The sequence below is a fragment of the Gottfriedia endophytica genome, from assembly GCF_017814275.1.
Taxonomy (GTDB): Bacteria; Bacillota; Bacilli; order Bacillales; family Bacillaceae_G; genus Gottfriedia; species Gottfriedia endophytica.
Genome location: NZ_JAGIYQ010000021.1, coordinates 1 through 54,435, shown reverse-complemented (window position 1 = coordinate 54,435; position 54,435 = coordinate 1). Strand labels below are relative to the sequence as shown.

At 34.7% G+C, this 54,435-nt stretch carries 54 protein-coding genes, 2 tRNA genes and 2 rRNA genes; 57 read left to right on the top strand and 1 reads right to left on the bottom strand.

What is annotated here, in order from left to right; translation table 11 throughout:
* From J5Y03_RS19240 to J5Y03_RS19050, 39 genes are all read left to right on the top strand, one after another.
* A 23S ribosomal RNA gene (locus tag J5Y03_RS19240) occupies nucleotides 1-81 on the top strand; the annotation flags it as partial.
* 52 nt (nucleotides 82-133) lie between these two features.
* A 5S ribosomal RNA gene (rrf, locus tag J5Y03_RS19235) occupies nucleotides 134-249 on the top strand.
* A gap of 214 nt (nucleotides 250-463) precedes the next feature.
* Nucleotides 464-649, top strand: a complete 186-nt coding sequence (locus tag J5Y03_RS19230) for a sigma factor G inhibitor Gin (RefSeq protein ID WP_322099603.1) — start codon at nucleotides 464-466, stop codon at nucleotides 647-649.
* 255 nt (nucleotides 650-904) lie between these two features.
* Nucleotides 905-2,329, top strand: coding sequence for an aminotransferase class I/II-fold pyridoxal phosphate-dependent enzyme (locus J5Y03_RS19225; RefSeq protein ID WP_209407620.1), 1,425 nt, complete (start codon nucleotides 905-907; stop codon nucleotides 2,327-2,329).
* Nucleotides 2,330-2,341: 12 nt separating this feature from the next.
* The gene (gene tmk, locus J5Y03_RS19220) at nucleotides 2,342-2,968 is read left to right on the top strand and encodes a dTMP kinase (protein WP_209407619.1); all 627 of its coding nucleotides are present in this window, start codon (nucleotides 2,342-2,344) and stop codon (nucleotides 2,966-2,968) included.
* A 179-nt stretch (nucleotides 2,969-3,147) separates the two neighbouring features.
* Nucleotides 3,148-3,588: a YaaR family protein gene (locus J5Y03_RS19215; RefSeq protein ID WP_209407618.1), complete on the top strand. Its 441-nt coding sequence runs from the start codon at nucleotides 3,148-3,150 to the stop codon at nucleotides 3,586-3,588.
* A gap of 14 nt (nucleotides 3,589-3,602) precedes the next feature.
* Entirely contained in the window at nucleotides 3,603-4,598 is a 996-nt protein-coding gene (holB, locus tag J5Y03_RS19210; RefSeq protein ID WP_209407617.1) for a DNA polymerase III subunit delta', read from the top strand.
* A 3-nt stretch (nucleotides 4,599-4,601) separates the two neighbouring features.
* A complete protein-coding gene (locus tag J5Y03_RS19205) occupies nucleotides 4,602-5,429 on the top strand; it encodes a PSP1 domain-containing protein (RefSeq protein ID WP_209407616.1) in 828 nt (275 codons plus the stop codon).
* A gap of 12 nt (nucleotides 5,430-5,441) precedes the next feature.
* The gene (gene yabA / locus J5Y03_RS19200) at nucleotides 5,442-5,801 is read left to right on the top strand and encodes a DNA replication initiation control protein YabA (protein WP_209407615.1); all 360 of its coding nucleotides are present in this window, start codon (nucleotides 5,442-5,444) and stop codon (nucleotides 5,799-5,801) included.
* 93 nt (nucleotides 5,802-5,894) lie between these two features.
* Nucleotides 5,895-6,632, top strand: coding sequence for a tRNA1(Val) (adenine(37)-N6)-methyltransferase (locus tag J5Y03_RS19195; protein ID WP_209407614.1), 738 nt, complete (start codon nucleotides 5,895-5,897; stop codon nucleotides 6,630-6,632).
* Nucleotides 6,619-6,888: a GIY-YIG nuclease family protein gene (locus J5Y03_RS19190; protein ID WP_209407613.1), complete on the top strand. Its 270-nt coding sequence runs from the start codon at nucleotides 6,619-6,621 to the stop codon at nucleotides 6,886-6,888. The genes J5Y03_RS19195 and J5Y03_RS19190 overlap by 14 nt, the downstream gene beginning before the upstream one ends.
* Entirely contained in the window at nucleotides 6,881-7,756 is an 876-nt protein-coding gene (gene rsmI / locus J5Y03_RS19185) for a 16S rRNA (cytidine(1402)-2'-O)-methyltransferase (RefSeq protein WP_209407612.1), read from the top strand. The genes J5Y03_RS19190 and rsmI overlap by 8 nt, the downstream gene beginning before the upstream one ends.
* Before the next feature lie 228 nt (nucleotides 7,757-7,984).
* Nucleotides 7,985-9,964, top strand: coding sequence for a methionine--tRNA ligase (gene metG / locus J5Y03_RS19180; protein ID WP_209407611.1), 1,980 nt, complete (start codon nucleotides 7,985-7,987; stop codon nucleotides 9,962-9,964).
* Between the two features lie 509 nt (nucleotides 9,965-10,473).
* Nucleotides 10,474-11,244: a TatD family hydrolase gene (locus J5Y03_RS19175; protein ID WP_209407610.1), complete on the top strand. Its 771-nt coding sequence runs from the start codon at nucleotides 10,474-10,476 to the stop codon at nucleotides 11,242-11,244.
* A 185-nt stretch (nucleotides 11,245-11,429) separates the two neighbouring features.
* The gene (locus tag J5Y03_RS20060; protein ID WP_209407609.1) at nucleotides 11,430-12,620 is read left to right on the top strand and encodes a ubiquitin-like domain-containing protein; all 1,191 of its coding nucleotides are present in this window, start codon (nucleotides 11,430-11,432) and stop codon (nucleotides 12,618-12,620) included.
* A 113-nt stretch (nucleotides 12,621-12,733) separates the two neighbouring features.
* Entirely contained in the window at nucleotides 12,734-13,285 is a 552-nt protein-coding gene (rnmV, locus tag J5Y03_RS19165; protein WP_209407608.1) for a ribonuclease M5, read from the top strand.
* 2 nt (nucleotides 13,286-13,287) lie between these two features.
* The gene (rsmA, locus tag J5Y03_RS19160) at nucleotides 13,288-14,166 is read left to right on the top strand and encodes a 16S rRNA (adenine(1518)-N(6)/adenine(1519)-N(6))-dimethyltransferase RsmA (RefSeq protein WP_209407607.1); all 879 of its coding nucleotides are present in this window, start codon (nucleotides 13,288-13,290) and stop codon (nucleotides 14,164-14,166) included.
* Between the two features lie 167 nt (nucleotides 14,167-14,333).
* Nucleotides 14,334-15,209: a sporulation peptidase YabG gene (yabG, locus tag J5Y03_RS19155; protein WP_209407606.1), complete on the top strand. Its 876-nt coding sequence runs from the start codon at nucleotides 14,334-14,336 to the stop codon at nucleotides 15,207-15,209.
* Nucleotides 15,210-15,425: 216 nt separating this feature from the next.
* On the top strand, nucleotides 15,426-15,692 hold the full coding sequence (gene veg / locus J5Y03_RS19150; RefSeq protein ID WP_209407605.1) for a biofilm formation stimulator Veg: 267 nt from the start codon (nucleotides 15,426-15,428) through the stop codon (nucleotides 15,690-15,692).
* 360 nt (nucleotides 15,693-16,052) lie between these two features.
* Nucleotides 16,053-16,232: a small, acid-soluble spore protein, alpha/beta type gene (locus J5Y03_RS19145; RefSeq protein ID WP_209407604.1), complete on the top strand. Its 180-nt coding sequence runs from the start codon at nucleotides 16,053-16,055 to the stop codon at nucleotides 16,230-16,232.
* Between the two features lie 151 nt (nucleotides 16,233-16,383).
* On the top strand, nucleotides 16,384-17,253 hold the full coding sequence (gene ispE / locus J5Y03_RS19140) for a 4-(cytidine 5'-diphospho)-2-C-methyl-D-erythritol kinase (RefSeq protein ID WP_209407603.1): 870 nt from the start codon (nucleotides 16,384-16,386) through the stop codon (nucleotides 17,251-17,253).
* A gap of 54 nt (nucleotides 17,254-17,307) precedes the next feature.
* Complete coding sequence (gene purR, locus J5Y03_RS19135; RefSeq protein ID WP_209407602.1) at nucleotides 17,308-18,135, top strand: pur operon repressor; 828 nt, start codon at nucleotides 17,308-17,310, stop codon at nucleotides 18,133-18,135.
* Nucleotides 18,136-18,188: 53 nt separating this feature from the next.
* On the top strand, nucleotides 18,189-18,560 hold the full coding sequence (locus tag J5Y03_RS19130; RefSeq protein ID WP_209407601.1) for a RidA family protein: 372 nt from the start codon (nucleotides 18,189-18,191) through the stop codon (nucleotides 18,558-18,560).
* A 207-nt stretch (nucleotides 18,561-18,767) separates the two neighbouring features.
* Entirely contained in the window at nucleotides 18,768-19,058 is a 291-nt protein-coding gene (gene spoVG / locus J5Y03_RS19125) for a septation regulator SpoVG (protein ID WP_209407600.1), read from the top strand.
* Between the two features lie 140 nt (nucleotides 19,059-19,198).
* Complete coding sequence (gene glmU / locus J5Y03_RS19120; protein ID WP_209407599.1) at nucleotides 19,199-20,554, top strand: bifunctional UDP-N-acetylglucosamine diphosphorylase/glucosamine-1-phosphate N-acetyltransferase GlmU; 1,356 nt, start codon at nucleotides 19,199-19,201, stop codon at nucleotides 20,552-20,554.
* A 57-nt stretch (nucleotides 20,555-20,611) separates the two neighbouring features.
* A complete protein-coding gene (locus tag J5Y03_RS19115) occupies nucleotides 20,612-21,565 on the top strand; it encodes a ribose-phosphate diphosphokinase (RefSeq protein ID WP_209407598.1) in 954 nt (317 codons plus the stop codon).
* Between the two features lie 480 nt (nucleotides 21,566-22,045).
* On the top strand, nucleotides 22,046-22,609 hold the full coding sequence (pth, locus tag J5Y03_RS19110; RefSeq protein ID WP_209407597.1) for an aminoacyl-tRNA hydrolase: 564 nt from the start codon (nucleotides 22,046-22,048) through the stop codon (nucleotides 22,607-22,609).
* A gap of 92 nt (nucleotides 22,610-22,701) precedes the next feature.
* Entirely contained in the window at nucleotides 22,702-22,935 is a 234-nt protein-coding gene (locus tag J5Y03_RS19105) for an anti-sigma-F factor Fin (protein WP_209407596.1), read from the top strand.
* A 126-nt stretch (nucleotides 22,936-23,061) separates the two neighbouring features.
* Nucleotides 23,062-26,589 carry a transcription-repair coupling factor gene (gene mfd, locus J5Y03_RS19100; RefSeq protein ID WP_209407595.1) on the top strand — a complete coding sequence of 1,176 codons (3,528 nt, stop codon included), beginning with the start codon at nucleotides 23,062-23,064 and terminating at the stop codon, nucleotides 26,587-26,589.
* A 188-nt stretch (nucleotides 26,590-26,777) separates the two neighbouring features.
* Complete coding sequence (gene spoVT / locus J5Y03_RS19095) at nucleotides 26,778-27,314, top strand: stage V sporulation protein T (protein WP_209407594.1); 537 nt, start codon at nucleotides 26,778-26,780, stop codon at nucleotides 27,312-27,314.
* Nucleotides 27,315-28,007: 693 nt separating this feature from the next.
* The gene (locus J5Y03_RS19090) at nucleotides 28,008-29,600 is read left to right on the top strand and encodes a putative polysaccharide biosynthesis protein (protein WP_209407593.1); all 1,593 of its coding nucleotides are present in this window, start codon (nucleotides 28,008-28,010) and stop codon (nucleotides 29,598-29,600) included.
* The gene (gene yabN, locus J5Y03_RS19085) at nucleotides 29,588-31,069 is read left to right on the top strand and encodes a bifunctional methyltransferase/pyrophosphohydrolase YabN (RefSeq protein ID WP_209407592.1); all 1,482 of its coding nucleotides are present in this window, start codon (nucleotides 29,588-29,590) and stop codon (nucleotides 31,067-31,069) included. The genes J5Y03_RS19090 and yabN overlap by 13 nt, the downstream gene beginning before the upstream one ends.
* 14 nt (nucleotides 31,070-31,083) lie before the next feature.
* A complete protein-coding gene (locus tag J5Y03_RS19080; protein ID WP_209407591.1) occupies nucleotides 31,084-31,353 on the top strand; it encodes an RNA-binding S4 domain-containing protein in 270 nt (89 codons plus the stop codon).
* A 92-nt stretch (nucleotides 31,354-31,445) separates the two neighbouring features.
* The gene (yabP, locus tag J5Y03_RS19075) at nucleotides 31,446-31,760 is read left to right on the top strand and encodes a sporulation protein YabP (RefSeq protein WP_209407590.1); all 315 of its coding nucleotides are present in this window, start codon (nucleotides 31,446-31,448) and stop codon (nucleotides 31,758-31,760) included.
* Complete coding sequence (yabQ, locus tag J5Y03_RS19070; protein ID WP_209407589.1) at nucleotides 31,757-32,365, top strand: spore cortex biosynthesis protein YabQ; 609 nt, start codon at nucleotides 31,757-31,759, stop codon at nucleotides 32,363-32,365. The genes yabP and yabQ overlap by 4 nt, the downstream gene beginning before the upstream one ends.
* Nucleotides 32,366-32,743, top strand: a complete 378-nt coding sequence (locus J5Y03_RS19065; protein WP_209407588.1) for an FtsB family cell division protein — start codon at nucleotides 32,366-32,368, stop codon at nucleotides 32,741-32,743.
* Between the two features lie 85 nt (nucleotides 32,744-32,828).
* Entirely contained in the window at nucleotides 32,829-33,284 is a 456-nt protein-coding gene (locus J5Y03_RS19060; protein ID WP_209407587.1) for a S1 domain-containing RNA-binding protein, read from the top strand.
* A 129-nt stretch (nucleotides 33,285-33,413) separates the two neighbouring features.
* Nucleotides 33,414-33,490 (top strand) — tRNA-Met (locus tag J5Y03_RS19055).
* Between the two features lie 11 nt (nucleotides 33,491-33,501).
* Nucleotides 33,502-33,573 (top strand) — tRNA-Glu (locus tag J5Y03_RS19050).
* A 337-nt stretch (nucleotides 33,574-33,910) separates the two neighbouring features.
* Here J5Y03_RS19050 and J5Y03_RS19045 read toward each other — a convergent pair.
* Nucleotides 33,911-34,318: a VOC family protein gene (locus tag J5Y03_RS19045; protein WP_209407586.1), complete on the bottom strand. Its 408-nt coding sequence runs from the start codon at nucleotides 34,316-34,318 to the stop codon at nucleotides 33,911-33,913.
* A 318-nt stretch (nucleotides 34,319-34,636) separates the two neighbouring features.
* Between J5Y03_RS19045 and spoIIE the strand changes: the two genes are divergently transcribed.
* From spoIIE to lysS, 18 genes are all read left to right on the top strand, one after another.
* Nucleotides 34,637-37,111 carry a stage II sporulation protein E gene (gene spoIIE / locus J5Y03_RS19040; RefSeq protein WP_209407585.1) on the top strand — a complete coding sequence of 825 codons (2,475 nt, stop codon included), beginning with the start codon at nucleotides 34,637-34,639 and terminating at the stop codon, nucleotides 37,109-37,111.
* Between the two features lie 148 nt (nucleotides 37,112-37,259).
* A complete protein-coding gene (locus tag J5Y03_RS19035; RefSeq protein WP_209407584.1) occupies nucleotides 37,260-37,997 on the top strand; it encodes a VWA domain-containing protein in 738 nt (245 codons plus the stop codon).
* Entirely contained in the window at nucleotides 37,960-38,964 is a 1,005-nt protein-coding gene (locus tag J5Y03_RS19030) for a protein kinase domain-containing protein (RefSeq protein WP_245208975.1), read from the top strand. Before J5Y03_RS19035 ends, J5Y03_RS19030 begins: the two co-directional genes overlap by 38 nt.
* A gap of 102 nt (nucleotides 38,965-39,066) precedes the next feature.
* The gene (tilS, locus tag J5Y03_RS19025; protein WP_245208974.1) at nucleotides 39,067-40,461 is read left to right on the top strand and encodes a tRNA lysidine(34) synthetase TilS; all 1,395 of its coding nucleotides are present in this window, start codon (nucleotides 39,067-39,069) and stop codon (nucleotides 40,459-40,461) included.
* Between the two features lie 9 nt (nucleotides 40,462-40,470).
* The gene (gene hpt, locus J5Y03_RS19020) at nucleotides 40,471-41,010 is read left to right on the top strand and encodes a hypoxanthine phosphoribosyltransferase (protein WP_209407583.1); all 540 of its coding nucleotides are present in this window, start codon (nucleotides 40,471-40,473) and stop codon (nucleotides 41,008-41,010) included.
* Between the two features lie 80 nt (nucleotides 41,011-41,090).
* Nucleotides 41,091-43,004, top strand: a complete 1,914-nt coding sequence (ftsH, locus tag J5Y03_RS19015) for an ATP-dependent zinc metalloprotease FtsH (protein ID WP_209407582.1) — start codon at nucleotides 41,091-41,093, stop codon at nucleotides 43,002-43,004.
* 483 nt (nucleotides 43,005-43,487) lie between these two features.
* Nucleotides 43,488-44,252: a type III pantothenate kinase gene (locus J5Y03_RS19010; protein ID WP_209407581.1), complete on the top strand. Its 765-nt coding sequence runs from the start codon at nucleotides 43,488-43,490 to the stop codon at nucleotides 44,250-44,252.
* A gap of 14 nt (nucleotides 44,253-44,266) precedes the next feature.
* Complete coding sequence (gene hslO / locus J5Y03_RS19005) at nucleotides 44,267-45,142, top strand: Hsp33 family molecular chaperone HslO (RefSeq protein ID WP_209407580.1); 876 nt, start codon at nucleotides 44,267-44,269, stop codon at nucleotides 45,140-45,142.
* A 144-nt stretch (nucleotides 45,143-45,286) separates the two neighbouring features.
* Nucleotides 45,287-46,207, top strand: a complete 921-nt coding sequence (gene cysK, locus J5Y03_RS19000; RefSeq protein WP_209407579.1) for a cysteine synthase A — start codon at nucleotides 45,287-45,289, stop codon at nucleotides 46,205-46,207.
* Nucleotides 46,208-46,319: 112 nt separating this feature from the next.
* Nucleotides 46,320-47,741: an anthranilate synthase component I gene (gene trpE, locus J5Y03_RS18995; protein ID WP_209407578.1), complete on the top strand. Its 1,422-nt coding sequence runs from the start codon at nucleotides 46,320-46,322 to the stop codon at nucleotides 47,739-47,741.
* Nucleotides 47,738-48,325, top strand: a complete 588-nt coding sequence (pabA, locus tag J5Y03_RS18990; protein WP_209407577.1) for an aminodeoxychorismate/anthranilate synthase component II — start codon at nucleotides 47,738-47,740, stop codon at nucleotides 48,323-48,325. Before trpE ends, pabA begins: the two co-directional genes overlap by 4 nt.
* The gene (gene pabC / locus J5Y03_RS18985) at nucleotides 48,322-49,179 is read left to right on the top strand and encodes an aminodeoxychorismate lyase (RefSeq protein ID WP_209407576.1); all 858 of its coding nucleotides are present in this window, start codon (nucleotides 48,322-48,324) and stop codon (nucleotides 49,177-49,179) included. Before pabA ends, pabC begins: the two co-directional genes overlap by 4 nt.
* A 14-nt stretch (nucleotides 49,180-49,193) precedes the next feature.
* Nucleotides 49,194-50,036, top strand: a complete 843-nt coding sequence (folP, locus tag J5Y03_RS18980) for a dihydropteroate synthase (protein ID WP_209407575.1) — start codon at nucleotides 49,194-49,196, stop codon at nucleotides 50,034-50,036.
* Nucleotides 50,029-50,391, top strand: a complete 363-nt coding sequence (gene folB / locus J5Y03_RS18975; RefSeq protein WP_209407574.1) for a dihydroneopterin aldolase — start codon at nucleotides 50,029-50,031, stop codon at nucleotides 50,389-50,391. Before folP ends, folB begins: the two co-directional genes overlap by 8 nt.
* Entirely contained in the window at nucleotides 50,388-50,888 is a 501-nt protein-coding gene (gene folK, locus J5Y03_RS18970) for a 2-amino-4-hydroxy-6-hydroxymethyldihydropteridine diphosphokinase (protein WP_209407573.1), read from the top strand. Before folB ends, folK begins: the two co-directional genes overlap by 4 nt.
* On the top strand, nucleotides 50,840-51,040 hold the full coding sequence (locus tag J5Y03_RS18965) for a helix-turn-helix domain-containing protein (protein ID WP_209407572.1): 201 nt from the start codon (nucleotides 50,840-50,842) through the stop codon (nucleotides 51,038-51,040). Before folK ends, J5Y03_RS18965 begins: the two co-directional genes overlap by 49 nt.
* A 31-nt stretch (nucleotides 51,041-51,071) precedes the next feature.
* Nucleotides 51,072-52,070: a tRNA dihydrouridine synthase DusB gene (gene dusB, locus J5Y03_RS18960; RefSeq protein WP_209407571.1), complete on the top strand. Its 999-nt coding sequence runs from the start codon at nucleotides 51,072-51,074 to the stop codon at nucleotides 52,068-52,070.
* Between the two features lie 132 nt (nucleotides 52,071-52,202).
* Complete coding sequence (gene lysS, locus J5Y03_RS18955) at nucleotides 52,203-53,684, top strand: lysine--tRNA ligase (protein WP_209407570.1); 1,482 nt, start codon at nucleotides 52,203-52,205, stop codon at nucleotides 53,682-53,684.
* The last annotated feature ends 751 nt before the right edge of the window (nucleotides 53,685-54,435 follow it).

Below are 54,435 nucleotides of genomic sequence, written 5' to 3'. Positions count from 1 at the left end.
ATGATCAGGTTGATAGGTCAGAGGTGGAAGCGTGGTGACACGTGGAGCTGACTGATACTAATCGGTCGAGGACTTAACTAAACGTTCAATATGACATTATCTAGTTTTGAAGGTATAAGCCTTTTATATAGAATCAGGTAATTATGGCAAAGAGGTCACACCCGTTCCCATCCCGAACACGGAAGTTAAGCTCTTTAGCGCCGATGGTAGTTGGGGGCTTCCCCCTGTGAGAGTAGGACGTTGCCTGGTAACTGTAAAAACTCTAGTCATATTGACTAGAGTTTTTTATTTTATGCTCTTTTCTAAAAGATTGTTGTTTTTCACTAATTTTATTCACATACATATAATAGGAAAACTAGGATAATAAATTGTATAAAAAAGTGAGAATTTGCAAACACTATTAAAATAAGGAAATCGATCATATTGTACTGACGATTATGAGGAAAAGGGAGTGTGATTGACAGTGGGGTTGAAAACTTGCGTTATATGTAACGAAAAGAAGGAAAGTGGGATTGTTATTTTACAATCATTCATCTGTTCAAATTGTGAAAGTGAGATTGTTAACACTAGTACCGATGATGTTCAATATCAGGTATATATAGAAAAGTTAAGATGTTTAACTGAAATAAAACAAGAGATAATACTTTAGTATTTCGTCATAGTACAAATATTTTTAGTTCAACTAACCATCAGTGGGAATGAAAAACTCCCCACTGATGGTTAGTTGAACTTTATAGGTAGTTTTCATATTTAAAATCAGTTAAAATAATAAAAGATGTAAAACTCGGCTTATTTACCGAGTTTTTTCTTTTTATATATACTGAAATATTTTTAAACATACATTAAATAGGTGATTGTACAACCGGTAGGCTCTGTAAAATAGACACTATTAATAGAAAGAAGAATGGCAGTGAAGAAATTACCACTTTTAAATAAATTAAAAGAGTTTTCATCAACAAACCCTATATCTTTTCACGTCCCTGGACATAAAAATGGTTCTCATACAGCACTCGAATCATTTCATTTTACGGATTTGTTGAAAATAGATGTAACGGAATTGAATGGTTTAGATGATTTGCATTTCCCAACTGGTGTGATCAAGGAGGCTGAAGAACTTTTAGCAAATCTATATTCTGCAGATAAAAGCTTTTTCCTCGTAAATGGTTCAACTGTTGGGAATTTAGCGAGTATCTATGCAACTTGCAAGCAGGATGAACCAGTGCTTGTACAAAGAAATTGTCATAAATCGATTTTTAATGGATTAGCATTAGTTGGAGCAAAGCCGGTACTACTACCAACTGAAGTTGATCAGACATTAGGGATTGCTCTAGGCGTTGAACAAAAGAGTACAATTGATATCATCCATCAACATCCGTCAGCAAAAGCAATTATTTTAACAAATCCAAACTACTATGGAATGTCACAGAATTTAGAAGATATTATTGAAGTAGCTCATCGTTATGGAATTCCAGTTATTGTTGATGAGGCACATGGTGCTCATTTTATTGTAGGAGATCCTTTTCCGAAAAGTTCTTTAAATATGGGAGCTGATCTTGTCATCCAATCAGCTCATAAAACATTACCTGCTATGACAATGGGATCTTTTTTACATGTAAAATCTAGTTTAGTAGACGAACGTAAAGTAGGGTCATATTTAACGATGCTTCAAAGCAGTAGCCCGTCCTATCCAATCATGGCTTCTTTGGACTTAGCTAGATCATTTTTAGAGAATCTTACAGAAGAAGATATTCAAGAGATCGAACAACAAATTCACTATTTTTGTAATAAACTCCAAGAAATTCCCGAGATAGAAGTAGTACATTCTAACAACCATAACTACAAACAAGATTTATTAAAAGTTATGATAAAGAGCAAGAATGGGTTAACGGGTTTTGAATTGCAAAAAGAATTAGAACATGTAAATGTCTTCACAGAGTTATCAGATTGGAAGCATGTCTTATTTGTTCTACCATTAGATAAAATTGCAAACATTGAAGAGGCCATAAATGCTATTAGAAGAGCCGTTAAAGATAAAAAAGGGAATCAACTAAATACGTCATTTTATTATCCAAGTATTGTAAGTCAGTTTCCATACAGTTTTAAAGAACTCATGATGAAGGAAAAAGAACAACTACCATTAGATAAAACAGTTGGTAGAATTTGTGGACGAAACGTTATACCTTATCCGCCTGGTATACCAGTTATACTAGAAGGCGAGTTAATTAGTGGAGAACATGTAAAGTATGTAAAGGAACTTCATGAAAATAGAGGTTATATTCAAAATATAGAAAATGAGATTGAATTAAAAATAGAAGTGTATTGTTTGTAGGAGGGTATTAGTTTGAAGTCTCTATTTATTACGTTTGAAGGGCCAGAAGGTGCTGGCAAAACGACAATTATTAAGATGATTGAACAGTATTTTGTGAATAAAGAAATTCCATTCCTTTCAACTAGAGAGCCAGGTGGTATTCGTATTTCAGAGAGTATCAGGGAAATTATTTTACGACCTGATCATACAGAGATGGATAGTCGTACAGAGGCATTACTTTATGCTGCTGCTCGTAGACAACATTTAGTAGAGAAAGTTATTCCGGCTTTAAAAGAAGGAAAAGTTGTCCTTTGTGATCGTTTTATTGACAGTTCTCTAGCATATCAAGGTGTTGGAAGAAATTTAGGAATAGAAGAAGTAAGGCAAATTAATGAATTTGCAATAGATGGAACAATGCCAGATTTAACGATTTTTTTCGATTTAGATCCTTCGATTGGTTTGAAAAGGGTACATGATGCAAACGGTCGAGAAATTAATCGATTAGATTTAGAAAATATTGAATTTCATAAAAGAGTTTATGAAGGTTACTTACAGGTAGTAGATAGTGATAGAAAACGATTCTGTCTTGTAGATGCATCGAAAAGTATAGAGGAAGTTTATAGCCAAGTATTACAAGCAATTGAAAATAAGATAAATTGAATCATCCATAAGTGGAGGATTTTATCCGCCTGACTCAACTGCCAGTTAATGGTGATAAACGAATAAGCAATTTAAGTATTGTTACGAAACAAGGGGATAACGTAAACAAGCTATCGATAAACTGATATAATAATAAAGAGAAGTCCGTAATGAAAGTGATCACCTAATGGGGGATTTTAATGAAAATTGATCAAAATTTAATTGCAAAGTTAAATAGTGAACGAAAGGATTTGCGACAAAACCAACCAACGTCCGTAAATTTTCAATCTTTAGTTCAACGAAATGAATCAAAACTTCAGTTGGATCAATTAGTAAGATTAATGGGTGAGATTGAAGTTCAGGGAGAACGCTTATCAAAAGGAAAACATTTACGCGATTTAGCGCGTTTTAAACAATTAGTTAAACGTTTTGTTAAGGAAGCAGTTGATTTTGGTTTAGAGTTATCAGAACAAAATAGTTGGAGTCCAGGTGGTTATGTAAATACACTTCATGTGGTCAAATTGATTGATGAAAAATTAGTTGAATTGACAAATGAAATGATTGATAAAGAGAGTGAATCAATGGATTTGCTTAAAAAAATTGGTGAAATAAAAGGTCTATTAATTAATTTATATACATGAGTAGGTGAGTTCGATTGAGTATATCGTGGGAGGAACTAAACCAACGTCAGCCAATAGCAGTAAAGATGCTTCAAAATTCAGTTCGTAAAAATCGAGTTGCCCATGCCTATTTATTTGAAGGTCCAAAAGGTACAGGTAAGATGGATATGGCGGTATATTATGCAAAAGTATTACTTTGTGAACAACTTAATGGCGTAACACCTTGTGGGAATTGTCGAAATTGTAAAAGGGTTGATTCTGGTAATCATCCAAATGTCTATGTTTTAAGACCGGAAGAATTATCGATAAAAAAACATCAGATTCAAGAGCTCCAAGAGGAATTTTCTAAGACAGCAGTAGAAAACAATCGCAAAATTTATCTAATCGAGCATGCTGATACAATGACTGCTAGTGCTGCGAATTCCCTGTTGAAGTTTTTAGAAGAGCCAGTTTCTTTAACAACGGCAATTTTGGTCACTGAACAATTGCAACGTATACTTCCGACTATTGTATCTCGCTGTCAAAATGTACATTTTCAGCCTCTTTCTGTTAAAAATTTTGAAAACCAGTTACAGGCGCAGGAAATTCCATTGGATTTAGCTCTATTACTAGCTAGAATTACAAATAACGAAAAAGAAGCGAGTGAACTGGCAAAAGAAGAATGGTTTGCACAAGCTAGAAGTTTAGTGATAGAATTATATGAAGCATTAATAAGTCTAAGAAAAGATAGCCTTTTGCTTCTTCAACAAGGGTTTGTGCGTACATTTGAAACAAAAGAAAGATTACAACTAGGGTTAGATCTATTAATTCTAGTATTTAAAGATATGATATATATACATGCTGAGCAAGAACAAAATATAGTGTTTAAAGAGATCGAACAAACACTAAAACATGCTTCTAATCGTTTTTCATTAGTCAAAATAACCAACTGTTTAACGATTATTTTAGAAGCGAAGAAACGCTTAGTATCGAATGCTAATATGTTGCTTGTTGCAGAGCAAATGATAATTGAATTACAGGAGGGATTGTAGATTGTGTACGAAGTAGTTGGTGTACGGTTTAAAAAAGCAGGAAAAATCTATTATTTCGACCCGAACGGAATACCAATCCCCAAAGATACATTTGTAATAGTTGAGACGGTTAGAGGGATTGAATACGGTAAAGTAGTTGTTCCAAATAAACAAGTTGGCGAAAATGATGTTGTATTACCCTTAAAAAAAGTAATGAGAATGGCTGATGAGCACGATCGTATGATTGTTGAAGAGAATAGACAGTCTGCAAAAGAAGCTTATGAGGTTTGTTCAAGTAAAGTAATGCAACATGATTTAGATATGAAACTTGTTGATGTAGAATATACGTTTGATCGAAATAAAGTTATTTTTTATTTTACAGCTGACGGACGAATTGATTTCAGAGAGCTTGTAAAAGATTTAGCTGCTATATTTCGCACTAGGATCGAATTACGCCAAATTGGTGTTAGAGACGAGGCAAAGATGCTTGGAGGTATAGGTCCATGTGGACGTATGCTTTGTTGCTCTACTTTTCTTGGTGATTTTGAGCCAGTATCAATAAAAATGGCAAAAGACCAAAATCTATCGCTAAATCCAGCTAAAATTTCGGGTCTTTGTGGGCGTTTAATGTGTTGTTTAAAATATGAAAATGATGAGTATGAAGCGGCTAAAGAACAACTACCTGACCTAGAGGATGTAATTGAAACTTCACAAGGCCCTGGAAGAGTGGTTGGATTAAACATTCTAGAACGTGTAATTCAAGTGGAGCTTATAAAAAAGGAACTTGTTGTTGAATATACCCTTGATGAGTTAATTCATGAGGGAGTCGTTTCAATACCAACCACAGACTAAGAGGTGGTACGATTGGACAAAAAGAATATTTTCTTATCTCTATCTAATATGGAAGATCAAATTCAAGATTTATCTAAGCAGTTAGGAGAACTAAAACAGTATATTGCTGAACTGCTTGAGGAGAATCACTATACTAAAATTGAAAATGAACATTTACGGCAACGTCTTGGGCTTGAACAAAAAGAAGAGATTATTCAATCAGAAATGACACGAAGTAAAAAAGTGACACCGAAAGAATCAGATATTGGAGAAGGGTACGATAACCTAGCGAGATTATATCAAGAAGGTTTCCATATCTGTAATGTGCATTACGGTAGTGTTCGGGATAATGAAGATTGCCTATTTTGTTTAATGTTTTTTGATAAAAAATAAGGAGTCTTTCCTACTCTTGTGGGAGAGACTTTTTCTTTAGAAAGAGATAGTGAAGGGAACACTTAAAGTAGAAATTAGAAAGGGTTTAGTTATATGCTACGTGATGATGAACGATTAGATTATTTATTAGCAGAGGAATTACGCATCATTCAAAGTCCTTCTGTTTTTTCCTTTTCATTAGATGCTGTTCTATTAGCAAATTTCACATACGTCCCAATTCAAAAAGGACTTATTGTTGACTTATGCTCCGGAAATGGTGTGATTCCGTTATTATTACATAAAAGATCTCATGCTAAGATGATTGGTGTAGAAATACAAGAGCGTCTGTATGATATGGCAACACGAAGTATTCAGTATAATAATCTTGAAGAAAAAATAACCATACTACACGATGATTTGAAAAATGCACCTGATCTAGTTGGAAGAGAAATAGTAGATGTAGTTACATGTAATCCCCCTTATTTTCAAGATGTTCCAAAATCAGAGCAAAATCAAAATGAGCATTATGCAATTGCAAGACATGAAATCAAAACTAATTTAGAAGAAGTGATTTATACAAGTAAGCTTTTATTAAAACATGGCGGGAAGTTATCGATGGTACATCGCCCTGGAAGGTTACTTGATATTGTGACAACGATGAGAAAACATGGTATTGAACCAAAACGCATGCAGCTTATTTATCCAAAGGTTGGTAAAGAAGCCAATACACTTTTAATAGAAGGAATTAAAGGTGGAAAGTCTGATCTGAAGATTTTGCCACCACTCTTTGTATATAATGAACAAAATGAATACACACCCGAATTAAAGGACATTTTGTATGGAGAAGGATAAACACTTTTTATATGTATTGGAGTGTAGTGATACCACCTATTATGCTGGTTATACAACAGATCTAGAAAGACGAATTAAACAACATAATGCAGGAAAAGGTGCAAAATACACGAGAGTAAGAAAACCTGTGAAATGTATCTACAATGAGGAATTTTCTACGAAACGCGAAGCAATGCAAGCAGAGTATGCTTTCAAACAGCTAACTAGAGTTAAGAAACAAGAATATATGAGCAAAAGGGGAACAGAGAGTGAATAGCCAAAAAAGCTTTATTCAAGAAGAGACTGGTTGTTTGTATTTAGTACCAACCCCAATCGGAAATTTAGAAGATATGACTTTTCGTGCCATTCGAATTTTAAAAGAGGTTGACTACATAGCAGCAGAAGATACAAGAAATAGTAAAAAGTTATGTTCTCATTTTGAGATTTCGACACCTCTTGTCAGTTATCACGAGCATAATAAGGAAAAAAGCGGAGCAAAGATTATAGAGGATATAAAAAATGGCAAAAAAGTTGCGATCGTCAGTGATGCTGGGATGCCGTGTATCTCTGATCCAGGTTATGAAATTGTACAACTTTGTTTAAATGGAGGCGTTTCAGTTATTCCATTGCCGGGTGCAAACGCAGCACTAACAGCACTTATCTCATCTGGATTACCAACAGATTCTTTTTATTATGCGGGTTTTTTTCAAAGACAAAAACGTGATAAAAAAAAGCAGCTTGAAGAGTTAAAGGGACAAGTTGGTACAATTTTATTTTACGAATCTCCACATCGATTAAAAGAAACGATTCATGTGATGTATGAAGTATTAGGAAATAGACAAGTTGTCTTATGTAGAGAGCTTACGAAGAAATTTGAGGAATTTATCCGTTGTACATTAGAAGAAGCCTGCAAATGGGTTGATACGGAAGAAATTCGTGGTGAATTTGTTGTAGCAGTTGAAGGTGCAAGTGAAGAGGAAGCTAGTGCAGCAAAAAGTAATTTTTGGGATAACTTATCCATTGAAGAGCATATTCAGTGGTATATGACAGAACAACAGAAATCTAGTAAAGATGCGATAAAATTAGTTGCTAAAGATCGAAATTTAAATAAACGAGATGTTTATGCAGTTTTTCATGAACTATAAGAATAACTTCAATCATTGAGATGTCTACTCTCAACTGGTTGAAGTTTCATTTTTTACTATTAGTTTGAAAATTATAGTATATTTGCTAGAAATAATAGAAATAGATGTTACTATTGTGTAGAATTTAACTTAAGTATACAGAGCTAATTCATTCCGTATCTATTTCATTTAATAATGAATTTATTACATAATTGAAGATTTGAATGATTGATTAAGGAGGAAATAAGAATGGGTAAACAATCTTTTTATATTACTACACCAATTTATTATCCAAGTGGTAAGTTACATATTGGACATGCGTATACGACGGTAGCTGGAGACGCGATGGCTCGATATAAACGATTAAGAGGATACGATGTATTCTATTTAACTGGTACAGATGAACATGGACAAAAAATTCAGCGTAAAGCAGAAGAATTAAATGTAACACCAGAGAAATATTTAGACGATATTATCGTTGGAATTAAAGAGCTATGGAGCAAATTAGATATCTCTTATGATGATTTTATTCGTACGACAGAAGATCGTCATAAACGTGTAGTAGAGAAAATTTTTAAACAGCTACTAGATCAAGGTGATATTTACTTAGACGAATATGAAGGTTGGTATTCAGTACCAGATGAAACATTCTATACGGAAACGCAATTAGTTGATCCGATTCAAAATGAAAAAGGAGAAATTATTGGCGGAAAAAGCCCTGATAGCGGACATCCAGTTGAATTAGTAAAAGAAGAGTCTTACTTCTTTAAAATGAGTAAATATGCTGATCGTCTTCTTCAGTTCTACGAAGAGAATCCAGAATTTATTCAACCAGAATCTCGGAAAAATGAAATGATTAATAACTTTATTAAACCTGGTTTAGAAGATTTAGCGGTATCTCGTACTTCATTTGATTGGGGAGTAAAAGTACCAGGAAATCCTAAGCATGTTGTGTATGTATGGATTGATGCTCTATCTAATTACATTACGGCATTAGGATATGGCTCGGAAAACGAGGAACTATATAAAAAATTCTGGCCAGCTAATGTTCATCTTGTAGGAAAAGAAATCGTTCGTTTCCATACGATTTACTGGCCAATCATGCTTATGGCATTAGATTTACCACTTCCAAAGAAAGTGTTTGCACACGGTTGGCTATTAATGAAAGACGGTAAGATGAGTAAGTCTAAAGGTAATGTAGTTGATCCAGTAACTTTAATTGATCGTTACGGTCTAGATGCTTTGCGTTATTATTTACTACGTGAAGTTCCGTTTGGTTCAGATGGTGTATTCACTCCAGAAGGATTTGTCGACCGAATCAATTTTGATTTAGCGAATGATCTTGGAAACCTATTAAACCGTACAATTGCGATGATTCAAAAATACTTTGATGGAACAATTCCAGTTGTAAAAGGAAACATCACTTCATTTGATGAATCACTAAAGCAATTTACAAAAGATACGAGAATTGCGATTGAAGAAGCGATGGAAAAAATGGAATTCTCAGTTGCATTAACGCATTTATGGCAATTGGTTAGTCGTACAAATAAATATATTGATGAAACACAACCATGGGTTCTTGCAAAAGATGAAGAAAAAATAGATGAGTTAGCTTCTGCTATGGCTCATTTAGCAGAAACACTTCGTCATGTGGGCGTTTTATTAAAACCATTCTTAACACAAGCACCAGGAAAAATATTTGACCAATTAGGTATCACAGACGAGTCATTCACAACTTGGGAAAGTCTAAATGAATTTGGTGTAATTGGTGAAGGAACGAAAGTACAAAAAGCAGAACCAATTTTCCCTCGCTTAGATAATAAGGTTGAAGTTGAATTTATCGTGGAGCAAATGAAGGGTTCTGCACCAGTTAAAGAAGAAGTGGCCCTAGATGAAGAAAAAGCCCCTGAAATTACATTCGATGATTTTATGAAGGTACAATTAAAAGTTGCTGAAGTGAAGGAAGCAAGTCTTGTAAAAGGTGCAAAGAAATTACTTAAGCTTCAATTAGACTTAGGTACAGAAACAAGACAAGTCATTTCAGGTATCGCAGAACATTATACTCCGGACGAGTTAATTGGGAAAAAAGTAATCTGCGTAACAAACTTAAAACCTGCAAAATTACGTGGAGAACTTTCAGAAGGTATGATCTTAGCAGGAAGTAAAGATGGTAAGCTTTCATTAGCTACAATTGACCAATCGTTACCAAACGGATCAATCATTAAGTAGAGTCTATGAAAAGTGTTTCGTGTCACATAGTACACGGAACACTTTTTTTGTCTAACTCCATTGCATTGATATTCGGTCTTTAGACTAAATGAACCTGTGTTATTTTATAATCAAGTCGTTCCTTTTATACTTAATTTGGTTGATTGTTATATTAATATAACAAAACAGAAGTGTTGTTTGGTGCAGAAATGCATAGAATTATGTAGTTTATTGTGTTTAATTGACAGTTCCTTTGACAGAAATTTATATTTCGTTGAAGAAAGTCGTTATATGGAGAAAGTATTACAAGTATATTACAAGGTACTAAAAGCTAGTAAGTAAATAATTAGGAAGATTAAATGCTTCAAGCCTTATATAATAAGGAAAATGGCATAGGGAAACAATATAAAAAATATGAAAAAAAGACCTTTTTTTCTGTATTTTTTTTGTAATGTAATTGTTAACGGGCCGTTAGGTTAGAAATTTTTAACTATGCTAGACTAAATTCAGATGGACGAAGGAGAATAAAAATGTTATTTGACACCCACGTACACCTAAACGCTGATCAATATAAAGAAGATCTAGAAGAAGTTATTCAAAGAGCTATTGATGCAGGCGTTGTTCATCAAGTAGTTGTTGGATTTGATCGTCCAACTATTACGAAAGCAATGGAATTAATTGAGAAATATGATTTCTTATATGCTGCAATTGGTTGGCATCCAGTCGATGCAATCGATGCAACAGAAGAAGATTTTGAATGGATTAAAAAGTTATCTCAGCATCCTAAGGTAGTAGCCATTGGTGAAACAGGTCTTGATTATTATTGGGATAAGTCACCAAAGGAAATTCAACAAGAAGTATTTCGTCGTCAAATAAGACTGGCGAAAGAATTGAAACTACCAATCATCATTCATAACCGTGATGCAACTGAAGATATCGTTTCCATTTTAAAACAAGAGCAAGCATCTGAAGTAGGCGGCATAATGCACTGCTTCAGCGGAAGTGTGGAGACTGCAAAAGAGTGTATTGGTATGAACTTCTATATTTCTCTAGGAGGACCAGTTACATTTAAAAATGCAAAAAAACCAAAAGAAGTTGCGACAGAAATTTCACTAGATCATCTTCTAGTAGAAACTGATTGTCCATACTTAACTCCACATCCGTATAGAGGAAAAAGAAACGAACCTAGCTATGTATCACTTGTGGCTGATGAAATTGCACGTTTAAAAGGTATTTCGGTCGAAGAAGTAAGACGAAAAACTTTTGAAAATGCATGTACCATTTTTCAGATCCACAAATGATTACGTGAACAGAACGTATAGATAGATAAAGTTCGAATATCGTTCATGTATGAAGAGTTGAAGAATTTGTCGAAAGAAAACTCTTCTACTTCTAAATCTAGTAAACATACATTCAGTAGAGTAGAAGCTAGTTAATAGGTTTGGAGCTAGTCAATCTTTTTTCTCAATCTAAAGGAGGCGGCAGCGTGATAGACGCTAATAGGTTACTTTCTAGACTTGGGAGTAGTAAAAAACTAGCAGTACAACTTGCAGGAGCTTTAGTTTTCACTGGATCAATAAGTACTGGTGCATATGAGGGCCTTAAGGATAAGGTTTCCCTTGAAGTAGATGGAAAACAACAAGTTATTCAAACACATGCTGACACAGTAGGAGAACTTTTAAAAGAACAAAAAGTAAATATTACGAATAACGATGAGGTATTCCCTTCTAGGAATACAACAATTAAGAATGATATGAAGATATCTATTCATCATTTTAAACCAGTTAAGTTATCAATTGATGGAAATGACAAGATTGTCATGACGACTGCTCAAACGGTTAAAGAATTATTGGATGAGCAAAATGTGAATGTACAAGAGCATGACAAGGTTACACCTGAATTAAATGCAGAAATTGGGCAAGATGGTAATGTGGATATCAATACATCTTTTCCTTTAACAGTTAATGAAGGTGGAAAAGAACAAAAAATTTGGTCGACTTCGACTACTGTCGCAGACCTTTTAAAGAATCAACAAATTACACTGAATCAATTTGACCGAGTTGAGCCAGGATTAGCTGAAACAGTTAAACCAAATGATACAGTTCATGTAATTCGTGTAGAAAAGGTCAACGATGTAGTGGAGGAAGCTTTAAAGTTTGAAGATAAAACACAAAATGATTCTTCAATGTATAAAGGTAATAAAAAAGTTCTTTCTAATGGTAGTAATGGTGTAGTTGAACGTAACTACCAAATTACAAAAGAAAATGGGAAAATCGTATCAAAACAATTAATCGGTGAAAAAACAATAAAAGCACCAGTTAATCGTATCATTGCAGTAGGAACAAAAACACCTTCAAGATCAATGGCTGCTAAAGAGCCATCTAAAGGAAAAGAGATGTATGTGGAAGCAACAGCATACTCGCCTTACGAAGGTGGAATGAGTGGGATTACTGCAACTGGAATCAATGTTCGAAAAAACCCAAATATAAAATTAATAGCTGTTGACCCGGACATTATTCCACTTGGGTCTAAAGTTTGGGTAGAGGGATATGGTGTTGCGATTGCAGGTGATACAGGTGGAGCTATTAATGGCCACCGTATTGATGTTCTTTTCCCAACTCAGCAAGATTGTTTGAAATTTGGTCGTAAGACGATTAAGATACGAGTACTAAAGTAAGGCAGAAGGAGATTCCTTCTGCTTTTTTGTGTACACTATTAGAAAGGGAACAATGTAGAATATTTCTTGTTATGGTATGATAACTTATACGAAATGTAGTTTTGGAGGAAATAATGAAGATAAAAGAAATAATTGTTGTTGAAGGTAAAGATGATACAGCTGCCATTAAAAAAGCTGTAGATGCAGATACTATTGAAACAAGTGGCTCAGCAATCAATAAAGAAACACTCGAATTAATTAAGCACGCTCAAAAAACTAGAGGTGTTATTATATTTACAGATCCTGATTATCCTGGTCAAAGGATTCGTTCAATTGTTTCTGACTATGTTCCTGGTTGTAAACATGCATTCATTTCAAAAGAAGAAGCTGTTCGAAATGGAAAGAAAGGGTTAGGAATTGAACATGCGACGCGCGAGGTAATTCAAAAAGCGTTACAGGACGTAAAAGAAGTATATGAAGAAAGTGTTAGTGACATCACAAAAGATGATTTAATAGATGCAGGATTAATCGGTCATTCAAAAGCAAGTGAACGAAGAGAAAAAATTGGGAAATTATTAAAGATAGGTTATACAAATGGAAAGCAATTAGAGAAACGTCTTCAAATGTTTCATATTTCGAAAGAAGCATTTATCGAAGCGGTTAGAAAAGTATTAATGGAGGAATAAAAATGAAAGAAATCTCAACGCCAAGTCGTACGAAAGAAATTCTTCAAAAGTACGATTTCTTTTTTAAAAAAAGCTTTGGTCAAAACTTCTTAATTGATACAAATATATTAGAAAACATTGTAGGATATGCTGATTTTACAGATGAAACTTGTGCAATTGAGATTGGCCCCGGGATTGGTGCTTTGACTGAGCAGTTAGCAAAACGAGCAAAAAAAGTGTTAGCATTTGAAATTGATAATCGTCTAATTCCTATTTTACAAGACACATTATCACCTTATTCAAATATCACAATTGTGAATGAAGATGTATTAAAAGCAGACGTACAAAAGGAAATCGATACACATTTACCAAATGAAAAGGATATTATGGTGGTTGCAAATTTACCATATTATGTAACGACACCAATCATTATGAAGTTGCTTACAGAAGGTTTACCGATTCGTGGTATTGTATGTATGCTCCAAAAAGAAGTCGCTGATCGTATTTCGGCAAAGCCAGGTACAAAAGATTATGGCTCTTTATCAATTGCCATTCAATTCTATACTCATGCATCAACAGTTATGACTGTTCCAAGAACAGTTTTCATGCCACAACCAAATGTTGATTCTGCTGTTATAAAGTTAGTTAAAAGAGAAACACCAGCTGCTCAAGTCGAGAATGAAGAATTCTTTTTTGAAGTAGTCCGAGCTAGCTTTGCCCAGCGCCGTAAAACGATAAATAATAATCTGTTACATAATTTACCTTCTTTAAAAAAGAATAAAGAGTTGTTAGAAAAATGCTTCCAACAATCAAATATTGAAGGAACAAGACGTGGAGAGACACTAAGTATTGAAGAATTTGGAACACTTAGTAATGTTTTATATGCACATCTATTTAGCTAATTTCCTTTTCAGACGATGGTTTAGATTAAACTGTCGTCTTTTTTTATATTGTGGCAATAAGTTATGGAATATCATCAATCACCCTTTTATGTCTCTTACATAATCTAAAAAAAGAAGTGTGAATTCGTATTGAGAAGCAATATTGAGACGTTAGAGGGGGGAATGGTATGAGCATCAAAGTGGGGGACATAGTAGCGCGTGCATCCTATCAATACGATCTCCTATTTCGTGTCATTGAGTTAAAGGATATAGGTAGTCAAACAATAGCAATTTTATATGGAGAAGAATTCCGTTTAATTGCGGATTCACCAATAGATGATTTAAGGATTGTTCAAGAAGCAGAATATCGAGAAAAAGGTGAACAGACGCTAAAGCAAATTGAACAAAGTTACCAACTTTTTCAACGTGATTATTTAGAAATGCGGGAGAAAAGAAAATATGAAGCAACAAATGGTTATCGTGCAGATGTTAATTTTTTTCAAATCCCCGGAAGAGTATTGCATATAGATGGAGATCAACAATATTTAAAAAAGTGTATTGATATGTACAATAAAATGGGTATCCCAATTGAAGGTATTCATTGTAAAGAAACTGAGATGCCATCTCAAATTGGCCATTTACTCGACCATTACAGGCCTGATATTTTAGTCGTCACAGGGCATGACGCTTATACGAAATCTAATGGCCCGAAGAATAATTTGGAGTCTTACCGGCATTCGCGTTTTTTTGTAGAAACTGTAAAAGAAGCAAGAAAAAAATATCCCTCTTTAGATCAATTAGTTATTTTTGCTGGAGCATGTCAATCTCATTTTGAAGCCATTATCCGTGCAGGGGCAAACTTTGCTAGTTCACCAACACGTGTAAATATTCATGCATTGGATCCAGTCTATATTGTTGGGAAAATTAGTTTCACATCATTTATGGAACGAGTAAATGTATGGGAAGTAGTTCGAAATACAATTACAGGTGAAAAAGGAATTGGCGGTATCGAAACAAAAGGGATATTACGAACAGGTCTCCCTTTTCAATATTTAGAGGAATAAGCAAAAAATAACTGGTAGGAAAGCGTGTGGAGTTTTCTTATACAGTTATTTTTTTTCGATTTTTTTTAAGATTTATACATAATTTAGTCGATTTTTACAAATTATACAGTTGAGATGAAATTTTGTTTGACAGACCCTTGATTTCGTTGGTATAATTTTAGTTTTTTGACTTTGTTTACATAAAATGTTATACTTGTCAAAGTGAGGTGGAATCCAATGGCCAAAAAGTTATCTGAGATTAAAGATACGTTAGACAACCATGTTGGACAAAGACTAACGTTAAAAGCAAATAGCGGACGCAGAAAAACAGTTGAGCGTTCTGGTTTCTTAGCTGAAACATATCCATCCATTTTTGTAGTACAATTAGACCAAGAAGAGAATGCTTTTGAACGCTTATCTTTTAGTTACGCTGACATATTAACAGAAACAGTTGAATTATTTTTTTATGAAGATACAAATGAATTATTAGCAAATGGACAGTAGAAATTTTCTACTGTCTTCTTTTTGTTGATGGAGCCAGTAGAAGTGGATTCTAGATGTATTTCTAGTGCTCCACTTTTTGATCTGTCTAGCTACAACAACCATCCCCTCGGTCATTTCACAAATAACTAATGAAGTGAACTACACACTACCTTAGTTAACCAAGCCTGTCCTCTCGCTTTCAAATCGAAGCTCGAGTCAGTAGAAGCGGATTCTAGATGTATTTCTAGTGCTTCACATTTCTTACTTTCGGGGATAAGCAGGTTGCCTCCGCATTTCTTTTCTTACAAATTATGCCATCACTAATTTTCTAATTTTATTTTCATACTAATACTGTCGGAAGTGAAAAAGGGGGTCTCTTTCTTGGGGAGAAGACGTAGTATAATGTCTGAACAGTTTAAGGAAGAACTTGCAAAAGACCTTGGTTTTTATGATGTCGTTCAAAAAGAGGGATGGGGCGGCATTCGTGCGAGAGATGCAGGAAATATGGTGAAAAGAGCTATAGAAATCGCGCAATCACAATTAATGAACGATAAAAAATAAAGACAAAAATTCACTGCGACAATACCGAAGCGAATAGCTTCGGTATTTATTTTTATAAAATTAACTCTTCTGCCTTCTAGGCTACATTTTTCTTATTGCGTAAGTGTGATACAATAGCAAAAAAGTAAGTGTACATAAGAAGGTGAAGTAATTGAAAATTTTAGTAAAAGCACCAGCTAAAATTAACTTGTCGTTAGATGTGTTAGGAAAAAGAGAAGATGGTTATCATGATGTTAAAATGATTATGACGACTATTGATCTTGCAGATCGTATTGAGTTAGAACTGTTAGAACAGAACCGTATTATTGTAACATCGCATAATCGGTATGTTCCAGATGACCAACGAAACTTAGCATATCAGGCTGCCGCTTTGTTAAAAGACATTTATGGAGTGAAGTTAGGGGCTCAAATCACAATTACTAAGAACATTCCTGTTGCGGCCGGTTTAGCAGGTGGTAGTAGTGATGCAGCAGCTGTTTTAAGAGGTTTAAATAAGTTATGGGGATTAAACTGTTCAATTGATGAATTGGCTCAGATTGGGGCTAAAATTGGCTCAGATGTATCATTTTGTGTCTATGGTGGAACGGCTATTGCAACAGGGCGTGGAGAACAGATAGAGCATATTGGCTCACCTCCTCCTTGCTGGGTTATTCTTGCAAAACCATCACAGGGTGTATCTACTGCAACGGTTTATCAAAATTTAAATTTAAATGGAATTGAGCATCCTAATGTTGATGGAATGATCGATGCGATTACGAACCAAGATTACAAACAAATTTGTGGCTCGTTAGGAAATGTACTCGAATCAGTTACATTAAAATTTCATCCCGAAGTTGCTATGATTAAAGAACAAATGAAACGTTTTGGAGCTGATGCCGTATTAATGAGCGGAAGCGGCCCAACGGTATTTGGTTTAGTGAAGCATGATTCAAGAATGCATCGAGTGTACAATGGATTAAAGGGATTTTGTGAACAAGTATATGCCGTTCGAATGCTAGGAGAACGAGAAAAACTTGAATAAAAACGAATAATATTATAAAATTTTCTATATAATATTCGTGATTCGAGGTGCGGTATGAAAATTAGAAGAAGCTCAAGGTTAGTTGGCATGACGCATTATTTACTACAACACCCTCAGCAATTAGTATCTCTAACATTCTTTTCTGAGTTATACGATTCTGCTAAGTCTTCTGTTAGTGAGGATTTAGCCATTATCAAGCAAACATTTGAACAGCAGGGAATAGGCTCGCTTCAAACGATTCCTGGAGCAGCAGGTGGAGTGAAGTATATTCCTGGGATAAGCTTAGAAGAAGCGAATCGTGTGATTGATGAACTTTGTATTCTTATTAGTAAACCAGATCGTGTATTACCTGGCGGTTACTTATACATGACAGATATTTTAAGTAATCCAAATTATGTTAATAGTGTTGGAAGAATTTTTGCGTCGATTTTTAATAAGAAAAAAGTTGATATCGTTGTGACAGTTGCTACTAAAGGGATACCTTTAGCATATGCCGTTGCTAACTATTTAAATATTCCTGTTGTTATTGTACGTCATGATAACAAAGTAACAGAGGGATCAACTGTGAGTATTAACTATGTATCAGGATCGACAAAAAGGATTCAAACAATGACATTAGCGAAACGTAGCATTGAGCCAGGTGCGAACGTATTAATCATTGATGATTTTATGAAGGCGGGCGGCACGGTTGCAGGTATGCAGAATTTATTAAAAGAATTCCAAGCAAATGTTGCTGGTATTGGTGTTTTAGTAGAAGCGTTAAATGCTGAAGAGCGATTAGTGGAAGATTATGTTTCGTTAATCAAGCTTTCTGAAGTAAATGAAAAAGAACAACTTATTAGTGTAGAAAAAGGTAAATTTACCGAAGACCTTCTTTCATAGTTATGGAATAGAAAAAGGTATAACAAAAATCTTATTTAGTGAGAGGTAAAAAGATGAAAACAATTCATACAGATCATGCTCCAGCGGCTATTGGACCATATTCACAAGCGGTTGTTGTTAACGGAATGCTTTATACTTCTGGTCAAATTCCATTAAAATTAGATGGAACAATTGTTGAAGGTAATGTTCAAGACCAAACAAAACAAGTTTTTGCTAACTTAAAAGCGGTATTAGAGGAAGCTGGTACTGATTTTACAAAGGTAGTAAAGACAACTGTTTTTCTAAAAGATATGTCATTTTTTAACGACTTTAACGAAATATATGGTATGTTTTTCAATGAACATAAACCAGCTAGAAGCTGTGTTGAGGTAGCAAGATTACCGAAAGATGTATTAGTAGAAATCGAATTAATTGCAACAATTTAAACCCGAAAATATTTTTCGGGTTTTTTTTTGTATAAATTACTAAATTTTTATCAATATCTATCCGATAAACTAGTTAAGGGCCCTATATTAAGTATGTAATAAAAAGTTTAATAATTTTTTATATAAAAAATTTTCTAAAAGAAGGAAATTTTAAATAATTGTGGAAATAAATAGTAATGCTCAAAGATGAAAAAGGTGGTGAACTAGATGGAAGTGACAGATGTAAGATTACGCCGCGTAAACACGGAAGGTCGTATGAGAGCAATCGCATCAATTACACTTGATCATGAATTTGTTGTTCATGATATTCGTGTAATCGATGGGAATAATGGTTTATTCGTTGCGATGCCAAGCAAACGTACTCCGGATGGAGAGTTCCGTGATATCGCTCATCCGATTAATTCTACAACACGTAGTAAAATTCAGGATTCAGTATTAGCAGAATATCATCGTGTTGGTGAATTGGAACAAGACTTTGAGGAAGCAGGAGCGTCCTAAAAATAGTACATAAAAAGAACCCATGAATGTATAATGGGTTCTTTTTTTATGGTATAATAAACTGAATGATTGTGAAAAAAGAATGAGATATGTTCGGTTTAACCGGCAACTCTAGGTATATAGAAATATGGAGGAACACCATGACAAATCAATATGCAATTGTTTTAGCTGCTGGAAAAGGCACTAGAATGAAATCGAAGTTATATAAAGTACTACATCCTGTTTGTGGCAAACCTATGGTTAAGCACGTGATTGATCATGTGAAAAATTTAGGGATAGATAAAATTGTTACAATTGTAGGTCATGGAGCTGAGCTTGTAAAAGAACAATTAGGAAACGAAAGTGAATTTGCTTTACAAGCTGAACAATTAGGAACGGCTCATGCGGTTATTCAAGCAGCCCCATTATTAAAAGATTTAAAAGGGACTACATTAGTAATTTGTGGTGACACTCCTCTTATTTCTTCAGAAACAATTGCTGCATTGTTTAAAGAACACGAACGCCTTGGAGCAAAAGCAACAATTTTAACAGCTCGTTTAGAAGATTCAACTGGATACGGAAGAATTGTTCGTAGTGAAAATGGATCTGTCGTGAAAATTGTGGAGCATAAAGATGCTACAGAAGAAGAGCGATCTATAAAAGAAATAAACACAGGAACGTATTGCTTTGACAACCAAGCATTATTTGATGCTTTAAGTAAAGTGAATAACGAAAATGCACAAGGTGAGTACTATTTACCAGATGTAATTGAAATTTTAAAACAGAACGACGAAATAGTAGCGGCATACCAAACGGGTGATTTTGATGAAACGTTAGGTGTAAATGACCGTTATGCATTATCTCAAGCTGAAGAACACATGAAAAAACGAATCAATAAAAAGCACATGTTAAATGGTGTAACGATTATTGATCCAAATTCAACTTATATTTCAGCAGATGCAGTTATTGGAGCAGATACAGTTATTTACCCTGGTACTATGGTATACGGACATAGTACAATAGGAGAGGACTGTCAAATTGGACCAAATACTGAAATTCTAGATAGTGAGATCGGAAACAACACTGTCATTAAACAATCAGTAGTTCATAATAGTCAAATTGGAAATAATGGCGCAGTTGGGCCGTTTGCACATATTAGACCAGAATCGAATATTGGGAATGATGTTCGAATTGGAAATTTTGTTGAAACGAAAAAAGTTTCATTCGGGAATGGAAGTAAAGCTTCTCATCTTAGCTATATAGGAGATGCAGAGGTAGGGGAAAACGTAAACTTAGGTTGTGGATCAATTACTGTTAATTACGATGGTAAGAAAAAGTATCTAACAAAGATTGAAGACAATGTGTTTGTAGGCTGTAATTCTAACTTAATTGCTCCTGTTACAATTAAAAAGGGCTCATACGTTGCTGCGGGTTCTACAATAACTGATAATGTACCAGAAAATACACTTTCAATTGCAAGAGCGAGACAAGTTAATAAAGAAGGTTATATAAAATAGTAGTGATATTATTTTTATAAAAGATATAAATAGTAAAAAGCGGAGGGTACACGAACAATGTCAAATCATTATCCAGATAAGAACTTAAAAGTTTTCTCACTAAATTCAAATCCGAAGTTAGCACAAGACATTGCGAAACATATTGGAGTTGAGCTTGGGAAATCTTCAGTAGATCGTTTTAGTGATGGGGAAGTTCAAATAAATATTGAAGAAAGTATTCGTGGTTGTGATGTGTTTATTATTCAATCCACTAGTTTTCCTGTAAATGAACACATTATGGAATTATTGATTATGATTGATGCATTAAAACGTGCTTCTGCAAAAACAATAAATATTGTTATTCCATACTATGGATATGCACGTCAAGATCGTAAAGCACGTTCTCGTGAACCGATTACATCTAAGTTAGTTGCTAACCTTCTTGAAACTGCAGGGGCAACACGCGTTATCACATTAGATCTACATGCTCCACAAATTCAAGGGTTCTTTGATATTCCAATTGACCATATGATGGGTGTACCTATTTTAGCTGACTACTTTAGAAGAAAACAATTAGATGATATTGTAATTGTTTCACCTGACCATGGTGGTGTTACGCGTGCAAGAAAAATGGCAGATCGCTTAAAAGCACCGATTGCCATTATTGATAAACGTCGTCCAAGACCAAATGTTGCCGAAGTTATGAACATTATCGGTAACATTGAAGGTAAAACGGCAATTTTAATCGACGACATTATTGATACAGCTGGTACAATTACATTAGCTGCTAATGCATTAGTTGAACACGGCGCAAAAGAAGTGTATGCATGTTGTACGCATCCTGTACTTTCTGGTCCTGCAATTGAACGTATTGAAAATTCTTGTATTAAAGAATTAGTCGTAACAGATTCGATCGCATTACCAGAAGAGAAAAAGACAAAGAAAGTTGTTGAGCTTTCTGTAGCAGAGTTAATTGGAGAAGCGATTATTCGTGTCCATGAACAACAATCTGTGAGCACTTTATTTGATTGATAAAACCTGTAATTTTTGTTTGATGAAAAATGACGTAACCGCCCGCTGGTTACGTCTTTTCTTACTATGTTGGCTCCTGTTACATTTTATATGTTATTTAGTTTGATTAGACAGAGAAAATAGGTGGACGAGGCCCTGTAGTTGTTTTGAAAACTTATCAATGATAATTTATTGATAGATTTACTTACCATTTAAAGAGTACATTACATAATCTATTTGTTTATTTTTGGCTATTTTCTAAAAGATTGTTGCTTTTGAGATTATAAATTTGAAAGACAGAAGTTGATTACAATGGAAGGTGCGAGACTCCTGTGGGAATAGCGGGAAGGCTGAGACCCCGCAGGCTTGCCGAGGAGGCTCAGCTCTCGCCCCACGGAAAGGGAGCAGCCTGGAGTTGTAATCAACTAGCGCATTCTAAAATAGCAACAATATATACGAAAACGGCCTTCTAACGAAAACAGTAAGAAGGAGGATGAAAAAATGAAATTATTCGTCGGTCTAGGGAATCCTGGAAGAGAGTATGAGAGAACTCGTCATAATATTGGCTTTATAGCAATTGATGAGTTGGCATATCGCTTTGGAATTTCACTGACACAACAAAAGTTTAATGGCATATATGGATCAGGTATAGTAAACGGAGAAAAAGTTTACTTAGTGAAACCTACAACATACATGAATCTATCAGGTGAATGTGTAAGACCTTTTATGGATTATTTTCAAATTGATTTAGAAGATGTTGTCATTATTTACGATGATATGGATCTCGGCACGGGTAAACTAAGATTACGTACAAAAGGAAGTGCAGGGGGGCATAATGGGATTAAATCACTTATTATGCATTTTCAAACGCAAGAATTTCTTAGAATACGTATAGGTGTTGGAAGACCTCAGAATGGAATGTCCGTTGTTAACCATGTTCTCTCCAATTTTTATAAAGAAGAAGAGGCTGACGTTATAAGTGGCGTTAAGATGGCAGCTGAAGCGTGTGAGTACTTTTTAAATCATTCATTTTTAGAAGTTATGAATCGTTATAATAAAAAATAAAGATGTTTTAACAGGGATTATTAAATTTTTATTGAATAAGTATTAAATGTCCAATCCATACTGAGAATACATTGTATTATTATGGAGGCTATATGGACAGTATTCGTTTTAAATGTCGGTATTGTGAACAGCCATTAGGTTCTATATCGAATGAACAGTTACAGCAATTATCAAAAAATTACACAGGATTATTTAACGAAGAACTAGATGGGCATGTATACTATCGGTCTGATGGAGATATTTTAATTCAAACTGTATGCTCTTCGTGTGAAGAAGCTTTGAGTTTATTTCCGCACTATCATGAATATAAGTCGTTTCTTCACTAAAAATGGCCTTTGGCAATTGCCTTAGGCGTTTTTCTGCGTGAATGATTTAAGATAGATAGCCTTAGTAAATTATGAAAAAAGTAAATCAGGATAAAGTTTGAAATGCTGTAAGGGGAGATATTGTAAATGATAGGTCTAATTGAACAATTCGAGCGATATAAGGATGTTCAACAAATCTTAAATGGAATCCATAAAGGATTAAAAGAACAACTAGTAACAAATTTAACGGGGTCATCGAAAACACTTTTAGCAGGAGCAATTTATAAAGACACAAATAGAACTCAGCTCGTTGTTGCTCAAAACCTTTTACAAGCACAAAAAATGTATGAAGATTTAAATTCCGTAATTGGTGAAAATGTTTATCTTTATCCTGCAAACGAATTGATTGCATCTGAAATTGCCGTATCTAGTCCTGAGCTTCGTGCTCAACGATTAGAGGTATTAAATTTTTTAGCAAGCGGAAGTGTAGGGGTTATAGTTACTCCTATTACGGGAATTATTGATTTCCTTCCTTCTCCAGAATTATGGAAAAACTATCAAGTTACGCTAGAAGTTGGTCTAGATGTTGATTTAGAGGTACTGACTCACAAATTTGTTCAAATGGGATATGAACGAGTTTCTATGGTTGAAAGTCAAGGTGAATTTAGTATCCGTGGTGGAATCGTAGACTTATATCCTTTAACAAGTATGAATCCGATCAGGATCGAATTGTTCGATACAGAAATTGATTCAATTCGTTCTTTTTCAGTGGAAAATCAGCGTTCAATAGATAAGTATACTCAATTTCAAATTGGGCCAGCTACTGAACGATTAGTAAAACCAGAACAGATAAAAGAGTCTATTACAAAAATAGAGCAACTGTTTAAAGCTACATTAACTAAAACTACTGATGCAGAGTTAAAAGAACGACTAGTATCAAAGGTTGGCTATGAAATAGAACAATTAAAACAAGGTCAGCAAATTGATCAAATCTATAAATATCTATCTTTAATTTATGAAAAACCATACAGTTTAATAGATTACTTACCACAAGATGCGCTTATCTATATCGATGAGATTTCTCGTGTGCATGAATTATATGAGCAAGTTAAAAAAGATGAGGCAGAGTGGTATACATCACTTTTATCAGAAGGAAATGCGATCTCAGGACTGTCTTTTTCACATGACTTATATGCTGTGATGCATTCAAGAAAAAGACAACAAGTCCATACAAGCTTATTTCCTAGAAGAGTTCATCATACTGCACCAGAACAAATTGTCTCAATTCAGTGTAAGACAATGCAGGAATTCCATGGTCAAATGAACTTGTTAAAAAATGAGCTGGAACGCTGGAAGAAAAATAAGTATACGATTGTAATGCTAGGAGCTAGCGATGAACGTGTTAATAAAATTGAAAGTATACTTGATGACTACAACATAGAAGGTAAAATCATTTCTTCAGTAGACCAATTAAAACCAAAGACAGTTCATATTATGAAGGGTGATTTGTTAACTGGATTTGAATTACCTTTAGAAAAATTTGCGATTATTACTGAAAAAGAGCTTTTTACAAAGAAATTTAAAAAAGCTAAACGTAGTAATGCGAAATTGTCTAATGCAGAGAGAATAAAAAACTATTCAGAGCTTCACGTTGGAGATTATGTTGTTCATGTGAATCATGGAATAGGAAAATTTTTAGGAATCGAAACATTAGAAATAAATGGTGTGCATAAAGACTATCTTCATATTCGATATCATGGAGATGATAAATTATTTGTTCCAATTGAACAAATTGACCAAGTTCAAAAATATGTCGGTTCAGAAGGAAAAGAACCAAAAATATATAAACTTGGTGGTAGTGATTGGAAAAAGGTTAAGAAAAAAGTTGAAGGATCTGTCCAAGATATTGCGGATGATTTAATTAAACTTTATGCAGAACGTGAAGCATCGAAAGGTTATGCATTTTCTCCTGATACGTCAGAACAACAAGATTTTGAAGGTACGTTCCCTTATCAAGAAACGGATGACCAAATTCGATCAATTAATGAAATAAAGAAAGATATGGAACGAGAGCGTCCTATGGACAGATTGCTATGCGGTGACGTTGGGTATGGAAAAACCGAGGTTGCAATTCGCGCGGCATTTAAATCCATTATTGAAGGGAAACAGGTAGTATTTTTAGTTCCCACTACTATTTTGGCACAGCAGCATTTTGAAACATTAAGAGAGCGATACCAGGACTTCCCAATCAACATTGGTCTACTAAATCGTTTCCGTTCTAGAAAACAACAATTAGAGACGATGAAGGGGCTGAAAGACGGAGCAATCGATATTGTTGTAGGGACACATCGTTTACTTTCAAAGGATATTGTTTACAAGGACTTAGGTTTATTAATTATTGACGAAGAACAACGTTTTGGTGTTACGCATAAAGAGAAGATAAAACAATTAAAAGCGAATGTAGATGTATTAACATTAACAGCAACTCCAATTCCTCGTACATTACATATGTCGATGTTAGGAGTTCGAGATTTATCAGTCATTGAAACGCCACCTGAGAATCGTTTTCCTGTTCAAACATACGTTGTAGAATATAACCCTTCTTTAGTTCGTGAAGCCATTGAGCGTGAGTTAGCACGCGACGGGCAAGTATACTTCCTTTATAACAGAGTTGAAGATATAGAGCGTATGGCAGAGCGAATTTCAATGCTTGTTCCAGATGCTAAAGTTGCAGTGGCGCATGGACGTTTGAATGAAGGAGAATTAGAATCCGTCATGTATGACTTTTTAGATGGTCAGTATGACGTACTAGTTAGTACAACCATTATTGAAACAGGAGTGGATATTCCGAATGTAAATACCCTAATTGTGTATGATGCAGACCGAATGGGATTATCAACTTTGTATCAGTTAAGAGGTCGAGTAGGCCGTTCAAATCGAGTGGCTTATGCCTATTTCACTTATAAACAAGACAAGGTGTTAACAGAGGTTGCAGAAAAGCGTCTACAAGCAATAAAAGAATTCACAGAATTAGGCTCTGGATTTAAGATCGCAATGCGAGATCTATCAATCCGTGGAGCAGGAAATCTACTTGGTGCTCAGCAGCATGGGTTTATTGACTCGGTAGGTTTTGATCTATATTCTCAAATGCTAAAAGATGCAATCGAAGAGCGTCGAGGAATCAAGAAAGAAGACCATATCTCTATTGAAATTGATTTAGATGTGGATGCATACCTTCCAGACTCGTATATTCAAGATAGTAAGCAAAAGATTGAAATGTACAAACACTTTAGAGGAATTGAAACATTTGAGGAATTAAATGATTTACAAGACGAATTAATTGACCGTTTTGGAGAATTTCCGAAAGAGGTTGGCTATTTATGTCAAATTGCGTATATTAAGATACTAGCCAAAGCAGAAAAAGTAGAGTTAATTAAACAAACTAAATCTGATGTAAGCATGTACCTTACTGAAGAAGCAAGTACAAAAGTTGATGGTGGTAAGTTATTCCAGTTGTGTAATTCATTTGGACGTGGTATAGGTCTTGGAATGGAAGGGATGAAGCTGAAAATAACGTTAGATGTGAAAGGCAAGAAGCAGTCAGATTGGTTAACAACAATTGAAGGTATATTAAGTGGCCTTAAAAATGTGAAGAAAGAGAGCGTTAATGCTTAAAGGTTTTCTTCTAAAAGTTGATTATTTAAGTAACCTTTTACATTAGTGTTAAAAAATCTCACTTATTTTGTATAGAACAGCTATTGTGTAGGATACTATCAGTAATTACGGGTGAACTTACCTCATTTTTCACTCAGCTATCTTACATCAATATAGTCATGCAGTAAGTGAGGAGGCTCTTCAAAGGAATGAAAGCAACAGGAATTGTTCGTCGAATCGACGATTTAGGCAGAGTAGTTATTCCAAAAGAAATTAGGAGAACCCTACGAATCAGGGAGGGGGATCCATTAGAAATATTTGTTGACCGTGATGGAGAGGTTATCTTAAAAAAATATTCTCCTATCAGTGAACTAAGTGATTTTGCAAAAGAGTATGCAGATGCTCTATATGATAGTCTTGGCCACACAGTTTTAATTAGTGATCGTGATTCAGTTGTTGCGGTTGCAGGTGTGTCAAAAAAGGAATATTTAAATAAAAATATCGGTGAACTAATTGAAAAAATAATGCCAGAACGGTCCTCACAGCTTGTGACGGAATCAGGTGAAGCATCATTCATTGAAAGTGTAATTGAGAAATATCAATCCTATGTAGTAGGCCCAGTAGTAGCAAGTGGTGACCCAATTGGAGCAGTTGTGATCTTTTCGAAAGAAAAAACGCTCAGTGAGGTTGAGAAAAAAGCTGTTGATACTGCTACAAACTTTTTAGCAAGACAAATGGAGCAATAAGTAAAAGTCACTCTTTTCCAGTTAATAGTTGGAAGAGAGTGGCTTTTTGTGTTGGAGGTTCTTCAATGTCTGAATGCGGTAAGTGAGCCTCTCCCGCATTTCGTACTGTCTAGCTGCAGAGCCTATCTCCTCGGTCGTTTCACAAATAACAAGTGAAGGGAAAACCCGCCCTTCTCTTGTTATTTGCTCCAACGCCTTTCGGAGGTAAGCGAGCCTCTTCCGCATTTCGTACTGTCTAGCTACATGAACTAGCTCTTCGGTCGTTTCACAAAAACCAAGTGAAGGGAAAAACCACCCTTCCCATGGTTTTTGCTCCAACGCCTCTCAGAGCTAAACGAGTTCATTCCGCTTTTCTAATGTCTAGCTACAGAGACTACCTCCTCGGCCATTTCACAAATAACAAGTGAAGGGAAAGGGCGCCCTTCCCATGTTATTTGCTCCAATGTCTTTCGGAGGTAAGCGAGCCTCTTCCGCATTTCGTACTGTCTAGCTACAGAACCTATCTCCTCGGTCGTTTCACAAATAACAAGTGAAGGGAAAACCCGCCCTTCTCTTGTTATTTGCTCCAACGCCTTTCGGAGATAAACAAGGTTCTTCCGCCTTTCATAATAAAGGAACTTTACATTTTCTATTGAAATGTAATACATTAAAGGTTGAACTGTTTATCCTTTTATTAGGGGGAGTGTAATTCTATTGCAAAAACCAAAGCATAAGGCTGCTCTTCAAGGAGCTTTATTTATAACAATTGCTTCATTACTTTCAAAGATATTAAGTGCTTTTTATAAAATTCCTTACCAAAATATTGCTGGTGACTTAGGATACTATATTTACCAACAGGTCTATCCGATTTATGCAATGGCACTAGCATTTTCTACATATGGCTTTCCAATGGTACTTTCTACTCTCGTTGCTGAACGTATTGCAAGAAAAGATGAGCAAGGGGCACGAGATCTTTCCTATGCTACTTTTATAGTTCTACAGTGTATGGGTATTATCTGTTTCTCCGTATTATTTTTAGGAAGTAGTCAAATTGCACATTATTTAATGAAGGATGATAAGTTAACTTTACTGATTAAAATGGTTTCGGTTGGTTTTTTATTTGTGCCAATTACTTCTGTTTTTAGAGGGTATTATCAGGGGTTAGGTGATATGGGCCCGACATCAATTAGTCAAGTGATTGAGCAACTATTTCGTGTTGGTACAATTTTAGTTTTATCGATTTATCTTGTTATTAATGTTGATAATTTATATGTAGTTGGAGCTGGCGCAGTTTCTGGTTCAATCATTGGAAGTGTTGCTGCAATTCTATTTTTTCTTTACTGGGCTTCGTTTAAAGGTTCAGGCCTAACCATACCTTCTATACGCTCAATAAAAAAATATAAAGCAGAATTAAAAGTAATTCTTTATCAAGGGATACTGCTTAGTTTAAGTAGCTTGGTATTAGTGTTTATTCAATTTATTGATTCCCTTTCATTTTATCCTTTACTTGTTCACTATGGTTATCATGTAGAGGGTGCAAAGTTAGTAAAAGGGATATATGACCGTGGATTTCCACTAATCCAACTAGGTGCTGTCATTGCTTCATCTTTTTCATTAGCACTGATCCCGTTTATTTCAAGTGCATTAGTTCGTAAAGAGCATGAAGAAATTCATAAAAGAATAGAAACGTCCGTAAGAGTAAGTATTGTAATAGGTTCTGCTGCTACAGTTGGTTTAATATCAATTATTCATCCAACAAATATCATGTTGTACCGAAATGATTTGGGTACGGATGTATTAAGTGTGTTAAGTATATCAATTATTTTTGCAGGATTAGCTATTACTGCAGCGACAATTGCTCAGGGGTTAGGTAAAAGTTTAATTCCGGCTATTAATGTTTTAATAGGTGGTGTAGTGAAATTAATAGGTAACATACTATTAATGGAGCAGATTGGTTCTCGAGGAGCTGCCTATTCAACCGTTATTGCATTGGCAGTTGTAGCTTTACTTAACTTGATCTATTTATATCGTTTAGTAAGAGTAAATCTTTTTTCATTAAAATTCTTAATGAAATTAGCAGTTATCATTTTCATTATGTATTATGGTGTACATTTTTATGAAATGATTTTTGAAAGGGTTGCTGGTTTTATCCAACCACTTCGTCTTCGCATGCTTGTTGAAGCTCTGACATCAGCCGCTATTGGAGCAATAATTTTTGCGTTGTTGATGTTAAAGATAAAATTATTTAAATTAGAGGAATTAAGTGCAGTTATAAAAAGTAAAAAATTACAAAAATGGCTGTCATAAAAGGAGTGTTTGCCTTGAAATATATTACTGTAATTGGGTTAGGAGCCAGTGATTTAGAACAAATGCCAATCGGAATTTATCGAGCATTGCTTTCTAGTGACAATCTCTTTCTTCGTACAAAGGATCATCCTGTTGTAAGTGAGCTAGAAAAAGAAGGGTTACAATACACTGCTCTTGACGACATCTATGAAAAACATGATGCTTTTGAGGCTGTTTACGAAGAAATCGTACAAGTAATTTGCCAAGAAGCGGAGAAAAAACCAGTAATGTATGCTGTTCCAGGGCATCCGCTTGTAGCAGAACGAACAGTTCAATTATTAATTGAACTAGAAAAACAAAAGGAAATCGAACTGAATATAGTAGGTGGACAAAGCTTTTTAGATGCTATGTTTGCATCACTTAAAATTGATCCAATTGAAGGGTTTCAATTAGTGGATGCAACATCAATTGATAATGAAATTCTTACATTAAAACAACATTTGATCATTTGCCAAGTTTATGATCAAATGACAGCCTCTATCGCGAAATTAACGCTAATGGAGCAATTACCAGATGATTATGAAGTTACCGTAGTAACAGCGGCAGGTAGTGCGAATGAAAAAATTCAGCAAGTTCCTTTATATGAGTTAGACCGTGTAGCAACGATTAATAACTTAACTAGTGTATATGTACCGCCAGTTAAAAATGAAGAACAAACTTACCATCAGTTCACTACACTTCGAAAAATCGTTGAAACGTTGAGAGGTCCAAATGGCTGTCCGTGGGATCAAAAACAAACGAATGCATCATTGAAAAAATATTTGTTAGAGGAAGCCTATGAGTTACTAGAAGCAATTGATGAAGAAGATGATGAACATATCATTGAAGAATTAGGTGACGTGCTTCTTCAAGTCATGCTACATGCTCAAATTGGCGAAGATGATGGTTATTTTTCAATTGACGATGTCATTCGTGGACTTTCAAAAAAATTAATTTTCCGTCATCCTCATGTGTTTGGAGATGTACAGGTGGAAGGGGAACAAGAAGTCCTCTCAAACTGGCAAGCGTTAAAGGAACAAGAAAAAGGAAAAGAAAGAGATTCTATATTATCGGGTATCCCAAAAGACTTATCTGGTTTAATGAAGGCTGAGATGCTTCAAAGAAAAGCAGCAAAAGTTGGTTTTGATTGGCCAGAATTGCCACCAGTTCTTGATAAAATTAAAGAAGAATTCCACGAAGTGTTAGAAGCCATCGAAACAAAAGATGAGTCGGGCATAGAGGCAGAGCTAGGAGATTTACTATTTAGTATTGTAAATTTAACTCGTTTTGTAAATGTAGATCCTGAACAAGCGATTTTAAAAACAAATAAAAAGTTTGAAACGCGATTCAAATTTATTGAAAACCGATTAAATGAATTACAAAAAAGTTTCCAAGATGTGACACTAGAAGAGATGGATGCGATTTGGAATGAAGCGAAAAAAGTGAAATAAGGGAGAGATGGTTGATGAGATTAGATAAATTTTTAAAAGTTTCCCGTATTATCAAACGCCGAACTTTAGCAAAAGAAGTAGCAGATCAAGGTAGAATTACAATTAACGGAACTGTAGCCAAAGCATCTTCAGATGTGAAGGTTGGAGATGAGCTGAAAATTCGTTTCGGACAAAAAATTGTTACTGCAAAAATTAATGAGTTGAAAGAAATCGTTCGTAAAGAAGAAGCAGATAACATGTATACAATTATAGGTGAAGAAAAACAATCAGATAGCTTGTTCTAATTATGTAATCCCTTCATATACTTGTACAAACAGAAAAGATAGTAGTCATTTAAGATACGATCTTTTCTAATGAGTGTATGGAGGGACTTGTTATGAGTAATTCTTATCAATCGATAAATAATAGTCAAAACCAACAAAGCCAGGTGGTTGATCAAGATTTAATCTTAAAAGGAAGAAGATATTTAGAAATTACTGGTGTGAAGCAAGTGGAAAGCTTCGATAGTGAAGAATTTTTAGTAGAGACGGTACTTGGTTTTTTACATATTAAAGGACAAAATTTACAAATGAAAAACTTGGATGTTGAAAAAGGACATGTAGCAATTAAAGGAAAAGTTAATGAATTATGCTATTTAGATGAGCATTCAACGGGGAAAGCTAAAGGTCTCTTTAGCAAATTATTTAAATGAGCTTAAAGGTTCAATTCTACTCAATGATTGCGATGGTTGGTATGGGTGCTTATTTAGGGATGGCACTAGACACTTACCATCGTTTTTTAAATCGAAAAAGTAAGAAGCTACTTGTCTATGTCACTGATATCTTATTTTGGATCTTCCAAGGATTATTCATTTTTTATGTGTTGTATTCAGTCAATGAAGGTGAACTGAGAGTTTATATATTCCTTGCTATTCTTTGTGGATTTGCAGCTTATCAGAGTTTATTACAAAAACCATATAAAAGAATATTAGAGTTTATTATTCAACTTATATTACGTACAACAATGGTAATTGTAAGAATTGTTCAGGCTATAATCATTAGGCCAATTCGCGGGCTCATAAAAGTGTTCGTTGCACTTATTTTATTTATTTTTCATATTTTTGTTCGACTGATCCGTGTACTTTACAACGTACTATTAGCAATTCTTCGATTTTTCGCTAGGATAATATGGTTTTTTGTGCCAAAACGAGTCAAAAACATTTTATTTCAATTAAAAGGTTTTTACGAAAAGAAGAAGAATACCTTCCTTACTACTATTAGAAAAGTAAAGCATTTAATAGATAGGAGGAAAAAGTAGATGGAGTTAGCAAGGAAACTTGAAGTGAAAAGTTATAACCTTCCTGAGCACATTGAAAGTACGGATACAAATCTTTCTGGATTACCTCGTAACAGAAGCGTAAAAAAGTTTTTTTTAAGAATGATTTTATTTATTACTTTTTCAGTTCCTTCTGGTATTTTTCTCCAACAAATGCTTCAAAATCAGATTCAATTAAATCAGATGAAAAATCATCAAGTAAGTATACTTGAGAAAAAAATGGGTGAGCTTCAAAAAGAGAATGAGGATGCAAAGGCTATGATTCTTAAGTTAAATGATGATCAGTATATCAGTCAGTTAGCTAGAAAAAAATTATTTTTTTCAAAAAAAGATGAAATTGTGTTCCCAAATATGAAGTAATCATCGTTTCATTGACACTTGTTTTTATTATTTTATATAATATAGTAAATTCATTGATACATTTTTAAGGAGGAACAGTTTTTTTATGTCAATTGAGGTAGGCAGCAAAGTTAGTGGAAAAGTTACAGGTATTACAAATTTTGGTGCGTTCGTGGAACTTCCAGGAGGAGTAACTGGACTTGTACACATTAGTGAAGTAGCTGACAACTATGTGAAAGATATTAATGAGCATTTAAAAGTTGGCGATGAAGTTGAAGTAAAAGTTATTAACGTAGAAAAAGACGGGAAAATTGGATTATCTATTAAAAAAGCAAAAGATCGTCCACCTGTAGTAGAAGGAGAACAAAGACCGCAGCGTCCTAGTAGACCTTCTTTCAACCGTAACAAAGATCAAAACCGTAGAGATAGAGACCAACGTCCAGCGAAAGAATCATTCGATCAAAAGTTGAGTAAGTTTTTAAAAGATAGCGAAGATCGTCTTACTTCTCTGAAACGTAACACAGAATCAAAACGTGGTGGTCGTGGAGCTCGCCGAGGTTAATTAGCTGCCTTGTAAGGACATAAATCACTATATAGATAACGCACTCGAAAAAGAGTGCGTTTTTTGTTTTTATTGTGTTGACATTGGTAATTATGGATGATATTATAAATCTTGTCGTTTTAATAATATGGCGGTGTAGCTCAGCTGGCTAGAGCGTACGGTTCATACCCGTGAGGTCGTGGGTTCGACTCCCTCCGCCGCTACCATTTTATAAAACGGCCCGTTGGTCAAGCGGTTAAGACACCGCCCTTTCACGGCGGTAACACGGGTTCGAATCCCGTACGGGTCATAACGAAAAGCGGAAGCGGCTTGCTCACTTCCGAAAGACATTGGAGTAAAAAAACAAGAGAAGGGTGGTTTTTCCCTTCTCTTGTTTTTTTATGAAATGGCCGAGGAAGTAGCCGCTGAAGCTAGACAAAACGAAAAGCGGAAGTATCCCGCTTATCTCCGAAAGACATTGGAGCAAAAAACAAGAGAAGGGTGATTTTCCCCTTCTCTTTTTTGTTTATGAAATGTCGTTGAAGTTAGATAGCAAGAATTGCCGAAATAGAATAAAATTGCAAAAAACGCATGAGTAACAAATAGGATTTTTCGTTACTCATGCGTTTTATTAAATAGCAGACAAACTAGTCTCGATTACCGTCAACGCCACCAAAAGCAATACAATATCCATCAATATCTTTAATAGCAAATTCCTTCCATGGACCTCCACTTTCATCAATCCAGGGCTCTATAGCAATCGATACTTCCTTTGCCGTAAATTCTTGATAGAGGGCATCAAGAGCAGCCCAATTTTCAACATAACAATAAACATCAATGCCAACGTTTGACCCTTTTGATGGTTTGTTTGGGTTTACATCATCCGGTGAATTAGCTTGTAGAAGCTTAACTGCTAAACCAGTAAATCCATCTCGAATTGCCCACCATTCTGTAACTTCACAATTTAATTTTTCTTTATAAAATGTTTTTGAAGATTCAAGGTCTGAAACAAGTAAAACTGTTAGCGAACTGCTAATTTGCTTTGCTAGGCTCATGTTAAGCCCTCCTAATTTTTCTTAAATTGTTATATTCGCTGATTTATAGAAATCTCCTGGTTCAAAAATAGAGGCTTTAATAGGAAAACTTTTTTATTAAGTATGACTAGTATCGATAGACAAAATTTTTTAAACTCTGGTCATTTTTACTTAAACCGAGTATATCTGCAACCAGTTTTCCTCACATATTGTAAAAAAAGAAACGCTTTCATCTCAATCCGTCGAACAAAACTTAATTAGAAGGTTGTTATTTTGACATTTTTTCTTAAGGCCACAATGTAAAATATGGACAAATAATCTAATTAGGTGGTGTAAACAATGGCAAAGCTACAAAAAGTTGCTTCAAATGCTTCAACTGGACTTCGAGCGGTGAACGGTTTTCAGTCATTTTTACGACAAACCTCAAGAATAATTAAACCGAATGCAGAAAAGGTATTTTTTGATTGGGGATTACTTATTTTTTTAACCGGATTCCTGCTTGGCAGAGCATTTATTTTAGCAAAAATTCTTCCGTTTATTCTTCCGTTTTTTGCATCGGTCTATATGATGAAACGAGAAAGAACAGGCCTTGCCTTTATTTCACTAATGATTGGAGCAGTTACGGTTTCGATTGAAAATGTAAGTTATGCATTTAGTACGATTGTTTTGTTTTTTATATTCAATATCTTCTTTTCTAGAGTTAAGAGGCACCATATTGGACTTGTTCCTTTTCAAGTTTTTTTATCCGTATTCATTAGTCATTTAGGGATTGTCTATTTATATCAGCAACAGCTAATTATGTATGATGTGTTAATGGCTTCTGTTGAAGCGGGTTTAAGTTTTATTTTAACAATGATTTTTTTTCAGAGTGTCCCACTTTTATCAGTACCAAAAAGAAGGCAGCATTTGGGTGTTGAAGAGATTGTTTGCTTAATTATTTTGCTAGCTTCAATCGTAACAGGTACAACGGATTGGTATGTTAACAATATGTCAATCCAACACATTATTACGAGGTATATTGTCATCTTATTTGCATATGTTGCCGGGGGAACTGTTGGGTGTACGGTCGGCGTAGTAACAGGTCTAATTTTAAGTTTAGCGAGCGTTTCTAGCTTGTATCAAATGAGTTTATTAGCCTTTTCAGGATTATTAGGAGGTATGTTGAAAGAAGGAAGGAAGTTTGGTGCAGCAGCAGGTTTATTAATTGGAACGTGTTTAATTAGCTTTTATGTAGAGAAGCAAACAGACATCATCTTTTCGATTATTGAATCTGTTATTGCGATTGGTTTATTTTTATTAACACCTAGTATTCTTTTAAAACAATTAGCTAAAGTAGTGCCTGGTACAGATGAGTATTCTTCAGATCAACAGCAATACTTACGAAAAATTCGAGATTTAACGGCGAATCGAATTGTTCAGTTTTCTAATGTATTTGAAGCTTTATCTTCAAGCTTTTCCCAACCTAGTCAATACGCGAAAATGGAAGATGAATTGACAGATGAGGAATTATTTATCTGTAAAATTTCAAATAAATGCTGTAATAGCTGCTTAAAGAAAGATCATTGTTGGTCAAATCATGGTGAGAGAACATACAATTATATGGCCGAAATGATGGACCTTGTAGAAAGGGACAAGCTCATTAAAAATGGACAATTTATAAGAGATTGGGGGAAATATTGTCAGCGCTCGGTTAAAATGGCGGATTTGATGAAGGAAGAGGTATTTTATTTTAGAGCAAATCAGAGACTGAAAAAACAAGTACAAGAAAGCCGTCGTTTAGTTGCAGAACAATTACTTGGAGTTTCAAAGGTAATGGTTGATTTTGCTCAAGAAATTCAACGCGAAAAGGAAAATCATCAAATTCAAGAAGAACAAATATTACAAGCATTAATTAATTTTGGAATAGATGTCAATCAAGTAGAAATTTATAGCTTAGAACAAGGCAATATTGATATTGAAATCTTAATACCTTTTGAAAATGAATATGGGGAATGCCAAAAGTTAATCGGTCCTATTTTATCAGATATTCTAAAAGAAACTGTTGTTGTTTTAAAAGAAGAATCATCTAAAATTCCGAATGGTAATTATCTAGTTACATTTGGTTCAGATAAATCTTTTGTAATTGATACAGGCGTTGCAACGGCAGCTAAAGGCGGTGGTTTTATATCCGGGGATGCATTTAAGATTATGGATGTAGGTGCTGGAAAACACGCGATTGCAATTAGTGATGGAATGGGGAACGGTGAACGAGCTCACATAGAGAGTAACGAAACATTAAAATTACTTCAAAAAATCTTAAATTCGGGCATAGAGGAAACAGTTGCGATTAAATCAATCAATTCAATCCTTTCACTCAGAACGACTGAAGAGGTTTTTGCAACATTAGATTTGGCAATGATCGATTTGCATGATGCATCTGCTAAATTTCTAAAAATAGGCTCGGCGCCTAGTTTTGTAAAACGAGGACATCATGTATTTAAGGTTGAAGCGAGCAATTTACCGATAGGGATTATTGATGAATTTGAGGTAGAGGTCGTTAGTGAGCAGCTAAAAGCCGGTGATCTATTAATTATGATGAGTGATGGAATATTTGAAGGACCAAGAGAAGTTGAAAACTATGAAATGTGGATGAAACGTAAAATTGGAGAACTTGAAACAAATAATCCTCAAGAAGTAGCAGAGTTATTATTAGAAGAGGTTATTCGCACAAACATGGGAGACATAAATGATGATATGACAGTTGTAGTAGCGATGGTTAATCGGAATTTACCTGAATGGACCTCAATTCCAGCTTACAGTGTGATGGCACAGTAATTAATCCCGCTATTCGCGGACAGTGAGACCCCCACTGAAGGAAGTTTCACTTTATCATAAAATTGAACGGTAATGAAAAAACTAAAAGGTTTATCCCCTTCGATATTTGGTAACAATGGTAATAACTTTTATGCGGAGGGGAAAGTAAATGTATAAGGGAACACTGAAGCAAATTTTACTTATAACAGATGGATGTTCAAACCATGGTGAAGATCCAATTGCAATGTCAAGTTTAGCGAAAGAATATGGTATTACAGTTAATGTTATCGGTATATTAGATGAAAATTCTACGAATGAAAGTGGACTAAAAGAAATTGAAGGAATTTCACAGTCTGGAGGAGGGATCAGTCAGATTGTTTATGCGAAACAACTTTCCCAAACTGTTCAAATGGTTACACGTAAAGCGATGACTCAAACGATCCAAGGGTTTGTGAATAAGGAATTAAAACAAATACTAGGATCTGGAAATTCCATTGAGTCATTGCATCCTTCTAAACGTGAAGAAGTTTATGAAGTAGTAGAAGAAATTGGCGAAACGGTTCAGCTTGAGGTCATTGTCCTGGTGGACACAAGTGCGAGTATGAGAGATAAATTAAATACCGTAAAAGAATCGTTATTTGATTTGCAAATTAGTTTAAATGCTAGATCAGGAGAAAATGCTTTTTCATTGTTTGTATTTCCTGGGAAAAAGGGTGATGTCGAAAAATTATTAGACTGGACGCCAAAACTAGAAAAATTAAATACTATTTTTCCTAAACTAACAATGGGTGGCATGACGCCAACGGGACCAGCAATAAGAGAAGCTATTCATTACTTTAATGATAAAATGAATATAAGAGGTAACTCAAATGGTGATGACGAATTTACAGAACAATGGGCCGATTAGTTTAACTCCAGGCAGTAAAATTGTTGGTAAATGGAATAGAATACCTTATCAAATCAAATATATGCTTGGTTCAGGTGCAAATGGGACAGTCTATTTAGCTAGCTCTCAGAATGGTAATGTCGCAATAAAAATTAGTAAAGAGTCTACTAATATAACAAACGAAGTAAATGTTTTGAAGAAATTATCACAGGTCCAAGGGTCAATCCTAGGGCCTTCTTTTATCGATGTAGACGATTTTACTCATCCTTACACAAGAGAGCCTTTATATTTTTATGTAATGGACTATATTGAAGGGCAAAATGTATTTACATTTCTGCAGAAGAATGAATTGGAATGGAGTTGCGTCTTAATCGCACAACTTTTATCTAAGTTAGAACTGCTTCATGAACAAGGATATATTTTTGGAGATTTAAAGACAGACAATTTAATTGTAACAACAGGGCCTCATTCAATTCAGTGGATTGATGTTGGGGGTGTAACGCCGATTGGAAGAGCTGTAAAAGAGTTTACTGAGTTTTTTGATCGGGGATATTGGGAGCTTGGTACTCGAAAAGCGGAACCAACCTATGATCTTTTTGCTTGTGCAATGATCTTAATTCACCTTCACTGTAAAAAACAGTATACGAAAAATGGAAAAGGAATTAATCAATTAGAAGAGATTATCAATCAAAATAAATCTTTAACATTGTATAAGACAGTATTACTAAAGGCTCTAACAGGGAAGTACACTTCTGCAGTTCAGATGAAAAAGGATTTATTGATGTGTGAACAGAAAAGAGTAAGGAAGCAGCCTGTGCATTATCCACAAACCTCACAAAATAATAAAATAAAGCCCGCACAACATCCCCAATCAGCATCAAGAATCGCAAATAAGAAAAATAAGAAAAAACATTATTGGTTTGAGACGATCATATTAGTTTTACTAGCTGCACTTGGCTATGCATTGTATTTTTATTATCAACTATAATGATGGTACTTCTATTAGAGTGGTGGTAACATTAAGATAGATTTAAACACACATAAATAAACATAAACTGTATGAGTGTTCACTAAGTAGGAGTTTGGTAAGATGATTACAAAAAAACTAATAGAGTATATTCGTGAACAAGATATTAGAAAAAATACTATAGTTGTAGTAGGAGTTTCTGGTGGCCCAGATTCAATGGCGTTATTACAAGCACTATATTCTATACATAAAGAATACTCTTTTCACCTAATTGTAGCCCACGTTGATCATATGTTTCGAGGTCAGGAATCCTATGAAGATCTTTTATATGTATCTGAGTGGTGTCAGCAATATGCTATTCAATTTGAATCAACAAGAGTGAATGTACCTTCGTTCATGGAACAAAACCAACAAGGTAGTTCATTAGCCGCAAGAAATTGCCGATATGCATTTTTTGAAGAAGTTATGCAGAAGTACAATGCGGATTACTTGGCACTTGCACATCATGGTGATGATCAAATTGAGACCATATTAATGAGATTAGTTAGAGGTACATCTTCAAAAGGGATTGCAGGTATTCTACCGAAGCGCTTTTTTAGCTGTGGAGAAATTATTCGCCCTTTGTTAGCATTAACAAAAAAGGATTTAGAAGACTATTGTAAAGCACAAAATATAGTTCCTAGAATTGATCCTAGCAATGCGAAAAATACATATACAAGAAATCGATTTAGACATACTGTTTTACCTTTTATAAAAAATGAAAACCCTCTTGCTCATGAACGATTTAATGAATTCGGTATGCAACAAGTTGAAGATGAAGCATATTTAATGGAATTAACAAAGAATCATTTGAATAAAGTAATAAGAAATAAGGATAGTGGGACAATAATCATTGATATTTTACTCTTTCAATCTATGGCAATTTCTTTACAAAGAAGATGTATTCAACTAATATTAGAGTATATTTATAAAGAAATTCCATCTAATCTCTCTTCTTCCCATATTAGGAAAATTATAGGTATGGTTAAAGAAGGAAAAACAACTTGGAAACTTGATTTTCCAAAGGGGTTAAAAGTATATCGTTCTTATAATGATTTACTTTTTACTTTTGAGGAGAAAAAAGCACTACCTTATGAAATTCTTGTAGAAATTCCTTCTACTGTAGTCCTTCCAAATGGAATGTCCTTGAAAGTGAAGATAGAAGAGGAAAAAGTGGAATCTTCAAATGATACATTTTGTATTCCTTTAAAGAGCGTTTCTCTCCCTATTATTGTTCGGACAAGAAAAGATGGGGATCGGATGTCACTAAAGGGTATGAATGGCTCAAAAAAGATAAAAGATATATTTATTAATGAAAAAGTGCATCAATCGTTGCGAGATGAATGGCCAATTATTATTGATCAATCGGGTAATATTTTGTGGATTCCATTTGTGAAAAAATCTGCGTATGAACAACCTTGTCTAAGTCAAGATCATTCGCCGTTTCTTGTGATGAAAGTCATCTGTGATAGTTTTTAGGAGGATAAAATGAATCAAGACATTGAAAAAGTACTTATAAGCGAAGAAGAAATTCAAATGAAGGTAAAAGAACTTGGAAAAGTTCTAACGGAAGAGTATAAGGACCGTTTCCCGCTTGTAATTGGAGTGTTAAAAGGTGCATTGCCATTTATGGCCGATTTGATTAAGCAAATGGATACATATTTAGAAATGGATTTTATGGATGTTTCAAGTTATGGGAATAGTTTAGTGACAACTGGTGAAGTTAAAATTATTAAAGATTTAAATACATCAGTTGAAGGAAGAGATATTCTAATTTTAGAAGATATCATCGATAGTGGCTTAACTTTACATTATCTTGTAGAGTTATTTAAACATCGTAAGGCAAATTCCATTAAAATTGTTACATTATTAGATAAGCCAAGTGGTCGTAAGGCAAAGATTGAAGCAGACCATGTAGGGTTTATTGTACCTGATGCGTTTGTAGTTGGTTATGGTTTGGATTATTGCGAACGTTATCGAAATTTACCATATGTTGGCGTATTAAAACCTGAAGTTTATACGAAATAAGTCAAGTTTTATTCGTTTGTTTCAATTGATTAACTATGCTACTATAAAAAGTAGTTACAATGAAAGAGAGGAGGTTTGGAATGAATCGTATTTTCCGTAATGCCGTCTTTTACATATTGATCTTTCTAGTAGTAATTGGAGTGGTTACATACTTTAACGGAACAGATAATAAAGTAAAACCGATTAGTTATGATCAGTTTTACTCATCACTACAAAAGGGTGAAGTAAGTTCTGTTACTTTCCAGCCAAAAAATGGCGTTTATATTGTAAGTGGTAAATTTAAAACGGGTAAAGGTGAGTATTTCCAAACAAAAGCACCGATTGATGGTGTAACAACAGATATAGTAAATAAAGCGGCGACAGCTAGTAAAACAACTGTAAATTGGAATCCGCAAGAGCAAACTAGTGCGTGGGTTCAAATTATTACTTCGATTATTCCATTCGTCATCATTTTCATTCTGTTCTTCGTCTTAATGAATCAAGCACAGGGTGGCGGAAGTCGTGTAATGAATTTTGGTAAGAGTAAGGCACGTCTTTATAATGATGAGAAAAAGAAAGTTCGCTTTAAGGATGTAGCTGGAGCGGATGAAGAAAAACAAGAGCTTGTAGAAGTTGTTGAATTCTTGAAAGACCCTCGTAAGTTTGCTGAGCTAGGTGCTCGTATCCCTAAAGGGGTTCTATTAGTAGGACCTCCAGGTACAGGTAAAACATTATTAGCAAGAGCTGTTGCTGGTGAAGCGGGAGTTCCTTTCTTCTCAATCAGCGGTTCGGATTTTGTTGAAATGTTTGTTGGGGTCGGTGCATCTCGTGTACGTGACTTATTTGAAAATGCAAAGAAAAATGCTCCATGTATCATTTTCATTGATGAAATTGATGCAGTTGGTCGCCAACGTGGAGCCGGTTTAGGTGGAGGTCACGACGAACGTGAGCAAACACTTAACCAATTATTAGTAGAGATGGATGGTTTTGGTGCGAATGAAGGGATTATCATTATTGCTGCTACAAACCGAGCAGATGTATTAGATCCTGCATTATTACGTCCAGGACGTTTTGACCGTCAAATTACAGTTGACCGCCCAGATGTAAAAGGTCGCGAAGCTGTATTGAAAGTTCATTCTCGAAATAAACCATTATCACCAGAAGTGGACTTAAAGGCGATTGCCCAAAGAACTCCAGGATTTTCTGGTGCTGATTTAGAAAACTTATTAAACGAAGCTGCTCTTGTAGCTGCTCGTCAAAATAAGAAAAAAATTGATATGCTAGACCTTGACGAAGCTTCGGACCGTGTAATTGCAGGTCCAGCCAAGAAAAATAAAGTAATATCTAAGAAAGAACGTAATATTGTCGCGTTCCATGAAGCAGGTCACGTTGTAATTGGTCAAGTACTTGATGATGCTGAAGTAGTACATAAAGTAACAATCGTTCCGCGTGGGCAAGCTGGTGGTTATGCTGTAATGTTACCGAAAGAAGATCGTTACTTTATGACAAAACCAGAATTGCTTGATAAAATCACTGGTCTACTTGGTGGACGTGTAGCAGAAGAAGTTGTGTTTGGAGAAGTGAGCACAGGTGCTCATAATGATTTCCAACGTGCTACAGGGATTGCTCGTAAAATGGTAACTGAATTTGGTATGAGTGATAAGCTTGGACCACTTCAGTTTGGTCAATCTCAAGGAGGAAACGTATTCCTTGGTAGAGACTTTAACAATGAGCAAAACTACAGTGATAAAATTGCATATGAAATTGATCTTGAAATTCAAGCAATTATCAAAGAATGTTATGCAAAAGCAACAACGATTATTAAGGAACAGCGTGAAAAGCTAAATCTTATTGCAAATACTTTATTAGAGGTTGAAACATTAGATTCAAAAGGCATTAACAGCCTTTGGGATCAAGGGACACTTCCAACACCACCTGCTTCAAATGATGAAGTAAAAGTGAACATCACTAAGAAAAAAGATGATGAGTCAAGTGAGCCTATTCAACCTGAATAAATTTTAAATCTACTGTTTTAAACAATAAGTTTTGTATAGAGAGTGCCCTTTGTGGCACTCTTTTACTTTTTTTAACTTAGTGGTTCGACCATGGAATGACTTAATTTGTTTCTACAAAGAAAACTTTCTATTACTAATGAGGATACGTCTTATGATAAGATAGCTTTGGAGTCATACTAGGAAAAACAATATAATAAATAAAGGCTTTTTTAAAGATTGTTGCTTTTAGGTATTGTAATTAAAAGACAGAAGTTGATTGGAACGGAAGGTTGCCCAGGCTTCTGTGAGAGATGCGGGAAGGCTGAGACCCCGCAGGAGCGATAGCGACGAGGAGGCTCAGCTCACGCCCCAAGGAAAGCGAGCATCCTGGAGTGGAAATCAACTTACACATACTGAAATAGCAACAATTTATATGAAAATAGTCTAAATAAAAATAAATAAAGTACATAAAAGTAAAACATTAATCGAAGAGATGGTGAAAATATGTTATTTGTAATTGATGTAGGGAATACAAATACTGTATTAGGTGTTTATCAAAATGAAGAGCTTATACATCATTGGAGAATCGAAACGAATCGATACAAGACTGAAGATGAATATGGAATGGTGATTGGTTCACTTCTAAGCTATGCAGACATACAGTTTACAGATTTTACGGGTGTCATTATTTCTTCTGTGGTTCCGCCAATCATGTTTGCATTAGAACGCATGTCTACAAAGTATTTTAAGCAAAAACCATTAGTAGTAGGGCCTGGTATTAAGACTGGTTTAAATATCAAGTATGATAATCCAAAAGAAGTAGGCGCGGACCGAATTGTAAACGCAGTTGCTGGTATTGCACAATATGGAAGTCCTCTTATTATCGTTGATTTTGGGACAGCTACAACGTATTGCTATATTGATGAAAATAAAAATTATATCGGTGGTGCAATCGCTCCGGGAATAAATATTTCAACGGAAGCTTTATATACGAAAGCATCTAAGTTACCAAGAATAGAATTATCTACTCCAACAAATATTGTGGGACGAAATACGGTTGAAGCAATGCAAGTAGGAATTTTATATGGATATGTTGGTCAAGTTGAGGGTATCGTTAAGAGAATGAAAGAACAAGCTAAAAAAGAACCAACTGTCATTGCGACTGGTGGGCTAGCTTCTTTAATTTCTAAAGAATCGACAGTAATCGATGTGATTGATCCGTATTTAACACTAAAAGGTCTTCATTTAATTTATAAACGAAATAAATAAAAAGGAGAAATTCAATGAAAGATTATTTAATAAAAGCATTAGCATATAATGGTGAGGTTCGTGCTTATAGTGTATGTTCCACTAACCTGGTTAAAGAGGCACAAGAACGCCACGATACTTGGGCTAATGCTTCTGCGGCTTTAGGTCGTTCTTTAACAGCTGGAACTATGATGGGTGCAATGCTAAAAGGTAACCAAAAACTAACGATCAAAGTTGAAGGTAATGGCCCTTTAGGTTACATCTTAGTAGATGCTAATGCAAATGGTGAAGTAAAAGGCTATGTCGCTAACCCTCATGTTCAAACTGATTTAAATTCACGTGGGAAAATTGACGTTGCTCGTGCGGTAGGTACTGAAGGTTTTCTTTCCGTTGTTAAAGACATTGGGATGAGAGAGGCTTTTACAGGAAGTGTGCCTCTTGTATCAGGTGAATTAGGTGAAGATTTTACATATTATTTTGCAGTATCTGAACAAGTACCTTCTGCTGTTGGTGTAGGTGTACTTGTAAATCCGGATTTATCTATCCTTGCAAGTGGTGGATTTATTATTCAAATTATGCCAGACGCTAGTGAAGAAACAATTTCTGCAATAGAGAATAAGATTAATACCGTTAAACCAATTTCTACGTTAGTTCAAGAAGGTCTAACGCCTGAAGAGATTTTATTTGAAATTTTAGGAGAAGACAATGTAAAAATCCTAGAGAAAATGGACGTTACATTTAAATGCCATTGTTCACGCGACCGTATTGATGAAGCATTGATGAGTGTAGGTAAAAATGAATTGCAAGCAATTTTAGATGAAGATGGTAAAGCAGAGGTAAACTGTCATTTCTGTAATAAATCTTATCATTATGATGAAAAACAACTTCAAGAGTTAATTGATCAACTATAGAATTATTTCCTATAATTTTACATACTCCTAAACTTGCTTTAGTATTCTTATAAAGAGGTAATAGAAAACATTTGACAGAATCTTTTTAATTCAAGATAATGTTTATTAAACAGGTAAATATACTAGGGATTAGGAGTGAGCTTAATGAAAGTAGCAAATTCGATTTATGAATTAATCGGTCAAACTCCAATTGTTAAATTAAACAGATTAGTAGATGAAAATAGTGCCGACGTTTATCTAAAATTAGAGTTTATGAATCCAGGTAGTAGTGTAAAGGATCGCATAGCTTTATCGATGATTGAAGACTCTGAGCGTAAAGGATTATTGAAAAAAGGCGATACAATTATTGAACCAACCAGTGGAAACACAGGAATTGGATTAGCAATGGTTGCTGCGTCAAAAGGCTATAAGGCAATTCTTGTTATGCCGGAAACAATGAGTATAGAGCGCCGAAACTTATTGCGTGCATATGGTGCAGAGCTTGTGTTAACTCCAGGACCAGAAGGAATGGGCGGAGCAATCCGTAAAGCAGAGGAATTAGCGAAAGAACACGGTTATATCATGCCTCAACAATTTAAGAATGTATCAAACCCCGAGATTCACAAGTTAACGACTGGACCAGAAATCGTTGATCAAATGGGCGATCAATTAGATGCGTTTATTGCAGGGGTTGGTACTGGCGGAACAATTACAGGTGCAGGGTCAGTTTTAAAAGAAGCATATCCTTCGATTCAAATTTATGCTGTTGAACCTGAAGATTCACCTGTATTATCGGGCGGGAAACCAGGTCCACATAAAATCCAAGGAATTGGTGCAGGATTTGTCCCTGAAATTTTAGATACAACTATTTATGATGACATTATTCAAGTTAAAAATGACGTTGCGATGGACACTGCAAGAACAGTAGCAAGAGAAGAAGGGATCCTAGTTGGTATTTCTTCTGGAGCCGCTATAAATGCTGCATTACAAGTTGCTAAAAAACTTGGTAAAGGTAAAAAAGTACTTGCGATTATTCCTAGTAATGGAGAGCGTTATTTAAGTACACCGTTATTTCAATTTGAATAAATTAGATTCCCTTGTTACCTAGTGACAAGGGTTTTTTATTACCTTATTAATGAATAAGACCTATTTTTTGTGTAAAATGAAAATGAAATCTAATTTTTAGGGGGATTATTTTTTGAAAAAACATATCGTAACTAAGCAAATCCCATATACAAAAGATTTTTTTAATCATTTTTCCAATTATGCATTAGAAGAAAAAGAGGCAGTGTTATTAGAAAGTGGACGGGATGGCCGCTATTCAATTATTGCAAAAAATCCAATCGCGAAATTACGTGGTAAAAACAATGTATTAACAATAGAAGATGAAAAAGGAAAACGAGAAATCACTGGAAATCCGATTGATTTAGCAAAAGATTATATAAGTCAGTTTACAGTGGAAAAAGATGCTGAATTACCTCCGTTTCAAGGTGGAGCAATTGGGTATTTTACATATGACTGCAATCATTACATTGAAAACTTACCAAACATGACAGAGGATTTATACAATATTCCAGATGTTTATTTACTTGTTTTTGATGAAGTAGTTATTTTTGATCACGAACAAGATATTCTTCATTTTATTGTGTTAGTTGATCAAGAAGATCAGCTTGAGGTTGCAAATCAAAAGTTAGAAGAGTTTGCTGATTTTTGGAATAAAAAACAAACCGAACCTTCATATCCTGAAATAAATAGAGATATGCAACAAAACCAGAAAGTTCATATGTCTGAAGAAAACTTTATTGATGCAGTAGAAAAGGTGAAAGAATATATTGTAGCCGGTGATGTATTTCAAGTAAATTTATCTGTTCTACAGTCGCAGCCTATACAAACACATCCATTACACATTTATGAACAGTTACGTAAAATTAATCCATCACCATATATGTCTTACTTAGAATTAGGTGATTTTCAGATCGTAAGTTGTTCGCCAGAGCTGCTAGTTGCTAAGCGTGACGATGAAGTATGGACAAGGCCTATCGCAGGTACTAGATCTAGAGGAAAAACACCTGAAGAGGATCAAATGTTAATGACTGAGCTTCGTTCAAATGAGAAAGAACAAGCTGAACACATCATGTTAGTCGATTTAGAACGAAACGACTTAGGGAAAGTATGTGAGTTTGGGACTGTAGAAGTAAATGAGTTATTAGCGATCGAAAAATACTCTCATGTTATGCATTTAGTGTCTAACGTTAGAGGAAAGCTAAAAAAGGAATATGATAGTTTTGATTTGTTGAAAGCAGGATTCCCAGGTGGCACAATAACAGGCGCTCCAAAAATTCGTACAATGGAAATTATTGAAGAATTAGAACCATATAAACGTGGTATTTATACTGGTTCGATTGGATGGATTAGTTATACAGGAGATATGGAAATGAACATCGCTATTCGTACAATGGTGACAAAAGATCAAACAGCATATGTACAAGCTGGCGCAGGGATAGTGATTGATTCCAATCCTAAAAATGAATATCTAGAAAGTCTAAAAAAAGCGAAGGCTTTATGGGCTTCTAAAAAACAAAGTGAAGACCTTTTACTAAATGGTGGTGAAAATAAATGATTCTAATGATTGATAATTATGATTCGTTTACATATAACATTGTTCAATATTTAGGCGAGTTAGGAGAAGAATTAGTAGTTCGTCGAAATGACGAAATTACGATTCAAGAAATAGAAGAACTAAAACCAAGTTATTTAGTGATCTCACCAGGTCCTTGTACACCGAATGAAGCTGGTATTAGTCTTGAAGCAATTCGATATTTTGCGGGTAAGATTCCGATTTTAGGTGTATGTTTAGGACATCAATCGATTGGGCAAGTATTTGGTGGCGAGGTAGTAAGAGCTGAAAGATTAATGCATGGAAAAACATCGACAATCTTTCATGAAGAGCAAGGGATGTTTCAAGGTCTACCATCACCGATTGAAGTCACTCGCTATCATTCATTAATTGTCAAAAATGATCAATTACCGGATGAACTAATGGTTACTGCATGGACAGCAGAAAATGAAATTATGGCGATTAAACATAAAACGTTATCGGTTGAGGGTGTTCAATTTCATCCAGAATCAATCATGTCTCAATTTGGGAAAGAAATGCTAAGAAATTTCTTGAAAAATAATCAACGTGAAGGAATAAAAAAATGATTCTTTACTATAACGGTGAATATGTTTCTGGAGAAGATTTACGTATTTCTCCTTTTGATCATGGCTTTTTGTACGGTTTAGGTTTATTCGAAACATTTAGGGTGTATAATAAGCACCCTTTTTTGTTGGATGATCATCTAAACAGATTAAGAAGGTCATTAGAAGAATGTCAAATACAATGGAAGATGACAAATAGCGAGGTATTTGATGTCTTACAGGAGTTACTGGATAGAAATAATCTTCAAAATGGCTATATACGCTTGAATGTTTCTGCGGGTGTTGGTCATATTGGATTACAAACTGAACCTTACAGCAAACCAAACACGATATTCTTTATAAAAGAAATGCCAGAAACCACTATTGGTGAGAAAATAGGCGTTTTACTTTCGACTCCAAGAAATACACCAGAAGGTAATGTGAGATTGAAATCACATCATTACTTAAACAATGTTATTGGAAAAAGGGAAGTTGGAGACTCTGCATTTAAAGAAGGTTTATTTCTAACAAAAGATGGTCATCTTGCAGAAGGTGTAGTTTCGAATTTATTTTTCTTAAAAGGTGATAAACTTTATACACCGTCACTTCAGACAGGTGTTCTTAATGGAGTAACTAGGCAGTTTGTATTGAATTGGTGTACCTTAAATAAGGTTCAATATGAAGAAGGTTTGTATACAGTGGATGATCTGTTAAGTAGTGATGAAGTATTTGTAACAAATTCGATTCAAGAAATTGTACCAATTTCATCAGTCGAAAACGTCCATTTTAAAGGGAAGAGCGGAGAGTTTGTCAAGACTCTGCAATTAGCCTATAAAAGTTATACGTCTAAGTTGTTTAGTATGAGTGAGTTAAAGTAAGGAGTGATCTTTAGATGGCGCGAGCTAAAAAACCATTAAAATTTGGAAAATACGAATTACCTATTCACGAAGAAACAATTGTGATGGGGATCGTAAATATTACACCAGACTCTTTTTCAGACGGTGGAAAATACAATAATGTTGAAGCAGCCGTTCGTCATGCAAAGCAATTGGTTGCAGATGGTGCGAAAATAATTGATATAGGGGGAGAATCAACTCGCCCAGGTTTTATAAAAGTGGAAGTTGAAGATGAAATCAACCGAGTTGTTCCAATTATCGAAGCTCTTTCATCGGAGATTGATATCCCTATTTCGATTGATACATATAAGTCAGAAGTTGCTGAGGCAGCTATAAAAGCTGGAGCATCAATTATTAATGATGTTTGGGGTGCGAAGTTTGATCCGAAAATTGCTGACGTAGCAGCTAAATACGAAGTGCCAATTATTATAATGCATAATCGCAATAATCGAAATTACTACGATTTAATGAGTGATATAGTCTTAGATTTAGCTGAAAGTATTCAAATTGCTAAAAAAGCTGGAGTAAGGGATGATCTGATCATTTTAGATCCGGGAATCGGTTTTGCAAAAACACCGGAACAGAATCTTAAAGTAATGAACGCGTTAGATCAGATTAAAGCTTTAAATTATCCTTTACTATTAGGAACATCTAAAAAGTCGTTTATCGGAGAAGTGTTAGGAACTGAAGTAAATGAGCGTTTAGAAGGAACAGGAGCAACTGTTTGTCTTGGAATTACTAAAGGTTGTGAAATTGTTCGTGTTCATGATGTATTACCGATCTTAAGAATGACAAAAATGATGGATGCTATGCTAGGGGTAGGGCCGGATAATGGATAAAATTTATGTAAATGATATGCGATTTTATGGATACCATGGTGTATTTGAAGAAGAAAAAGTATTAGGTCAACGGTTTAATGTGAACCTAATGGTTGAATTAGATTTAAAAGAAGCAGGAGAAACAGATGATTTGTCGTATTCTGTTAGTTATGCAGATTTATATTCAGAATGTGAAAAAATTGTCCAAGGAAAGCCGTATGATTTAGTAGAAGCTGTTGCTGAAGCAATTGCATCAACCATTTTAGAAAAGTTTGAACGAATTTTATCATGTACTGTTACTGTAATTAAACCAGACCCGCCAATCCGTGGTCATTATCATTCAGTAGCAGTAGAAATTAAAAGGGAACGAAAATGAAATCAATTGTTTATATTAGTTTAGGTACAAATATGGGAGATCGAGAAAACTTTTTAATGGAAGCTATTGAAGAACTCAATCTACACCCTTCCATTCAGCTTCAATCTGTTTCATCAATTTATGAAACGGATCCAGTAGGATATGTCGATCAACCAAATTTTTTAAATTTAGTAGTTAAAATTATTACCAATTTATCTCCACAAGAACTGCTAGAAGTAACACAATCTATTGAGAATCATCTTGGAAGAAAAAGAGAAGTAAGATGGGGTCCAAGAACAATAGACCTTGACATTTTACTTTATAATCAAGAAAATATAGAAACAGACCAACTTAGAATTCCTCACCCTAGAATGTTTGAAAGAAGCTTTGTTTTAATACCTTTAAAAGAAATTAACTCTCAATTTGAGGTTGAAAATAACAATTTGTTAGAAGATAAAGGGGTACGTTTATGGAAGCGGAAAAATGGGGGAGAAGAATTCGAGCGTTTCGAAAGTTAAAAGGTTTTACTCAGGAAGGTTTTGCGAAAATATTAGGCGTATCTGTTTCAGTACTTGGTGAAGTTGAAAGAGGAAATAGAATGCCAACTGAGCAATTCTTACATGACTGCGCAAAACAGTTAAATATAAGTTTAGAAGAATTAACAATATAATGTAATAGAAAGCACGGAAGGAGGAGGGGATGTGCTTAAAATTGGTAACATCGAGATGAAGAATCCCGTCATTTTAGCACCTATGGCAGGTGTGTGTAACTCTGCCTTTCGTTTAACAGTAAAAGAATTCGGTGCTGGTTTAGTATATGCAGAAATGATCAGTGATAAAGCGCTATTGACTAAAAATAAAAGAACAATGGACATGTTATATATGGATGACCGTGAAAAACCACTTAGTTTGCAAATTTTTGGTGGTGAAAAAGAATCATTAGTTGAAGCTGCTAAATATGTTGATCAAAATACAAATGCAGACATCATCGATATTAATATGGGTTGTCCAGTACCGAAAATTACAAAAGCAGATGCTGGAGCAAAATGGTTATTAGATCCAAATAAAGTTAATGAGATGGTTGCAGCGGTTGTACAAAACGTTAGTAAACCTGTATCTGTAAAAATGCGACTTGGTTGGGACGATGATCATATTTATGTTCTTGATAACGCGAAAGCTGTTGAAGCTGCTGGAGCAAAAGCTGTAGCGATCCATGGTCGAACGCGTTATCAAATGTACGAAGGTAAATCTGATTGGAGTTACATTAAAGCTGCAAAAGAAGTTGTTTCGATCCCTGTTATTGGTAACGGTGATGTAGAAACACCACAAGATGCAAAACGTATGTTAGACGAAACGGGTTGTGATGGTGTAATGATTGGACGAGCTGCACTAGGTAATCCGTGGATGATTTATCGTACTGTAAATTATTTAGATTCTGGTATTCTATTGCCTGAACCATCTCCACGTGAAAAAATTGACGTATGTATTTTACACATGGATCGTTTAATTGATCTGAAAAATGAACATGTAGCGGTTATGGAAATGAGAAAGCATGCGGCGTGGTATCTAAAAGGTATTAAGGGTAACTCAGTAGTTCGTAATAAGATTAATGAAATGAATACTCGCTCAGAACTTGTTGAACTTTTAACAAGCTATTTAGATGACGTGGAAGCAAAAATGAATGCAACTCAAGTGTTGTAAGTTTGACAGTTAACACTTGACAAAATATAATATTATGTAGTAAGAAAAACTGCCAGTCTTAGCTGGCAGTTTTTCTATATAGCAGATGATGGTATACTAATACTTATTGAATAAATACGTGGAGATGAGATTATGAGTCACGAAGAATTAAATGACCAAGCCCTTGTACGTAGGGAAAAACTGAAAGCTTTAGAAGAAAAAGGTATCGATCCATTCGGTAAAAAGTTTGTCCGTACTCATTCTTCTAGTGAATTAATTGCACAATTTGATCAATACTCAAAAGAAGAATTAGAAGAAAAAGAAATTGAAGTGTCATATGCTGGTCGAGTAATGACAAAACGTGGTAAAGGTAAAGCTGGATTTGCTCATGTTCAAGATTTAAATGGACAAGTCCAAATCTATGTACGTAAAGATGCTATCGGTGAAGATGCGTATGAAATTTTTAACTTAACTGACCTTGGCGATTTAGTAGGGGTTAAAGGAACAGTTTTTAAAACAAATGTTGGTGAGTTATCTATTAAAGTTAAGGAATACACTTTCCTAACGAAAGCATTATTACCACTTCCAGATAAATTCCATGGTCTACAAGATGTAGAACAACGTTACCGTCAACGTTACTTAGATTTAATGGATATGGAAAGCCGTCAAACATTTATCTCTCGTAGTAAAATTATTCAATCTATGAGACGTTACTTAGATGGTCAAGGATACTTAGAAGTAGAAACACCAATGTTACATGCAATCGCAGGTGGTGCTTCGGCTCGCCCATTTATTACGCATCATAATGCACTTGATATGGAACTTTTTATGCGTATTGCAATTGAGCTTCATTTAAAACGCCTTATTGTTGGTGGGTTAGAAAAAGTATACGAAATCGGTCGTGTATTCCGTAATGAAGGGATTTCAACTCGACATAATCCTGAATTTACTATGATTGAGTTATACGAAGCGTATGCTGATTACCAAGATATTATGGAACTAACAGAAAACTTAATTGCTCATATCGCTAAAGAAGTATTAGGAACTACTACAATTCCGTATGGTGAATACGAAGTGAATCTAGAACCTAAATGGACAAGACTTCATATGGTCGATGCAATTAAAGAAGCTTGTGGCGTAGATTTCTGGCCTGAAATGACTGTAGAACAAGCTAGAGAATATGCAAAGCAACAAAACGTTGAAATTAACAACAATATGTCAGTTGGTCATATTATTAATGAATTCTTTGAACAAAAAGTTGAGGAAACATTAATTCAACCTACATTTATTTATGGACATCCTGTTGAGATTTCTCCACTTGCTAAGAAAAACGATCAAGATCCTCGTTTCACAGATCGTTTTGAGCTATTTATCGTAGCTCGTGAGCATGCGAATGCTTTCACAGAGTTAAACGATCCAATTGACCAAAAACAACGTTTCTTAGATCAATTAAAAGAACGTGAATTAGGTAATGATGAAGCTCATATGATGGATGATGATTATATTGAAGCTTTAGAACATGGTATGCCACCTACTGGAGGACTTGGAATTGGTATTGACCGATTAGTTATGCTATTAACTAATTCACCTTCAATTCGCGACGTACTATTATTCCCATTAATGAGACATAAATAAGATATTCTTTTAAAAATAGAGGTTAACCTTAAGTACTTAAATGGTACTTGTAGGTTAACCTTTTTTGTTGAATAAAGATGGGTGGTGAGAATTTTTGGAACAATAATAAGTTTTAATGATTGGTATTATTGTGTTTAAAATGGCTCTTTTCTAAAAGATTGTTGTTCAAAAAGATTTAGATATAGGAAACTGTTGATCAAGAAGTTGTTTGGAGCGGTAGGTAGGAGACTACTGTGAGGGTCAGCAGGATAGGTGAGAGATCGTAGGCGAGATGACGCCGAGGATGCTAAACATTCGCACCACAGAAGGTGAGCTCTTGGAATGGGAATTAACTAGCGACAAAATATATGAAATAGGCTTTAAAATAAATGGGGATATTACATAGAAAAACTTGATTTCTGATAAGAGAATTTGGTTGTTAAATTGTATGTAAATGATATATTAGAAAAGAATTTTTTAGTTTTATAAAAAATAATAAAATAACACTTGCACAACGCTTAATCGCGTGATATACTCATTTTTGTTGTCACAAGAAAAGAACAACGACGACAAAAAATATTTTAAAAAAGTTATTGACTTAAATAACTTTAGTATGATAAGATGTTTAAGTCGCTTCAGGGCGACGGAGTGAACTTTGAAAACTAAACAAAACATGAAGTAAACGTCAATTATTAGTTTTAGAGCACAGATAAACAATCTATTATGGAGAGTTTGATCCTGGCTCAGGACGAACGCTGGCGGCGTGCCTAAT

Bases quoted from the DNA above. Each gene is read 5' to 3' on its own strand.
- cysK (WP_209407579.1), top strand. From the start codon at position 45,287: ATGAAAGTAGCAAATTCGATTTATGAATTAATCGGTCAAACTCCAATT.
- yabQ (WP_209407589.1), top strand. From the start codon at position 31,757: ATGAGCTTAAAGGTTCAATTCTACTCAATGATTGCGATGGTTGGTATG.
- J5Y03_RS19065 (WP_209407588.1), top strand. From the start codon at position 32,366: ATGGAGTTAGCAAGGAAACTTGAAGTGAAAAGTTATAACCTTCCTGAG.
- glmU (WP_209407599.1), top strand. From the start codon at position 19,199: ATGACAAATCAATATGCAATTGTTTTAGCTGCTGGAAAAGGCACTAGA.
- ftsH (WP_209407582.1), top strand. From the start codon at position 41,091: ATGAATCGTATTTTCCGTAATGCCGTCTTTTACATATTGATCTTTCTA.
- folP (WP_209407575.1), top strand. From the start codon at position 49,194: ATGGCGCGAGCTAAAAAACCATTAAAATTTGGAAAATACGAATTACCT.
- J5Y03_RS19130 (WP_209407601.1), top strand. From the start codon at position 18,189: ATGAAAACAATTCATACAGATCATGCTCCAGCGGCTATTGGACCATAT.
- J5Y03_RS19195 (WP_209407614.1), top strand. From the start codon at position 5,895: ATGCTACGTGATGATGAACGATTAGATTATTTATTAGCAGAGGAATTA.
- mfd (WP_209407595.1), top strand. From the start codon at position 23,062: ATGATAGGTCTAATTGAACAATTCGAGCGATATAAGGATGTTCAACAA.
- purR (WP_209407602.1), top strand. From the start codon at position 17,308: ATGAAAATTAGAAGAAGCTCAAGGTTAGTTGGCATGACGCATTATTTA.
- spoIIE (WP_209407585.1), top strand. From the start codon at position 34,637: ATGGCAAAGCTACAAAAAGTTGCTTCAAATGCTTCAACTGGACTTCGA.
- pabA (WP_209407577.1), top strand. From the start codon at position 47,738: ATGATTCTAATGATTGATAATTATGATTCGTTTACATATAACATTGTT.
- J5Y03_RS18965 (WP_209407572.1), top strand. From the start codon at position 50,840: ATGGAAGCGGAAAAATGGGGGAGAAGAATTCGAGCGTTTCGAAAGTTA.
- spoVT (WP_209407594.1), top strand. From the start codon at position 26,778: ATGAAAGCAACAGGAATTGTTCGTCGAATCGACGATTTAGGCAGAGTA.
- J5Y03_RS19035 (WP_209407584.1), top strand. From the start codon at position 37,260: ATGTATAAGGGAACACTGAAGCAAATTTTACTTATAACAGATGGATGT.
- hpt (WP_209407583.1), top strand. From the start codon at position 40,471: ATGAATCAAGACATTGAAAAAGTACTTATAAGCGAAGAAGAAATTCAA.
- J5Y03_RS19115 (WP_209407598.1), top strand. From the start codon at position 20,612: ATGTCAAATCATTATCCAGATAAGAACTTAAAAGTTTTCTCACTAAAT.
- metG (WP_209407611.1), top strand. From the start codon at position 7,985: ATGGGTAAACAATCTTTTTATATTACTACACCAATTTATTATCCAAGT.
- J5Y03_RS19105 (WP_209407596.1), top strand. From the start codon at position 22,702: ATGGACAGTATTCGTTTTAAATGTCGGTATTGTGAACAGCCATTAGGT.
- yabP (WP_209407590.1), top strand. From the start codon at position 31,446: ATGAGTAATTCTTATCAATCGATAAATAATAGTCAAAACCAACAAAGC.
- J5Y03_RS19215 (WP_209407618.1), top strand. From the start codon at position 3,148: ATGAAAATTGATCAAAATTTAATTGCAAAGTTAAATAGTGAACGAAAG.
- pth (WP_209407597.1), top strand. From the start codon at position 22,046: ATGAAATTATTCGTCGGTCTAGGGAATCCTGGAAGAGAGTATGAGAGA.
- pabC (WP_209407576.1), top strand. From the start codon at position 48,322: ATGATTCTTTACTATAACGGTGAATATGTTTCTGGAGAAGATTTACGT.
- J5Y03_RS19225 (WP_209407620.1), top strand. From the start codon at position 905: ATGGCAGTGAAGAAATTACCACTTTTAAATAAATTAAAAGAGTTTTCA.
- rnmV (WP_209407608.1), top strand. From the start codon at position 12,734: ATGAAGATAAAAGAAATAATTGTTGTTGAAGGTAAAGATGATACAGCT.
- veg (WP_209407605.1), top strand. From the start codon at position 15,426: ATGGCCAAAAAGTTATCTGAGATTAAAGATACGTTAGACAACCATGTT.
- spoVG (WP_209407600.1), top strand. From the start codon at position 18,768: ATGGAAGTGACAGATGTAAGATTACGCCGCGTAAACACGGAAGGTCGT.
- yabN (WP_209407592.1), top strand. From the start codon at position 29,588: ATGGCTGTCATAAAAGGAGTGTTTGCCTTGAAATATATTACTGTAATT.
- J5Y03_RS19030 (WP_245208975.1), top strand. From the start codon at position 37,960: ATGGTGATGACGAATTTACAGAACAATGGGCCGATTAGTTTAACTCCA.
- J5Y03_RS19175 (WP_209407610.1), top strand. From the start codon at position 10,474: ATGTTATTTGACACCCACGTACACCTAAACGCTGATCAATATAAAGAA.
- J5Y03_RS19010 (WP_209407581.1), top strand. From the start codon at position 43,488: ATGTTATTTGTAATTGATGTAGGGAATACAAATACTGTATTAGGTGTT.
- J5Y03_RS19080 (WP_209407591.1), top strand. From the start codon at position 31,084: ATGAGATTAGATAAATTTTTAAAAGTTTCCCGTATTATCAAACGCCGA.
- J5Y03_RS19190 (WP_209407613.1), top strand. From the start codon at position 6,619: ATGGAGAAGGATAAACACTTTTTATATGTATTGGAGTGTAGTGATACC.
- yabG (WP_209407606.1), top strand. From the start codon at position 14,334: ATGAGCATCAAAGTGGGGGACATAGTAGCGCGTGCATCCTATCAATAC.
- folK (WP_209407573.1), top strand. From the start codon at position 50,388: ATGAAATCAATTGTTTATATTAGTTTAGGTACAAATATGGGAGATCGA.
- J5Y03_RS19045 (WP_209407586.1), bottom strand. From the start codon at position 34,318: ATGAGCCTAGCAAAGCAAATTAGCAGTTCGCTAACAGTTTTACTTGTT.
- hslO (WP_209407580.1), top strand. From the start codon at position 44,267: ATGAAAGATTATTTAATAAAAGCATTAGCATATAATGGTGAGGTTCGT.
- J5Y03_RS19060 (WP_209407587.1), top strand. From the start codon at position 32,829: ATGTCAATTGAGGTAGGCAGCAAAGTTAGTGGAAAAGTTACAGGTATT.
- rsmA (WP_209407607.1), top strand. From the start codon at position 13,288: ATGAAAGAAATCTCAACGCCAAGTCGTACGAAAGAAATTCTTCAAAAG.
- folB (WP_209407574.1), top strand. From the start codon at position 50,029: ATGGATAAAATTTATGTAAATGATATGCGATTTTATGGATACCATGGT.
- lysS (WP_209407570.1), top strand. From the start codon at position 52,203: ATGAGTCACGAAGAATTAAATGACCAAGCCCTTGTACGTAGGGAAAAA.
- tilS (WP_245208974.1), top strand. From the start codon at position 39,067: ATGATTACAAAAAAACTAATAGAGTATATTCGTGAACAAGATATTAGA.